The 57,671-nt window shown below is 47.6% G+C and carries 43 protein-coding genes, 1 other RNA gene and 1 pseudogene (1 of these 45 running past the window's edge); 33 read left to right on the top strand and 12 right to left on the bottom strand.

Going from position 1 to position 57,671, the window contains the following annotated elements; translation table 11 throughout:
• Nucleotides 1-25: 25 nt before the first annotated feature.
• Nucleotides 26-229 (top strand): SRPBCC family protein, encoded by a 204-nt coding sequence (locus HMPREF2952_RS09545; RefSeq protein ID WP_004520559.1) that lies wholly within the window; start codon nt 26-28, stop codon nt 227-229.
• 57 nt (nt 230-286) lie between these two features.
• Here the strand turns inward: HMPREF2952_RS09545 and HMPREF2952_RS09540 are convergent, their stop codons facing one another.
• Nucleotides 287-1,138, bottom strand: a complete 852-nt coding sequence (locus tag HMPREF2952_RS09540) for an MBL fold metallo-hydrolase (protein WP_004520560.1) — start codon at nt 1,136-1,138, stop codon at nt 287-289.
• A 97-nt stretch (nt 1,139-1,235) separates the two neighbouring features.
• Here HMPREF2952_RS09540 and HMPREF2952_RS09535 point away from each other — a divergent pair, with 97 nt between their 5' ends.
• From HMPREF2952_RS09535 to HMPREF2952_RS09510, 5 genes and pseudogenes are all read left to right on the top strand, one after another.
• Nucleotides 1,236-2,222, top strand: a complete 987-nt coding sequence (locus tag HMPREF2952_RS09535) for a GlxA family transcriptional regulator (protein WP_004520561.1) — start codon at nt 1,236-1,238, stop codon at nt 2,220-2,222.
• 222 nt (nt 2,223-2,444) lie between these two features.
• A pseudogene (locus HMPREF2952_RS11545) lies at nt 2,445-2,932 on the top strand (hypothetical protein).
• 291 nt (nt 2,933-3,223) lie between these two features.
• A complete protein-coding gene (locus HMPREF2952_RS09520) occupies nt 3,224-5,977 on the top strand; it encodes a type I restriction-modification system subunit M (RefSeq protein ID WP_070587652.1) in 2,754 nt (917 codons plus the stop codon).
• A 9-nt stretch (nt 5,978-5,986) separates the two neighbouring features.
• Nucleotides 5,987-7,159 carry a restriction endonuclease subunit S gene (locus tag HMPREF2952_RS09515; RefSeq protein ID WP_070695602.1) on the top strand — a complete coding sequence of 391 codons (1,173 nt, stop codon included), beginning with the start codon at nt 5,987-5,989 and terminating at the stop codon, nt 7,157-7,159.
• 67 nt (nt 7,160-7,226) lie between these two features.
• On the top strand, nt 7,227-10,364 hold the full coding sequence (locus HMPREF2952_RS09510; RefSeq protein WP_070695601.1) for a type I restriction endonuclease subunit R: 3,138 nt from the start codon (nt 7,227-7,229) through the stop codon (nt 10,362-10,364).
• A gap of 78 nt (nt 10,365-10,442) precedes the next feature.
• Here HMPREF2952_RS09510 and mobA read toward each other — a convergent pair whose 3' ends face one another.
• Entirely contained in the window at nt 10,443-11,024 is a 582-nt protein-coding gene (mobA, locus tag HMPREF2952_RS09505; RefSeq protein ID WP_004520569.1) for a molybdenum cofactor guanylyltransferase MobA, read from the bottom strand.
• Nucleotides 11,025-11,283: 259 nt separating this feature from the next.
• Here mobA and HMPREF2952_RS09500 point away from each other — a divergent pair, with 259 nt between their 5' ends.
• From HMPREF2952_RS09500 to trmB, 3 genes are all read left to right on the top strand, one after another.
• Nucleotides 11,284-13,044 carry a histidine kinase gene (locus HMPREF2952_RS09500; RefSeq protein WP_004520570.1) on the top strand — a complete coding sequence of 587 codons (1,761 nt, stop codon included), beginning with the start codon at nt 11,284-11,286 and terminating at the stop codon, nt 13,042-13,044.
• A complete protein-coding gene (locus tag HMPREF2952_RS09495) occupies nt 13,041-13,697 on the top strand; it encodes a response regulator (protein ID WP_004520571.1) in 657 nt (218 codons plus the stop codon). The genes HMPREF2952_RS09500 and HMPREF2952_RS09495 overlap by 4 nt, the downstream gene beginning before the upstream one ends.
• Nucleotides 13,698-13,834: 137 nt before the next feature.
• Nucleotides 13,835-14,551, top strand: a complete 717-nt coding sequence (gene trmB, locus HMPREF2952_RS09490) for a tRNA (guanosine(46)-N7)-methyltransferase TrmB (RefSeq protein WP_039862398.1) — start codon at nt 13,835-13,837, stop codon at nt 14,549-14,551.
• A 59-nt stretch (nt 14,552-14,610) separates the two neighbouring features.
• Here trmB and ilvA read toward each other — a convergent pair whose 3' ends face one another.
• Nucleotides 14,611-16,134: a threonine ammonia-lyase, biosynthetic gene (gene ilvA / locus HMPREF2952_RS09485; protein ID WP_004520573.1), complete on the bottom strand. Its 1,524-nt coding sequence runs from the start codon at nt 16,132-16,134 to the stop codon at nt 14,611-14,613.
• Between the two features lie 203 nt (nt 16,135-16,337).
• Between ilvA and HMPREF2952_RS09480 the strand changes: the two genes are divergently transcribed.
• Nucleotides 16,338-17,555, top strand: coding sequence for a D-alanyl-D-alanine carboxypeptidase family protein (locus HMPREF2952_RS09480; protein WP_004520574.1), 1,218 nt, complete (start codon nt 16,338-16,340; stop codon nt 17,553-17,555).
• 94 nt (nt 17,556-17,649) lie between these two features.
• Here the strand turns inward: HMPREF2952_RS09480 and HMPREF2952_RS09475 are convergent, their stop codons facing one another.
• Together HMPREF2952_RS09475 and HMPREF2952_RS09470 are read right to left on the bottom strand one after the other, a co-directional pair.
• Nucleotides 17,650-20,118 carry a calcium-binding protein gene (locus HMPREF2952_RS09475; RefSeq protein ID WP_070695600.1) on the bottom strand — a complete coding sequence of 823 codons (2,469 nt, stop codon included), beginning with the start codon at nt 20,116-20,118 and terminating at the stop codon, nt 17,650-17,652.
• Between the two features lie 183 nt (nt 20,119-20,301).
• On the bottom strand, nt 20,302-21,930 hold the full coding sequence (locus HMPREF2952_RS09470; protein ID WP_049336108.1) for an ABC-F family ATPase: 1,629 nt from the start codon (nt 21,928-21,930) through the stop codon (nt 20,302-20,304).
• 185 nt (nt 21,931-22,115) lie between these two features.
• Here HMPREF2952_RS09470 and HMPREF2952_RS09465 point away from each other — a divergent pair, with 185 nt between their 5' ends.
• The 5 genes from HMPREF2952_RS09465 (at nt 22,116) to HMPREF2952_RS09445 (ending at nt 25,784) form a co-directional block, all read left to right on the top strand.
• A complete protein-coding gene (locus tag HMPREF2952_RS09465; RefSeq protein WP_049336152.1) occupies nt 22,116-22,310 on the top strand; it encodes a hypothetical protein in 195 nt (64 codons plus the stop codon).
• 12 nt (nt 22,311-22,322) lie between these two features.
• On the top strand, nt 22,323-22,772 hold the full coding sequence (locus HMPREF2952_RS09460; RefSeq protein WP_049336110.1) for a DUF4124 domain-containing protein: 450 nt from the start codon (nt 22,323-22,325) through the stop codon (nt 22,770-22,772).
• 160 nt (nt 22,773-22,932) lie between these two features.
• Nucleotides 22,933-23,769 carry a sulfate ABC transporter permease subunit CysT gene (cysT, locus tag HMPREF2952_RS09455; RefSeq protein ID WP_003683475.1) on the top strand — a complete coding sequence of 279 codons (837 nt, stop codon included), beginning with the start codon at nt 22,933-22,935 and terminating at the stop codon, nt 23,767-23,769.
• Nucleotides 23,770-23,853: 84 nt separating this feature from the next.
• The gene (gene cysW / locus HMPREF2952_RS09450) at nt 23,854-24,714 is read left to right on the top strand and encodes a sulfate ABC transporter permease subunit CysW (RefSeq protein ID WP_049336112.1); all 861 of its coding nucleotides are present in this window, start codon (nt 23,854-23,856) and stop codon (nt 24,712-24,714) included.
• The gene (locus HMPREF2952_RS09445) at nt 24,711-25,784 is read left to right on the top strand and encodes a sulfate/molybdate ABC transporter ATP-binding protein (RefSeq protein WP_070695599.1); all 1,074 of its coding nucleotides are present in this window, start codon (nt 24,711-24,713) and stop codon (nt 25,782-25,784) included. Before cysW ends, HMPREF2952_RS09445 begins: the two co-directional genes overlap by 4 nt.
• 54 nt (nt 25,785-25,838) lie before the next feature.
• Here HMPREF2952_RS09445 and ung read toward each other — a convergent pair whose 3' ends face one another.
• Complete coding sequence (gene ung, locus HMPREF2952_RS09440) at nt 25,839-26,498, bottom strand: uracil-DNA glycosylase (protein WP_049336116.1); 660 nt, start codon at nt 26,496-26,498, stop codon at nt 25,839-25,841.
• A gap of 192 nt (nt 26,499-26,690) precedes the next feature.
• Here ung and HMPREF2952_RS09435 point away from each other — a divergent pair, with 192 nt between their 5' ends.
• The 4 genes from HMPREF2952_RS09435 to HMPREF2952_RS09420 all read left to right on the top strand — a co-directional run bounded on the left by HMPREF2952_RS09435 (nt 26,691) and on the right by HMPREF2952_RS09420 (nt 30,350).
• The gene (locus tag HMPREF2952_RS09435) at nt 26,691-27,953 is read left to right on the top strand and encodes a multifunctional CCA addition/repair protein (RefSeq protein WP_004520587.1); all 1,263 of its coding nucleotides are present in this window, start codon (nt 26,691-26,693) and stop codon (nt 27,951-27,953) included.
• The gene (locus HMPREF2952_RS09430; RefSeq protein WP_004520588.1) at nt 27,953-28,591 is read left to right on the top strand and encodes a hypothetical protein; all 639 of its coding nucleotides are present in this window, start codon (nt 27,953-27,955) and stop codon (nt 28,589-28,591) included. The genes HMPREF2952_RS09435 and HMPREF2952_RS09430 overlap by 1 nt, the downstream gene beginning before the upstream one ends.
• A 62-nt stretch (nt 28,592-28,653) precedes the next feature.
• Complete coding sequence (locus tag HMPREF2952_RS09425) at nt 28,654-28,965, top strand: hypothetical protein (RefSeq protein ID WP_004520589.1); 312 nt, start codon at nt 28,654-28,656, stop codon at nt 28,963-28,965.
• Between the two features lie 167 nt (nt 28,966-29,132).
• The gene (locus tag HMPREF2952_RS09420) at nt 29,133-30,350 is read left to right on the top strand and encodes a uracil-xanthine permease family protein (protein ID WP_003679234.1); all 1,218 of its coding nucleotides are present in this window, start codon (nt 29,133-29,135) and stop codon (nt 30,348-30,350) included.
• Nucleotides 30,351-30,467: 117 nt separating this feature from the next.
• Here the strand turns inward: HMPREF2952_RS09420 and ffs are convergent.
• Nucleotides 30,468-30,564: signal recognition particle sRNA small type (gene ffs, locus HMPREF2952_RS09415), an RNA gene on the bottom strand.
• Between the two features lie 260 nt (nt 30,565-30,824).
• Between ffs and HMPREF2952_RS09410 the strand changes: the two genes are divergently transcribed.
• On the top strand, nt 30,825-34,658 hold the full coding sequence (locus HMPREF2952_RS09410) for a DUF3683 domain-containing protein (protein WP_049336118.1): 3,834 nt from the start codon (nt 30,825-30,827) through the stop codon (nt 34,656-34,658).
• Between the two features lie 187 nt (nt 34,659-34,845).
• Here the strand turns inward: HMPREF2952_RS09410 and HMPREF2952_RS09405 are convergent, their stop codons facing one another.
• Genes HMPREF2952_RS09405 through HMPREF2952_RS09395 form a run of 3 tightly spaced genes read right to left on the bottom strand, consistent with a single transcriptional unit; the run spans nt 34,846 to nt 37,774 of the window.
• Nucleotides 34,846-36,300, bottom strand: coding sequence for a LutB/LldF family L-lactate oxidation iron-sulfur protein (locus tag HMPREF2952_RS09405; protein WP_049344815.1), 1,455 nt, complete (start codon nt 36,298-36,300; stop codon nt 34,846-34,848).
• Nucleotides 36,297-36,998, bottom strand: coding sequence for a LutC/YkgG family protein (locus tag HMPREF2952_RS09400; RefSeq protein ID WP_070695598.1), 702 nt, complete (start codon nt 36,996-36,998; stop codon nt 36,297-36,299). Before HMPREF2952_RS09400 ends, HMPREF2952_RS09405 begins: the two co-directional genes overlap by 4 nt.
• Nucleotides 36,995-37,774, bottom strand: a complete 780-nt coding sequence (locus tag HMPREF2952_RS09395; protein ID WP_070695603.1) for a (Fe-S)-binding protein — start codon at nt 37,772-37,774, stop codon at nt 36,995-36,997. Before HMPREF2952_RS09395 ends, HMPREF2952_RS09400 begins: the two co-directional genes overlap by 4 nt.
• Nucleotides 37,775-38,441: 667 nt before the next feature.
• Between HMPREF2952_RS09395 and HMPREF2952_RS09390 the strand changes: the two genes are divergently transcribed.
• The 10 genes from HMPREF2952_RS09390 (at nt 38,442) to clpP (ending at nt 50,739) form a co-directional block, all read left to right on the top strand.
• Nucleotides 38,442-40,352, top strand: coding sequence for an alpha-amylase family protein (locus HMPREF2952_RS09390; protein WP_070695597.1), 1,911 nt, complete (start codon nt 38,442-38,444; stop codon nt 40,350-40,352).
• A gap of 154 nt (nt 40,353-40,506) precedes the next feature.
• The gene (locus HMPREF2952_RS09385; RefSeq protein WP_004520598.1) at nt 40,507-41,331 is read left to right on the top strand and encodes an amino acid ABC transporter substrate-binding protein; all 825 of its coding nucleotides are present in this window, start codon (nt 40,507-40,509) and stop codon (nt 41,329-41,331) included.
• Nucleotides 41,321-42,037 (top strand): amino acid ABC transporter permease, encoded by a 717-nt coding sequence (locus HMPREF2952_RS09380; RefSeq protein ID WP_049336124.1) that lies wholly within the window; start codon nt 41,321-41,323, stop codon nt 42,035-42,037. Before HMPREF2952_RS09385 ends, HMPREF2952_RS09380 begins: the two co-directional genes overlap by 11 nt.
• 9 nt (nt 42,038-42,046) lie before the next feature.
• The gene (locus HMPREF2952_RS09375; RefSeq protein ID WP_070695596.1) at nt 42,047-42,814 is read left to right on the top strand and encodes an amino acid ABC transporter ATP-binding protein; all 768 of its coding nucleotides are present in this window, start codon (nt 42,047-42,049) and stop codon (nt 42,812-42,814) included.
• 169 nt (nt 42,815-42,983) lie between these two features.
• On the top strand, nt 42,984-44,903 hold the full coding sequence (locus HMPREF2952_RS09370) for an ATP-binding cassette domain-containing protein (protein ID WP_070695595.1): 1,920 nt from the start codon (nt 42,984-42,986) through the stop codon (nt 44,901-44,903).
• Nucleotides 44,904-44,950: 47 nt separating this feature from the next.
• A complete protein-coding gene (locus tag HMPREF2952_RS09365) occupies nt 44,951-45,304 on the top strand; it encodes a hypothetical protein (RefSeq protein WP_004520602.1) in 354 nt (117 codons plus the stop codon).
• A 36-nt stretch (nt 45,305-45,340) separates the two neighbouring features.
• Entirely contained in the window at nt 45,341-45,892 is a 552-nt protein-coding gene (locus HMPREF2952_RS09360) for a hypothetical protein (protein ID WP_049336128.1), read from the top strand.
• A gap of 188 nt (nt 45,893-46,080) precedes the next feature.
• The gene (locus HMPREF2952_RS09355; RefSeq protein ID WP_070695594.1) at nt 46,081-48,525 is read left to right on the top strand and encodes a DNA translocase FtsK; all 2,445 of its coding nucleotides are present in this window, start codon (nt 46,081-46,083) and stop codon (nt 48,523-48,525) included.
• A gap of 192 nt (nt 48,526-48,717) precedes the next feature.
• Nucleotides 48,718-50,028, top strand: a complete 1,311-nt coding sequence (gene tig / locus HMPREF2952_RS09350) for a trigger factor (protein WP_070695593.1) — start codon at nt 48,718-48,720, stop codon at nt 50,026-50,028.
• 90 nt (nt 50,029-50,118) lie between these two features.
• Nucleotides 50,119-50,739, top strand: coding sequence for an ATP-dependent Clp endopeptidase proteolytic subunit ClpP (clpP, locus tag HMPREF2952_RS09345; RefSeq protein ID WP_049333839.1), 621 nt, complete (start codon nt 50,119-50,121; stop codon nt 50,737-50,739).
• Nucleotides 50,740-50,801: 62 nt separating this feature from the next.
• On the opposite strand, the gene HMPREF2952_RS09340 is transcribed toward clpP, so the two are convergent.
• Together HMPREF2952_RS09340 and clpB are read right to left on the bottom strand one after the other, a co-directional pair.
• On the bottom strand, nt 50,802-52,787 hold the full coding sequence (locus tag HMPREF2952_RS09340) for a site-specific recombinase (RefSeq protein ID WP_070695592.1): 1,986 nt from the start codon (nt 52,785-52,787) through the stop codon (nt 50,802-50,804).
• Nucleotides 52,788-53,014: 227 nt separating this feature from the next.
• Complete coding sequence (gene clpB, locus HMPREF2952_RS09335; protein WP_070695591.1) at nt 53,015-55,588, bottom strand: ATP-dependent chaperone ClpB; 2,574 nt, start codon at nt 55,586-55,588, stop codon at nt 53,015-53,017.
• A 258-nt stretch (nt 55,589-55,846) separates the two neighbouring features.
• Between clpB and trpS the strand changes: the two genes are divergently transcribed.
• From trpS to tpx, 3 genes are all read left to right on the top strand, one after another.
• Nucleotides 55,847-56,857, top strand: coding sequence for a tryptophan--tRNA ligase (gene trpS / locus HMPREF2952_RS09330; RefSeq protein ID WP_070695590.1), 1,011 nt, complete (start codon nt 55,847-55,849; stop codon nt 56,855-56,857).
• Between the two features lie 80 nt (nt 56,858-56,937).
• Nucleotides 56,938-57,477, top strand: coding sequence for a hypothetical protein (locus HMPREF2952_RS09325; protein WP_070695589.1), 540 nt, complete (start codon nt 56,938-56,940; stop codon nt 57,475-57,477).
• Between the two features lie 43 nt (nt 57,478-57,520).
• Nucleotides 57,521-57,671: the start of a thiol peroxidase gene (gene tpx / locus HMPREF2952_RS09320; protein ID WP_070695588.1), read on the top strand. The gene runs 344 nt beyond the window's last position; 151 of the gene's 495 nt are visible here — the first part of the coding sequence; the start codon lies at nt 57,521-57,523; the stop codon falls past the right edge of the window.

Here is a 57,671-nt window from a genome sequence, read left to right as displayed (position 1 = left end):
CTGCTGTTCAAGCTGATTTTGTACGATGCTTTCGTTAATCGCCAGCACCACCACTTTAATTTTCGGCGCTTGGATTTTAGAAAGCCTGCCTAACAACCGCGTGCGTGTATTAACCGAAGAAAGCCAAATCGGCAAACTCGCCAAAGGCTTGGCAGTAACTGTGCCAAATCCAATGGTAAACGGCCATCAAGCATGGTTAGACGGTTTAACAAAAGCCGCGAAAAAATAAAGCAGCCTGCACTTTGAAAAACAAGGTACAGGCTGCTTTAGGATAATGAGCCGTTTATCAATCCAGTTTCAGGATTTCTCCGTCTTCCGGAACGTTCACACGGCTTTCAATGCCTTGACCGCGTATAAATTTACGCATATCGGTGCGGCTGACGGCGGTATGATTCACGGTATCCATGTGTACGGTGATGATTTTGGCTTTAGGCATGACTTGGCTGGCTTTTAATACATCAGCCGTCCCCATAATAATGCCGTCTGAAATGCCTGAAATCAGCGCGTAGCCCGTGTTCATAATCAGATAATCGGGTTTGTAGCGGTTCAATGCTTTGTTTACATCTGCCGTCCACACAGTATCACCCATAATATAAGCGGTTTTGTGTCCGCTGCTTTGAAATACCACACCCATTGCATCGCCTAAGATTTCGGCTAGCTGAGGGTTGGCATACATGGCTTCTGTACCATGTACGCCGCCGGTTTTGCTGATGGTTACACCGTTGAATACAGTGCTGCCGTTCAACACGCGTACATCAGTAAAGCCTTGGCTGCGGATTTTTGCCGCGTCGGCTTGGTGCTGCACATATACGGGCAGGTTTTTCGGAATGGAACGTGCGGCGGTTTCGTCCCAATGGTCTTCGTGAGTATGGGTAACGACAACTGCATCCACACCGTCCAAAATTTTATTCACGCTCATCGGAAGCCCGACCAGCGGCATTTTGGCTTGGTTATTGAACGTACCGGCAAAGCCGTTCATGGAATGCTTGGGGGCGAAAAATGGGTCAATCAAAAACGTCTGCCCCGCATATTCGACTTTGGCGGTAGCGTTACGGATATGTTGGTATGAATCGTCTGCCCAAGCGGAAAAGGCTGTCGCGCCCAAAACAGTGGCAAGAATAAATTGCTTGAATTTCATGATGTTGCTCCTTAAAAAATCATGTAGCGTATTTTAAACAGCAGGTGTATCGGCTAAAATAGGCAATATTGCCAACAAACGCAAGGATAGTGCCAAAATGTCGTCTGAAAACGAGCGTAACGAGTTTCGCCAAAATCAAACTGTCCCAAAAATCGTGCTATATGCTCAATCGGGCATGAATGATTTTGTCTTCAACATTCCCTTTTCTGTTTTTCAGACGACCTATCGGGACAATCCGCTCTTTGACCTGAAAATCTGTTCCGATGATAGCAAAGACGTTATCACGGCACTGGGTGCAAGTATTCCCGTACACGGCGGATTGGATTTGACGGAAGAAGCCGACATCATCGTCATCGCAGGCTGGCGCAATATTGAAGAAGCCCCGACACCCGAGTTAAGCGCACATTTACAGAAAGCAGTACAACGTGGCGCGCATATCACCGCACTATGTTACGGCACTTACGCCCTTGCCTACACAGGACTTTTAGACGGCAGAACCGCCGCCACCCACTGGCTTGCCGAAGACGACTTTGTCCGCCGTTTCCCTAAAATTCATCTGGATACCAACCGCCTATATGCGGAAGACGGCAACTTTTTAACATCGGCAGGTGCGGCGGGCGGGCTGGATTGCTGCCTTTACCTCATCCGTAAAATCCATGGTGCAACCGTTGCCAACGACCTTGCCCGTACCTTGGTTGCGGCACCACACCGCGAAGGCGGGCAGGCACAGTTTATCCACCGACCTGTCGAACGTCGTACAGCCGATGACAAAATCAATCACTTATTGGACGAACTGCGCCAAAACCTTGCCACCCCATACCGCTTGGACGATTTGGCAAAAAAATTAGCTGTTTCCCGCCGAACCTTTATCCGCCATTTTTCTCAAGCCACAGGTATGAATTTCGGTGAGTGGCTCACAACAGAGCGGCTATGGCAGGTGCAGGATTTATTGGAAAATACGGATTTGCCGATAGAACGCATCGCCGAACAAAGCGGCTTCGGCAGCGCGGCAAACCTACGTTTGCAGTTCAAAGCCAAATTTAAAATCAATCCAAATGCCTGGCGGAAAGTATTTGGCAGATAGCTCGCGTTAGTCAATCCAAGATACCTGAGTGCAGGCTACTTTTGAGGTCGTCTGAAAACCCAAAAAGCAGCCTGTACTTTTCAGACGGCCTTTTTCCTTTTTCAAAGAGTAGAGAGATTTCAAAGAGTTTTTATAAATCGTCTTCAAAATCCAAACGCTTGTTCTATCTTAATCATTAGAAGAAAATGTTAGCATTAGGGATACAATAGGAAGGATTTACAAATGAAGAAAGATATTTTTTATTGTGAGCAGTGGTCTTATGGTTATAAGGAACTTCATAAGCCTTTTTCTGAGAAACAAGCTGAGGAAAAACATATTAAAGGGAAGTTATATACTACCGTAATAGGTTCGGTGAAACAACCTGAATATGTAATTACTTTACGAGAGGAAGTAGGTTTTTTTCAGTAAATTTTTTCGATAAATTTGGAAGGGATTATTTAACCCATCAATTTCAAAAATATTCTAATTCGCAATATTATTTTCTTTCTATGGCTGTATGGAGAGATTATATAACTTTGGAATCTCATGACTTAGCAGAAGGATATACTTATTTCTTCAATGAAAATACGGATGACTGCTATATCTTGAAAGAAGATTTTATTAATAATGAGCGATATGAAAAAACAGAATTATATCCCCAAAAAGATAAGGTAATTCTATTTCCAAAGTTTGGCGAATATGATTTGGTGCTAAATCCGAACATTATTTAATTGAGTTTTAAAACCGTCTGATATATTCAAAGATTACAAGCTCAATCTCATCCTCGCCAATAGAGATAGCGGCTCTTATATGGATACAAGATGCCGTCTGAAAGTTGAGTTTCAGACGGCCTTTGTGTAATGTGAGCTTTCCTACCATTTTTCATTGCATCGATGAATCATACTCCCTCTACGATGTAAATTATGTAAACACCGTGTTGATGGTTTATCATAGCTAAGTCTGCACCTAGCAATCATAAATACCGCAATATGTATAAAATCAAAAACCAATAAGAGAAAAAAATGAATAAACAACAACTTGCAGCCAAAATTTGGCAATCTGCGAATAAAATGCGTTCCAAAATTGAAGCGAACGAATACAAAGACTACATCTTAGGCTTTATTTTCTACAAATTTTTGTCCGACAAACTGGAGAAATTTGCCCTTGAACAAGGCTTAGAAAAATCAAATTTTGCCGATGAGCTTACCGAATCTAACGGGGTGCTTGTCAACCATATCAAAAGAAACCTCGGTTATTTCATCAGCTACGAACACCTATTCTCAACTTGGTTAGCCCAAGGCTCGGATTTCAATATTGCCCACGTTCGTACGGCAATGAGCGCTTTCAGTCGCAATATTGCCGACAATTACACCACTGTTTTTGACGGTATTTTCAAGACCTTAGAATCCGGTTTGAGCAAATTGGGCGATGGCGCCACCAACCAAACCAATGCAGTGAAAGACCTTTTTGTACTAATTGCCGATATTCCGATGGACGGTAAACAGGGCTATGACGTATTGGGCTTTATTTATGAATACCTGATTAGTATGTTTGCTGCCAACGCAGGCAAAAAAGCGGGCGAATTTTATACGCCGCACGAAGTATCTTTGCTGATGTCTGAAATCATTGCCGACCATCTCAAAGATCGTGAAGAAATCAGCATTTACGACCCGACCAGCGGCTCAGGTTCATTGCTGATCAACATCGGCCATAGCGTTGCCAAACATCTCAAAAGCGCCGACAGCATCAAATATTACGCCCAAGAATTAAAAGAAAACACTTACAACCTCACGCGCATGAATTTGGTCATGCGCGGCATTTTGCCGAGCAATATTTTCACCCGCAATGCCGATACATTAGAAGACGACTGGCCGCTGGAAGGCGAACCGCTGTATCTGGATGCCGTAGTGTCCAATCCACCCTATTCCCAGCCGTGGAATCCCAAAGACAAAGAAGGCGACATCCGCTACAAACGTTTTGGCGTCGCCCCGCAGGCAAAAGCCGATTTTGCCTTTCTATTGCACGACCTCTTCCATTTAAAGCCCGACGGCATCATGACCATCGTCTTGCCGCATGGCGTGCTTTTTAGGGGCGGAGAAGAAGAGAAAATCCGAAAAAATCTGATTGAATACAATCATATTGATGCCATTATCGGTCTGCCTGCCAATATCTTTTTCGGCACTGGCATTCCCACCATCATTATCGTTTTACGCCAAGAGCGCGAACGTAACGACGTATTGATGATTGACGCCTCCAAGCATTTCATCAAAGTAGGAAAAAACAACCATTTGCAAGCAAGCGACATCAAGCGCATTGTCGATTGCGTGACCCATCGTCGGGAATTACCTAAATTCTCCCGCATTGTGCCGAAAGCCGAAATTGTGGCAAACGGCTACAACCTCAATATTCCGCGCTACGTCGATTCTGCGGAGCCGGCGGAGCAATGGGATATCTTCGCCACCATACACGGCGGCATTCCCAAAGCCGAGCTGGCACAATTTGCAGACTATTGGGCAGCCTTTGACGGTTTACAGACGGCCTTGTTTACCGATAACGGCACACCTTATGTGCAGCCGAAAACCGACAATCTCAAAGCCGCCATGCAAAGCCACGCCAGCGTGCTGCATTACCAAGCGCAATTTGCAGAAAACTTTGCCGATTTCACTGCCAGCTTGGGAACCCTGCTGATTGAGCCGATGGAAACGCTCAACATCTCCCAAACCCAGCAGCAACTCGCCGAACTCATTCGGGAAAAAGTGCAGGCAATGCCCTTATTGGATTTTTATACCGCCTATCAAAAACTCGATGACCTATGGCGCGCCGATGTGGCAGGCATTGCCGCCGATTTGGAGATGATTCAAACCGAAGGCAAACAAGCAATTAAGCAGGTTGATCCATTTATGGTGTTGAAAAAAGACAGCAAAACCAAAAAAGAAGCCGAAGTACAAGACGGCTGGGTAGGGCATATTCTGCCATTTGAATTGGTGCAAGCCGTCAAATTACCGCAGGAATTGACAAACCTGAAAGCCAAAGAAAATCGCTTAGAGGAAATCACCGCCGAACTACAGAGTATTTTAGATGATTTGAGCGAAGAAGAAAAAAGTGGACCTTATGTCAATGACGATAATGATGCATTTATTGCTAAAGAAATTGCTGCTTATTTCAAAGTAATTTATGCAAGCGTTACAACAGAAGAAACAATCGCATTGGAAAATTACCTAGAATTATTGTCAAACAAGGCTAAAAAAGCTGAAAAATTAGTGTTTATTCAAGAAAATACGGTTGTAAATTGGGAAAATATTGAAGCTTCAAAAGATGGCACTTATGCAAAAGCGAAAGTGAATGCATATTTAAAATCTTTGCGTAGCGGTTATGAATTTGACGAAGATAGCTTAGAGAACAAACTATTAACAGTTCAAGCATTATTGGAGGAAGAAAAAGAAATAAAAGCCCAGATTAAAACCGACTCAGCGAACCTCCACAGCAAAACCAAAGCCACCATTGAAGCCCTGGATGATGCCGAGGCCCTCGATTTGCTCCGCCAAAAATGGTTTGTTCCGCTTAATGAGGCGATGTGCAGGCTGCCTGAAAACATGCTGGCGCAATTCAGCCAAAAACTGACCGCACTTTGCGACAAATATGCCGACACCTATCAGCACATCAGCGAGCGTAAACAGGAAAGCGCCGCCGCACTGGCGCAAATGATGGACGAACTCACCGGCAGCGAGTTTGATTTGCAGGGCATTGCCGCATGGCAGGAGATTTTGAAAGGCTAAGGGGGAAAAATGAATAAGCAACAAGAGCCACGTTTGCGGTTTAAAGGGTTTTCAGGGGCGTGGGAAGAGAAAAAAATCGGCGAGATATTGAGTGAAGTACGCCGTTCTATTTATTTAGAAGATAGCGAAAAATACCAGCTTGTTACCGTAAAACGCCGCAACGAAGGTGTCGTTTCTCGTGGATATTTATTGGGGAAAGATATTTTAGTTAAAAATTATAGCCAATTAAAAACGAACGATTATTTAATTTCCAAGCGTCAGATTATTCATGGTGCCAATGGCATTGTTCCTTCTGAGTTAGATAATGCAATTGTATCGAATGAATATTTGGTTGTTGTCAGTAATAACGATGTAAGAACAGAATTTCTTACGCTTGTTTCTCGAACGCCAAGTATGTACCTCAAGTTTTTATTAAGCTCTTACGGTGTAGATATTGAAAAAATGGTTTTCAATGTTGAAGACTGGAAAAGCAGGGAAATCACTTTACCGTCTCTTCCCGAACAAACCCATCTCGGTTTGTTTTTCCGTCGCTTAGACAGCCAAATCGCCGAGAGCCGTGCAGTGTTGGAAAAAAGCCGTCAGCTTAAAAAGGCAATGCTGGCAAAAATGTTCCCCGCAAACGGTGAAAAAATACCGAAAATCCGCTTTAAAGGGTTTGAGGGGGAGTGGAAGACAAGAAGCTTGAGAGATGTATTAGAGATTGAGCGAAAAGGAAAAGCTCAGTATCAAAAATTACAAGCAGGAAATGTACCTTATTTAGATGCTGAATTTCTTAATGGGGGTGTGAAAATCTTGACTGATGCAGTGTCTGATGTAGATGTGAATGATATTTTAATTATTTGGGATGGCTCAAATGCAGGAAAAGTTTATACCGGATTTAATGGGGTTTTAGGATCAACATTAAAATCTTATCGTACTAATGCAGATTGTTCATCAATGTTTTTATATCAAGAATTGGTGCGTAATGCAGAGGTTATTTTTAGCCAATATAGAACGCCAAATATTCCGCACGTAATTAAAGATTTTTCTGATGAATATAATTTCTTAATGCCGTCGTACACGGAACAAACCGCCATCGGCAACTTCTTCCGCCAACTGGACGAAACCATTGCCTTACAGACGGCAGAAGTCGAAAAATTAAACCAACTCAAAAAAGGGCTGTTGGCGGCGATGTTGGTATAGGCTGGCGTTCCTGCCCATGATTGAGGCCGTCTGAAAAATTGTAGTAGCGCCCTTACGGAGAAAAAGAATGTTTAATAAAGAAGCTGATTTTGAAAAAGCACTGATAGCCTTGCTGGCCACCAAAAGCTGGGAAAAGAAAGTGTTGCGCCACCCCACTGAAGAAGAGTTGATTGCCAACTGGCAGGCTCATTTGAATAAAACCAACCAACATATCGACAAGCTCGATGTGCCGTTGCTTCGCACGGAAATGAACCAGATTTTGGAACAGGTACAGGCATTGAAAACGCCTTATGCGCTAAACGGCTTTATCAACGGCAAAACGGTGGCCATCAAGCGTGAAAATGAGGAAAGCCGTCATTTCGGCAAGGAAGTGTCGCTGGATATTTTCGACCGTGAGGAAATTTCTGCCGGCAAAAGCCGCTATCAAATTGCCCAACAGCCCCAATTTACTCCTCGTTCGGATTTATACCCTAAGCAGCGCGGCGATTTGATGTTGTTAATCAACGGTATGCCGATGTTTCATATTGAGTTGAAACGCTCAGGCGTGCCCATCAGCCAAGCGACCAATCAAATTGAGCGATACCATAAGGCGGGCGCGTTTTCGGGTATTTTTAGCCTGGTGCAGGTGTTTGTGGCGATGACGCCGGAAGAATGCCGCTATTTTGCCAATACCGGCGGTCCATTAAATCCGGCGTTTTATTTCCGTTGGGCGGATTTCAATAATGTGTATATGAACGATTGGGATAAGGTAGCGACGCATTTCCTCTCGATTCCGATGGCGCACCAGTTTATCGGCGATTACACCATTGCCGATGCGAAAGACGAGCAGCTGAAAGTGTTGCGCAGCTATCAGTATTATGCGGTCAACAAGATTGCCGACACGGTGGCAAAGACAGATTGGACTTCGGGCAATCAGCGCGGCGGCTATATTTGGCATACCACAGGCTCGGGAAAAACGATGTCAAGTTTTAAATCGGCGCAGTTAATCAGCCGCCGTAAAGATGCGGATAAGGTGATCTTCTTGCTCGACCGTATTGAGCTGGGCAAGCAATCGCTGGAGGAATATCAGAATTTTGCCGATAGTAAAGATGATGTGCAGGCAACGGAAAACACCGCCATTTTGCTCGCTAAGCTGAAAAGCAAACAAGACCGCGACCGCTTAATCGTTACCTCCATTCAAAAAATGAGTAATATCAAGGCGGAAGAAGGGGTAAATGAGGCTGACATCGAGCAAATCAGTGGTAAACGTTTGGTGTTTATCGTTGATGAAGCCCACCGTACTACTTTTGGCGATATGTTGCTCACCATTAAGCACACCTTCCCCAATGCGATTTTCTTCGGCTTTACCGGCACGCCGATTGAAGAAGAAAACGCTAAGAGAAATTCAACCACTGCCACGGTTTTCGGCAATGAATTGCACCGCTATTCGATTGCAGACGGCATTCGCGATGAAAATGTGCTGGGCTTTCACCCCTTCCATATCCGTACCTTTAAAGACAGCGATTTACGCAGAACTGTCGCTTTGCAAGAAGCCAAAGCAATAGATGAAAGCGAAGTATTTGCCGATGATCAAAAGAAAAAAATCTACAATCAATTTATGAATGATGTGCCGATGGCGGGAGAATATACTTCAGACGGCAAATATCAAAAAGGCATTGAAGATTATATACCCAATGTGCAATATCAAACGCCGGAACATGTGAATGCAGTGATCGACGACATGCTGGATAATTGGCGACGCCTCAGCCAAGGCAAAAAATATCATGCCATTTTTGCCACCAGCTCTATTCCCGAAGCGGTCAATTATTATCGCTTAATTAAAGCCAAAATTGCTGAGAAAATCAGAATTGCTGAGGAAGCCAAAAATTCTGAGGAAGCCAAAGATCCTGAGGAAGCTAAAAATCCCTGGCCGAAACTGACCGCCCTTTTCGATCCGAATATTCTTAACGATGGGCAAGGCAACGATAAGGAAATATGGATTGCCGAAATTTTGAAAGATTACAACGCCCAGTTCCACACAAATTTCGGCTACGCCACTTATTCCCGATTTAAAACGGATTTGTCGGATAGGTTGTCGCATATCAATGCGTATAAGAGAATCAAGCCCGACGAGCAGCTGGATTTGTTGATTGTGGTCGATCAGATGCTGACAGGCTTTGACAGCAAATGGCTCAATACGCTCTATTTAGACAAAATTTTGGATTACGCCAACTTGATTCAGGCGTTTTCCCGTACTAACCGCTTATGCGACAAAACCGATAAGCCTTTTGGTTTAATCCGCTATTACCGCAAGCCGCATACGATGCAACGCAATATTGAGCGAGCCGTAAAACTTTATTCGGGCGACCGTCCTATGGGGCTGTTTGTCGATAATTTAGATAAGGTTATCGACAAAATAAATGTCTGCTTTGCCGATATTGCCGATATTTTCAAATGGGCAGGATTAGAAGATTTTTCAAAAAACCCTGATGATACAACCTCATGCGCAAAGTTTGTCAAACTATTCAATCAGCTCAATGAGCACTTACAAGCTGCTCGGCTCTTGGGCTTTTCTTGGGGAAAATCAAGCTATGATGTGGTACAGGAAGACGACAGCGTGATCACTGCCACACTCAATTTCGATCAAGAGACCTACGATAAACTGCTGGCTCGTTATAAAGATTTGTTTAAAGAAAGTTCAGGCAATGGTGGCGGTAGCGATGATGTGCCATTTGATTTGCGTTCGCACATCAACGAAATCGAAACCGATAAAATTGATCAAAATTATATGAATGCCCGTTTTGAAAAATGGCTTAAAACCATCGGCGGCATAGAAGAAGCTGCTGCACTTGAGGAGCTACACCACTCTTTTGCTACGCTTTCTAAAGAAGATCAAAAATTTGCTGAGTTGTTTTTACACGATGTGCAATCCGGCGATATCAAGCTTGATCCAAATTTAGCATTAAGTGATTACATCACCACGTACAAACAAAAAGATGCCAATGATAAGGTGCTAAAAGTAATTAAAGGTTTAGGGCTAGATGGAGATTTGCTACGTGCACTGTTGGCAAGAAAATATACCAGCGAAAATTTAGACTTAGGCAGACTAAATGACCTAAAAGCTACAGTCGATAGGGAAAAAGCCAAAGTTTATTTTAACGAAGAACGTATATTTTATTTAAATATACGGATTGATGAATTTCTAAGGGAACTAATTACAAGATAGTTATTACCTATTGAAAGATTTTTAAGCATCATCAAATGACGTATTCCTATCTGAATATTAGTCCCCTTACCTACCCAACTACAAAGGCTGAGCCAAATCATTTTCCGTGTTGTAGCTGATAAAATCCTGCTCATGAGGGAAATGGACAACCCTCGCGCGCTGTTGCTGCAGCCAACCTCGGATGCTGCGCATTCCTGAATAAAGGTATGGCACGGTGCTTTGTAGGATTTGCGGTCGGATAAACATCACGCTGTAATGCGGCCTGGCAGAGGTCTCTACATAAAACGCATTGCACAATGGCGTGCGCCGCGCGATGGTTTCAAATTGGGACACCAAATTTTCCGGCATCCGCGGCATATCGCAAGATACGATGAGCAGCCAATCGGCAGTAGCAATTTGTAAATCGTTGGCGGCGGTACACAAGGCGGCCAAAGGGCCGTAATGTTGCCATTGGCGCGCATCGGAGAAAACGTGCGCGCTGCGTTGGGCGTAGGATTCGAGATTGCGGTTGGCACTGATGGCGATATGGCTGACTTGCGGGCGGATTTTTTCGATAACGTGATCTATCAAGGCTTTGTTGTGCCACTGCACCAACCCTTTATCGACACCTCCCATCCGGCTTCCCTGCCCGCCGGCCAATATCAGTGCAAAAATTTTCATTTTGGTAGTCCTTTGCAAAGCAGAGTGCGTAAGTGTTATTCGAGATGTTGTATTTATGGAATAAGTTTTAAGGCTTCAGGCCGTCTAAAACCTGATTTTGTGATTTAATTCACTTAAGATGAATTTTATCATAACATGATTTTACATTAAACCCCTGTTTTTTCTTATCATAACCATACAATTATTTTAGACAGGTTGTTTATAGGCCGAAAGAATGATATTTTTATAAGATTATCGGATTAGTCTTCCTGCGTGCTTTATGCGTTTATTCTCCGGATCTTCAGACGGCCTGAGCCTGTCCTCGCGTTTAAAACTGCTGACTGTGTTATGGGTCGGCTCGGCTTTTTTGTCGATTGCCTTTACCCTGCTGCTTTCTTGGCGTTTGGAAAGCGCGGCCAAAACGATTGAAGATGCGGGCAGCTTGAAAATGCAGGTGTATCGCTTGGCTTATATGGCAAGCGTCCGTACGCCCAATGCTCAAATTGACAACCAAATCAAAGAATTTGAACGTACGCTGGCCAATGTAACGCAAAGCGATGCCATTCATCCGCTGATTCCGTCACAAATGCCGCTGGCTTACGATTTGATCCAATCGATGCTGTTAATTGATTGGGAATCCAACATCAAGCCTTCTTTGCAACATTACGAGCGGCCGACCCAAATCGGCTTATACCGTTTTGCCGGCAATATCGAGCTGTTTTTACAGGCGATGGAAAACGCCAACGAGCAAAATACTTTGTGGCTGCGCCGTTTTCAAATGGCGATGATGTTGATGATTTTAGTGGCTGCCGGCTTGATGATTGTTTGGCATTATTCGTGGATCATCCGGCCGCTGGAAAAATTGCGCGACGGGGTAGAAACCATCAGCGAAGGTCGTTTCGGGGTACAAATCGATACAGACCAAATTCGTGAATTCTCCCAAGTCAGCAAGGGCTTCAACCAAATGAGCCGCCGTCTGAAAACGCTTTATACGGATTTAGAAGGACAGGTTGCCCAACAAACCCAAGACTTGGCCCGGCAAAACCGTGACTTGACCCTGCTCTACCAGACTACGCGCAACCTGCACCAAACCTTTACGCCGCAACAGGCCGCAGAAGAATTTTTGGCTCAGATTCTGCCGGCGTTTTCCGCTTTGGGCGGTACGGTATATCTTTCCGATGAGGAACGGAAACGTTCTGATTTGGCGGCAAGCGTCGGTGAAACCGAAGAAGGAAATCGTGTAGAATTTCCGATCGTTTATCAAGACGAACAACTCGGCGTACTGACCCTATATTTTTCAGACGGCCATATGCCTGATGAGCAAGACGAAAAACTGCTGCATACCTTAAGCGGACAGCTGGGCATTTCCATCGCCAGCAACCGCATGGAACAAGAGCGCCGCCTGCTTGCAGTTTTACAGGAGCGTAACTTGATTGCGCAAGGTTTGCATGACAGCATCGCGCAAGCTTTGACCTTTTTGAATTTGCAGGTACAAATGCTGGAAAGCGCGTTTGCTTCAGACCAACGCGAGCAGGCCGAAGAAAATATCGGCTTCATCAAAGACGGCGTGCAGGAATGCTACGAAGACGTCCGCGAACTTTTGATGAATTTCCGCACCAAAATCAGTAATAAAGATTTTCCCGAAGCGGTAGAATCGCTGCTGGCGCGTTTTGAACGGCAAACTGGTATCCCGGTTGATTTAAAATGGCAGGACGACGGACAGGCATTAAATTATGATGAACACTTGCAAATCATCTTCATCTTGCAGGAAAGCCTGTCCAATATCCGGAAACACGCGCGTGCGCAACATGTCAGCGTCGAAATTGCCAACCACGGCGATTTTGTCATGACGATTCGGGACGACGGCGCAGGCTTTAATAAAGAACATCTATCAAACCGGCCTTCAGGCGAACATGTCGGCTTGGGCATTATGCAGGAACGGGCCCAACGGATTAACGCAGAATTGGCCATTACATCGCAGATTGGGCAAGGTACGGCGGTTATGCTAACTTTGCCGCAACAAATGAGAACAGCATCATGACGATTAAAATTACCCTTATTGACGACCACACCCTATTTCGCAGCGGCATCAAAGCCCTGCTCTCCCGCCAGCCCGATTTTGAAGTCGTCGGCGAAGCTTCAGACGGCCTGGCCGGCGTAAAAATGGTCGAACAGCTTAAGCCTGACGTAGTTTTGTTGGACTTGGATATGCCGGTCATGAACGGCCGCGAAGCACTGGCTCAAATTTTGAGCATCAATCCACAACTGACCGTCATCATGCTGACCGTTTCCGAAGACAGCGACGACTTGACCGAATGTATGCGTATGGGTGCAAAAGGCTTTTTGCTGAAAAACATCAACGCCGACTTCCTCTTGGAAAGCATTCGCAAAGCCGTCGATGGCGACAATGTCTTCTCTCCAGAAATGACCAGCCGCTTGGTGCAATCGCTGATTTCCCCTTCTCCTTCACGCTCCGACCACCTGCTGGCGCAGCTGACCCCGCGCGAAATGGAAATCTTGGGCTACCTTGCCGCCGGACACAGCAATAAAATCATTGCCCGCCATTTAAACTTGGCTGAGTCAACCGTCAAAGTGCATGTGCAGAACCTATTGCGCAAGCTGAATCTAAGCAGCCGCGTCCAAGCTGCGGTTTATGCGGTGCAACACAAAGTACCGCAACCGGTATTGTCTTAAAAAGGCCGTCTGAAACCTTCTTTTTAAAAGGTTTCAGGAAAAGCGTTTATTCGCTATAATCACGCCGATTTATATGCAGGGTTGTCTGATTTTTTCAGACGGCCTTTTTATTTGATTTCTCACTGATTTAAAACAACATGTCCGAAAACATTCCAGAAAATACACCCGAAAATACCGTTCCTGAAGAACACAAACGCAGCATCCGCAGTTTCGTCTTGCGTCAAGGCCATATGACCGCTGCCCAACAGCGCGCCATCGATACAATGTGGCCGCAATTTGGTGTGGACTTCCAAGAAGCTCCTTTGGATTTGAACCGCGCATTCGGCCGGGATAATCCTAAAGTTTTGGAAATCGGTTTCGGTATGGGCGTCGCGACAGTGGAAATCGCCAAACGTCTGCCCGATACCGACTTTTTAGCAATTGATGTTCACGGCCCGGGCGTCGGCAATATCTTGAAGCTGATTGAGGAAGAACACATTTCCAATATCCGCGTAATGCGTCATGATGCGGTGGAAGTAGTGGAAAAGATGCTGGAAGACGGTTCTTTAGACGGCATTCATATTTTCTTCCCTGACCCTTGGCACAAAAAACGTCACAATAAACGCCGCTTGGTACAAGTGCCGTTTGTTGAAAAGCTGCTGCCCAAACTCAAAAGCGGCGGCTATGTCCATATGGCGACCGACTGGGAAGAATACGCCGTGCAAATGCTGGAGGTTTTGAGCAGTTTCGACGCTTTGCAAAACACGGCTGCCGATTACGCCCCTACGCCCGATTATCGTCCTGAAACCAAATTTGAAGCCCGAGGCAAACGATTGGGTCATGGCGTTTGGGACTTGGTGTTCCGTAAAAAATAAAGCCGAACATAAAACACAAGGCCGTCTGAAATTTTTCAGACGGCCTTTTATCTTACTGATTAAGCCAAGAAAAGTTTATAAGCCGGATTATCGGTTTCTTCTTTATAAACATAACCCAAGCTCTCCAAGAAGTCGGCAAAGGCTTCATTGTCGCTTTCAGGTACATCGATACCGACCAAAATACGGCCGTAGTCCGCACCATGATTGCGATAATGGAACAAAGTAATATTCCATTCGGCGCGCATATGGTTCAAGAAGCGGGACAATGCGCCGGGACGCTCCGGAAATTCAAAGCTGACCAAGCGTTCGCTGGATACTTTTTCCGTACGTCCGCCGACCATGTAACGGATATGGATTTTGGCGATTTCGTCATTGGTCAGATCGACATTGGGCAAACCTGCGTCAGCCAGTTGTTTGCTGATGACGGCCAAGTCTTGCGCACCGGCGGTTTGCAAGCCGACAAAAATATGCGCATTTTTATCGCTGCCGTAGCGATAGTTGAACTCAGTAATGTTCCGGCTTCCCAGCAAATTGATAAACTTCAGGAAGCTGCCCTTTTCTTCGGGAATGGTAACGGCGAAAATACCTTCGTTGCCCTCGCCCAGCTCACTGCGCTCCGAAACGTGGCGTAAGCGGTGGAAGTTCATATTGGCGCCACTGGTGACGGCAACCAAATTTTGACCTTGGATATTGTTTTTCGCAACGTAAGCCTTCAGGCCGGCAAGAGCCAATGCGCCCGCAGGCTCAGTAATGCTACGCGTATCGTCAAAAATATCTTTAATCGCGCCGCACAACATATCCGTATTGACCGTAATAATTTCGTCCAACAGCTCTTTACACAGGCGGAAGGTTTCCTCGCCCACCACTTTAACCGCCGTGCCGTCTGAAAACAGGCCGACATCTTTCAAATGTACGATTTTCCCTGCCTCAACCGATTGCTTCATACAGCAAGAATCATCAGTTTGCACGCCAATCACTTTAATTTCAGGACAAACTTGTTTGATAAACGCCGCTACGCCTGCTGCCAAGCCGCCTCCACCAATCGGAACAAAAATCGCATTGATATTGCGGTGTTGACGGAGGATTTCCATGCCGATGGTTCCCTGGCCGGCAATCACATCCGGATCATCAAAAGGCGCAATATAAGTCAGCTTTTCCTTTTCGGCCAACTCCATCGCATAATCATAGGCATCATTGTAAGACACGCCTTTCAATACCACTTCGCCGCCACGGCTCTTTACCGCGTCAATTTTGATTTTAGGCGTTGTTTCCGGCATCACGATGACGGCGCGGCAACCCAAATACTGCGCCGATAAAGCCACACCCTGCGCATGGTTGCCCGCGCTGGCAGCAATCACGCCGCAATCCAAAGCTTCTTTCGGCAGCTTCGCCATTTTGTTGTACGCACCGCGGATTTTGAACGAAAACACCGGCTGCAAATCTTCACGTTTGAGCAAAACCTGATTGTTCAGACGGCCTGACAGACTGCGTGCCAAATCCAAAGGCGTTTCTACGGCTACATCATAAACGGAAGCGGTCAAAATACGGGTCAGATAATCGGAAAGAGGAAGAGGATGGTTCATGGTATTCAGTGTTCGAAAATAAATTGTCATTCGGCCGAATCGGCCTGAGGAAAAAGTTAAAACCATACCCCTGAGGCCGTCTGAAGGCAAGAAAAATCTTAGCAAAGCCTGAATGAAACGGTATAATGTCCGCTTACTATCTATTTAGTATGCCAAACTGTTTACTCGATAACAGTATCCACCCATATTCAAATTTACAAACAATGATGAAAAAAACGCTACTTAGCTTAATTTTTGCTGCCCTCCTGAATACCCACGCCCTTGCCGCCGACCCGGTTGCCTCCGCACCTGCCGTACAAGGCGAGGCACAGCCGCAGCCATTGTTGCACAGCATCAACAGTCCGACAACGCCTCCGGAAATCGCGGCAACCGCCTACATCGTTACCGACCTGCACAGCAAGCAAACCTTGGCATCCAACAATGCCGACGCGCCTATCGAACCTGCCGCGTTGACGCAAATGATGACTGCCTACCTTGCCTTTAAAGCATTAGAAAACGGTACACTTGAAGCAAGCCAAATGCTGACCGTTTCCAATGCCGCATGGAAAGTCGAAGGTTCGCGTATGTTCCTCGACCCAAAAGTGCCTGTCAGCGTCAGCTCCTTAATTAAGGGGACAACCATCCAATCGGCCAACGATGCCGCCATCACCCTTGCAGAAGCCATCGGTAACGGCTCTATCGATGAATTCGTCAAACAAATGAATGAAGAAGCCAAACGCTTGGGCATGAAGCACACCCACTTCAACAACCCGACCGGCATTTCTTCTAACGGCCATGTTTCAACCGTTGGCGACTTGGCCATTTTGGCAGCCGCGCTGATCAACGACTATCCGAAATACTATCCTTTGTTTGCAAATAAATCTTTCAAATACAATAATATCGAGCAGCCCAACCGCAATCTTCTGCTCTATCGCGACAGCAGTATCGACGGTTTGAAAACCGGCTATTCTGAAGGCGCAGGCTATCATCTTGCTGCTTCCAGCAAACGTAACAACCGCCGTATTGTTTCCATCCTTGCCGGTGCCGAATCCACCGAAGCGCGCGCAAGCGAAAGCAGCAAACTGCTCAACTGGTCATTGCAGGCATTTGATACGCCTAAACTTTACAACGGCGGAGAAGTGATTTCCCAAGTCAAAGTTTACAAAGGCAGCACCAAAGCCGTAGACATCGGTTTCTTGGACGATGTTTACATTACCATTCCCCACGATACCGGCAAAAACGTCAAACCAATCTTAGAAACGCTTCAGCCCGTCCTCGCCCCGATTGAAAAAGGTCAAGTATTGGGCAAACTGAAAGTCATGAAAGACGGCAAAATCATTGCCGAAAAAGACGTCGTCGCCCTAACCGGCGTGGAAGAAGGCAGCTGGTTGCGCCGTATGTGGGACGCGATTGTGTTGTGGTTTAAAGGTTTATTCAGTTAAACAATCAACCATAACAAAATAAGCCACAAAAAGGCCGTCTGAAACCTGTTTGCCAGATTTCAGACGGCCTTTATTCAGCCTAAAAGACAGCTAATTAGATAATTCCAGCGTTGGCGGTAGATGCTGTGTCATCGTGAACATCAACCGTATCGACAGACGAGTAGCTCATGCGGTCAGTATGCGTATTGACGTCTGACAAATTACTGATATTGTCATTACCTGACAACCTACCCATCAACTCTTGCAGGCTCAATGTGCCTTCATCGAAACGGAAGGTATCAATCACGGCATTGTTAGTGTTACCGGAAACGAATTGGTCATTGATGGTAATGCTGTCCCCTTCTGATCCCTTAACGGTAATTTTCCAATCGATATTGCCTCGAACATCAGTGATGGCATCAATATGCAGGTCATTAACAGAGATATTTTGGCCAAATTGCAGTGCATTATGTTCGCCCACATTATCGGTAATCGTATCCTTACCTTCTCCAAGGCTGAAAACATAAGTATCGGCACCCTTACCGCCTACCAAGTAATCGGTTCCTTGTCCGCCAAATAAAACATCGTTGCCATCGCCGCCATTCAAACGGTCATTGCCACTTTCACCCCATAAAGTATCGTTGCCGTTACCTCCATGTATAGAATCATTACCCATACCGCCATTGAGACGATCGTTTCCATCATAGCCAAAAATAATGTCATTACCTGAATCACCGTTAATCGTATCATTGCCCAAACCGCCTCTGATACGGTCATTGCCATCGCCGCCGCTGACAAGAGCATGGCTGCTGTCTGTAATTGTGATGATATTATCAGCACCTAAATGATTCGCAGCTTGGGTAAGACTGTGATCATCTATTTCCGCTACATTTTTTGCAGAAGTATTTTCTGCTACCGAAAGGCTATGATTATTTTCGATGGTTAATGTAGTCTCATTTACAGGCTCCGGAATATTGCCTTCTTTAGGATTACGGGTTTTGGTAATCTCTTGGTCGGAAAGATTATTCACAATAGTGTTATTTTCAATTTTGATATTGTTGAGTTCTCCCAAAATATCTTTTTCGGGAGTAGCATAATCCCTGCCTTCTTCCAAATCGATAGATCCTTTAACACGGCCATATGTGTCGGCATTAGTCCCGTTGTTTACCAGTAAGTTATCGTGAACGGAAATACCCGTATCATTGAAATCAAAATTATGGCTGTTTTTGAATACAGTGTTTAAGCGTACGCCACCCCAATTGGCATTATCTTTGATAAGGTTATTGGCTACTTCATGACCTTTACCGCCAAAGATACCAATACCTGCTGCACGCCAGCCTAATTCAACGGTATTATTCAAAAAGCGGTTATTTTCAGCAACATGGGCATTGGTATTCTCATGATGACTTGACCATGTTGCTAAGCCATCATCACCATTGCCGCGGATATTGGAATTGATAACGGTGGAATTGCTGGTCCCTTGGGCAAAGTTAACGCCGTCTGCAAAGTTGTTGCGAATAGTGGCATTGGAGATAGTCAAACCATCAGTGTAATTTAAAGGTTTGTTTTTAGAATAATCCCCAATCCATACGCCAGCTTCAAAATGTTCAATTTTGATATCGTGAATAGAAGAGCCAGTACCTAAAGTGCCGGATATCCCTTTATAATTGGCTTTCTCATCATGTCTTGAATTTAGATTTGAATCCATAGAGAGATTGCCCAAATCTATATCTTTACTACCGGGTTCAAAAGTAATACCACCGCCACCGCTCGCATAACCCTTATCATCGTATTTAGCAGCTTCAGTATTCAAAAAATGTAACTTAGTGTGCCATTGCCCTGCACCGGTAATCTTAATACCATCAGGAACATAAAGGGAAATCGGTCGTGAAAAATCAAATTGACCTTCAGGAATGTAAACAGATTTTTTAGACGCTTTTGCAGATTCAATCGCAGCTATGAATGCTTGGTAATCATCCGAGCCGTCATTGGCGACTGCGCCGAAATCAGTAATGCTGACACTGTTTTCAGGCTGTCTAATGGCGTCCGGTGCCTTTTCCAAATCAACCAAGTCAATGCCTACGGGCGTGCTGTCGATATTAGTGATTGTAACCTTATCCCCTACCTTGATATTGGCCTCTTTAAATAATTGGCTGACTTCGTCAAATTGGAAGCGGGCAAGCCTATCTGCCGCAGGCGTATCATGAACTTTAATATCATCATTCGGATGATATGTATAGTTATCCAAATATTGCCAGTTAGATTTGGAAGACAAATCCAAAGTACCGATCACTGTATTATTGACTTTGACTTCTACTTTACCGCTTTCACCGTCAGGAACGGTATAACGGATGGTTACGGCATTGGCATCTGCTTGTGCAATAAATGACACAGATGCATTAGTAGGCAAATCAACATATGCCTGACCGCTTGCTTCACGGGCAGTTGCGCGTTCTGCCTCTGAAGAAGAGGCATTTTTAACAACGCCGTTTTTCAGTTCACTTTGTTCTGCCTCATAAGTCGTATAGCCAAGTTTGGCACCATATTGAGAGGCATTGGGTACTGCTGTTTTAATGTTTACCATTTAATATATTCCTTCAAAAATGTCGTAATATTGAATTATTCTTTTGTAAAATGCTTTTATTAGTCATAATTTTGGCATAAAAGTTCAATATACTATTGTTTAATTTTGAAAAGAAAATGCCGTCTGAAAATATAGAAATTTTCAGACGGCATCTCAATGCCTTATTAGATTGTTGATAAAGATTTAAGCCAAACCTTTTTTCTCCAGATAGCTTTCGTAATCGCCCAAGTAGTGTTCATATCCGCCTTTGCCATCCAATTCGATGATTTGGGTAGCCAATGAAGATACAAACTGACGGTCATGCGATACAAAAATCAGCGTGCCGTTGTATTTTTCTAGTGCCATGTTCAAGGATTCGATGCTTTCCATGTCCATGTGGTTGGTCGGTTCATCCATGACTAAGACATTGGGTTTCAACAGCAACAGTTTGCCGTAAAGCATACGGCCTTTTTCGCCACCGGAGAGAACCTTCACTTTTTTCACAACATCGTTGCTGCCAAAGAGCAAGCGGCCCAAAGTGCCGCGGATGACTTGCTCGTCATCGCCTTCCTGACCCCATTGGCGCATCCATTCGCTCAGGTCCATATCGACGTCGAAGTCGTTTTCATGGTCTTGCGGATAGTAGCCGACACTGGCTTTTTCCGCCCATTTGATGGTGCCTTCGTCCGGCAGCAGGCCGCCTGAATATTCGGGGTTGTACGCACCTGCCAAGAGTTTCAGCAAGGTAGATTTACCCGCGCCGTTCGGGCCGATGATGGCAAGGCGTTGGCCTGCTTCAAGGATGAAGTTCAGGTTTTTAAACAACTGGGTTTCAAAGCGTTTGGCCAGTTTTTCAACTTCCACAGCCTGACGGTGCAATTTGGCTTTTTCGTCGGCTTCAAAACGAATATACGGGTTTTGACGGGTAGAAGGTTTGACTTCGACCATTTCCGATTTGATTTTGTCTGCCTGCTTCAGACGGCTGGTTGCCTGACGGGCTTTGGATTTGTTCGCAGAGAAGCGTGCAACGAACTCTTGCAGCTCTTGCAGTTTCTCTTTGGCTTTGGCGTTGTCTTTCAGGGCGCGCTCACGCGATTGGGCGGAAGCAAGCATATAGTCGTCGTAGTTGCCCGGATAGATGGTGATGGTGTTGTAGTCCAAATCCGCCATATGGGTGCAGACTTCGTTCAAAAAGTGACGGTCGTGCGAGATGATAATCATGGTGGAGTCGTACTGGTTCAACACGCCTTCCAACCAGCGGATGGTATTAATGTCCAAGTTATTGGTCGGTTCGTCCAAAAGCAATACATCTGGCTTGGAGAACAGGGCTTGCGCCAGCAATACGCGCAGCTTGAAGCCCGGGGCGACTTCTGCCATGGTCGCATTGTGCAAATCTTCGGAAATGCCCACGCCGCTCAACAATTCGGCAGCGCGTGCTTCGGCAGTGTAGCCGTCGTATTCGGCAAACTTAGCTTCCAGTTCGGCGGCTTTCATGTAGTCGTCTTCGGTAGCTTCGGGGTTGGCGTAAATCGCATCACGCTCGGTCATCGCCGCCCACATTTCGGTATGGCCCATCATCACTACGTCCAGCACGCGCATGTCTTCGTAGGCAAACTGGTCTTGGCGCAATTTACCCAAACGCACGCCGTTTTCAATCGCTACTTCGCCGGCAGTCTGTTCCAAATCGCCGCCGAGGATTTTCATGAAGGTGGACTTGCCTGAGCCGTTGGCGCCGATCAAGCCGTAACGGTTGCCTTCGCCAAATTTGACGGATACGTTTTCAAACAGCGGCTTTGCGCCGAACTGCATGGTGATGCCGTTGGTAGAAATCATTATTCGTAAAACCTTTATAAATAGAATGTTATAATCGGACGCGATTGTAGCATATTTTTGCAAAGACCTCAGGATTGAGGCCATAGCAAGTGTGCCCAATGCCTATGCAAGATAAAAACAGACAGCGCTTCACGCAAAAATGCGTTGTAGGCAGCATTTCAGGCCGTCTGAAACGGAGAAACAATATGGAAACGCACAAAATCTATTACGCCGTGATTATTTTGGTATGCGCCGCTTCCATGCTGCTCAGCCCGTTTTTCTATATCCGCCGCACACGATCTGGCGCTGAATTACGACGTGCGCCCAGACAGTGGAAGCCCATCCTCTTCGCCAACATCATCATGATTGCGGCTTTGCTTGTTTGGTGGAAATGGTTTTAAGGAAAAATAAAAATGAACAAAATTTGGATCAGTACATTACTACTCACTTTGACAACTGCAATTTCCGCCGCGCCTATTTTTGAATGTACCGATTCTGCCGGCCGCAAAGTCTATACCCAAGCCGGCGGCAAAAACTGCAAAGCCAGCAATATCGGCAAACCGTCCGTCTATACTTCTGCGCCTGTTTCAACACCGGCAACGCCGATTTCCCCAAGCAAAACCGAGCAAGCGGAAGAAGCTGTCGCCCCGGTCAATCCGGCTGACGTCGGCGCAGCCAAGCGTGCTTTGGATACCGCCAAGAAAAACTTGGAAGAAGGCAAAAAAGTGCGTTATGGCAATGAACGCAACTATGCCCGCTATCTCGAACGGATCAAGGGTTTGGAAAAAGCCGTCCGCTCGGCTCAGGAAAACTATGACGCGGCGCAACACCAGCCTGCATCTCAAGATCCTGTTGCCTATTGATCCTTACCACACCAGCAAGGCCGTCTGAAATTTGGTTTTCAGACGGCCTTTTCATGTCTTCAATATAACAAAATCGTCTTTATACCAAACAAAGCATTCTTTCCAGTTTTCAGACTGCCTTGTTAAAGTAAGCGTGTATTAAATTCTGACGGTTGCCATTATGTTGTTACTCAAAACGCCTTCTGTATTGCCGGGTTTCAAGCTCAGTTTGGGTTTGACGGTTTTATGCCTGTCGCTTTTGGTGGTTTTGCCGTTTGCGATGATGGCGGCCAAAGCAGCAGAAATCGGCTGGAGCGGATTTTGGAACACGATTACCGAACCCAATGTCTTGGCGGCCGTCTGGCTGAGCTTGCGGATGTCGTTTTATGCGATGTTAACCAATATCGTGTTCGGCACGTTGGTCGCCTGGGTATTGGTGCGCTATGAATTTCCGGGCAAAGGGTTGGTAAACGCTTTGGTCGATTTGCCGTTTGCGCTGCCGACAGCGGTAACAGGCATTGCGTTGGCAACCCTGTATGCGCCCAATGGCTGGATAGGCCGTTTTTTCGAGCCTTTGGGTATCAAAATCGCCTTTACGCCCATCGGTATTTGGATTGCGCTGATTGTCGTCAGCCTGCCCTTTATCGTCCGCGCCGTACAACCGGTATTGGAAGAATTGTCGGGCGAGTATGAAGAAGCAGCGGCAACTTTGGGCGCAAGCCGTTGGACTACGTTCCGCCGTGTTCTCTTGCCTGAAATCACACCGGCCTTGTTGACCGGTGCAGGCATGATGTTTGCCCGCTCTACCGGCGAATACGGCTCGGTCATTTTCATCGCGGGCAATATTCCGATGGTGTCTGAAATCCTGCCCTTGATTATTACCGGCAAACTGGAGCAATACGATGCTCAGGGCGCGTCTGCCGTTGCTCTGTTTATGCTGATGATTTCGTTTGTCATCCTGCTGATTTTAAACATTATGCAATGGACTTTGAGCCGCCGTGCCGGAGCGAAGGTTTAACAAACAATAGGCCGTCTGAAACATCAAGCAAACATTTTTTAGACGGCCTAAACGGATACAAGAATAAATAGAGACTTCACTAACATGAAAACCCATTCTACCAATCCAAACCTGAGCGAACCGCGTTGGCTGCGCGTATTGCTGACTGCTACCGCCTTGGGCTTTCTGCTGCTGATGCTGGTCGTGCCTTTGGTTGCCGTATTCTACGAGGCCTTAAAAGGCGGTTGGGATTTATACCTGCAATCCTTGACCGATCCCGAAGCATGGTCTGCCATCAAATTAACCCTGATTACCGCTCTGATTGTTGTTCCTATCAATGCCGTATTGGGTGTGGCGATGGCGTGGCTGTTGACCCGTTTCGACTTTCGCGGCAAGCAGTTGCTGACCACCCTGCTCGATTTGCCGTTTTCCGTATCGCCCGTGGTGGCCGGTTTGATGTTCGTCTTATTGTTCGGCACGCATACGGCATTGGGCGGCTGGCTTGAAGCGCAAGGCATACAGATTATCTTCGCCATCCCCGGCATTATTTTGGCGACGCTGTTCGTTACCTTCCCCTTTGTCGCGCGCGAAATCATTCCTTTAATGCAGGCGCAGGGCGACAGCGAAGAACAGGCCGCGCTAATACTCGGCGCAAGCGGCTGGCAGATGTTTTGGCGCGTTACCCTACCCAACATCAAATGGGCGCTGCTCTACGGCATCATCCTCACCAACGCCCGCGCGATGGGCGAATTCGGCGCGGTCAGCGTGGTATCGGGACACATCCGCGGCGAAACCAACACCATCCCGCTTTTGGTTGAAATCTTCTACAACGAATACAACTTCACCGGCGCATTCGCCCTCTCCGGCGTATTGGCACTTTTAGCCTTGGCCACATTGCTGGTGCAAAACATCATCACAAAATTACAAGACAAAAAACTCGCCGCCGCTGAAAGGAACGCAGCATGAGCATTACTATTCAAAATCTAAACAAACACTTCGGAGCGTTCCACGCGCTGAAAAACATCAACCTCAACGTCCCCACCGGCAAACTCGTTTCCCTGCTCGGCCCATCCGGCTGCGGCAAAACCACGCTCCTGCGCATTATCGCCGGACTGGAAAACGCCGATGGCGGCCAAATTCTCTTTGACGGCCAAGACGTAACCGCCAAGCATGTGCGCGAGCGCAAAGTCGGCTTCGTATTCCAACACTACGCCCTCTTCCGCCACATGAACGTGTTTGACAACGTCGCCTTCGGTTTGACCGTATTGCCCAAGTCCGAACGCCCGTCCAAAGAACAAATCCGCGCCAAAGTCGAAGAATTGCTCAAACTCGTGCAGCTTTCCCAACTCGCCAAATCCTATCCGCACCAGCTCTCCGGCGGCCAACGCCAGCGCATCGCCCTCGCCCGTGCGCTTGCGGTCGAACCGAAACTCCTGCTTTTGGACGAACCCTTCGGCGCGCTGGATGCCAAAGTGCGCAAAGAATTGCGTACCTGGCTGCGCGACATTCATCATAACCTAGGCGTAACCAGCATTCTGGTGACGCACGACCAAGAAGAAGCCCTCGAAGTTTCCGACGAAATCGTCGTCATGAACCACGGCAAAATCGAACAAACCGGCAGCGCCGAAGCCATTTACCGCAAACCCGAAAACGCCTTCGTTACCGAGTTTCTCGGCGAAACCGACGCATTTGAAGGACGCATCGAAAAAGGCATCTGGCATTACAACGGCTTTGCATGGAAATTGGACGCGCACTACAAATGGCAGGAACAAACCGCCATCGGCTATATCCGCCCCCACGAATGGCAGCTTGCCGCCGAACATGAAACACCGATGATCCGTGCCAAAATCGAAAAAATCCACGCCGTCGGCGCATTGACGCATATTTTGGTAAAACACGACAAACAAGACGTGCATATCACGCTGGCAGGCAGCGATGCTGCGTGTTACCAAATCACCGAAGGCAAAGAATTGAACCTGATTCCAAAACAGGTTTATGTCTTTTCTCAAAACGAACTGATTGAATATTCGATTTGAGACTAAATCATAAGGCCGTCTGAAAATCTACTTTCAGACGGCCTTTCATCTTATTTAAACCTGCCAATCAATCGGCTCTAAACCATGCGCCTGCAAATAAGCGTTTGCCTGCGAAAAATGTTTGCAGCCGAAAAAGCCGCGATATGCCGATAAAGGGGAAGGATGCGGCGCGGTCAGCACCAAATGGCGGTTGCGGTCGATAAACGCGCCTTTCTTCTGCGCATGGCTGCCCCACAGCATAAAGACTAAATGCTCGCGTTCCTTATCCAATTGTCGGATGACTTCATCGGTAAACGCCTCCCAGCCAAAAGTCGCATGGGAATGCGCCGAACCGGCACGAACAGTCAACACCGTGTTCAACAGCAATACGCCCTGTTCCGCCCAATGCTGCAAATAGCCGTGTTGCGGAATCTGAAAACCCTCAATATCCGTCGCCAACTCTTTATAAATATTGACCAGCGACGGCGGCACCGCAATTTCAGGCTGGACGGAAAACGCCAAACCATGCGCCTGACCCGCACCGTGATACGGGTCTTGCCCTAAAATCACTACCTTTACATTTCCGAATTCAGTCGTCCGAAAGGCATTGAATACATCGCGCTCGGGCGGATAAACGGTTATCCCCGCCTGCCTTTCATGGCGCACCTTCTCCAAAATCGTTTGAAAATACGCCTTTTCTTTTTCCGCACCAATTGCCTCGTGCCAAGTCTGCATTATTTGCCGCTCCGTATTTGAATGGGCTTATTATAAAGGATATGCCGCATAACGATATGGTTTGTTGTCGCCGCAGGACTGAAGATTATCGACAGCAACAAACCTAAAGCGTCATAATAGCGTTCTGACTCAGGCCGTCTGAAAACCCAATACGGCTTTTCAGACGGCCTTTTTATATCGTTCGATTTTTATATGAATACACAAACCATCAAAACCTATCTTGTCGGCGGCGCTGTCCGCGACCATCTTTTAGGCCTGCCCGTCAAAGACCGCGACTGGGTAGTCGTCGGTGCAGATGCGCAAACCATGTTGGCTCAAGGCTATCAACCTGTTGGCAAGGATTTTCCCGTCTTTCTCCACCCGGACAGCCACGAAGAATACGCCCTCGCCCGTACCGAGCGTAAAACTGCCAAAGGCTATGCCGGATTCAGTTTTCATGCCGATAAAGACGTTACGCTGGAACAAGACCTAATGCGCCGCGACCTGACCATCAATTCCATGGCTCAGGATTCAGACGGCACGATCATCGATCCTTTTGGCGGACAACAAGATTTGGCGGCCGGCATCCTGCGCCACGTTTCGCCTGCCTTTGCCGAAGACCCTGTGCGGATTTTGCGTATCGCCCGTTTTGCCGCGCGTTATGGTTTTCAAATTGCCGATGAAACCATGTCGCTGATGCGGCAAATGGTAGAAAACGGCGAAGCGGATGCCTTGGTTGCCGAACGTGTCTGGCAGGAATTGGCCAAAGGCTTGATGGAGAAAAATCCGCGCCGAATGATTGAAGTTTTGCGCGAATGCGGCGCACTCAAAGTTTTACTGCCAGAAGTCGATGCCCTTTTCGGCGTACCGCAACGCGCCGACTATCATCCCGAAATCGACAGCGGTATTCATACGCTGATGGTTGTACAACGAGCCGCCGAGATGAACCTGTCCCTCGCTGAACGCTATGCTGCCTTATTGCACGACTTGGGCAAGGCAAAAACACCGGCCGATATACTGCCGAAACACTACGGACACGACCTTAACGGCGTCGAACCCGTCCGCGAAGTCAATCAACGCCTGCGCGCGCCCAAACACTGCGCCGAGCTTGCCGAACTCGTCTGCCGTTGGCACATCATGCTCCATCAAGTCGGGCAGTTCAAAAGTAAAACTATTTTGAATGTTTTGAAAAAAACCGACGCATTCCGCCGCCCCGAACGTTTTCAGACGGCCTTAAACGTCTGCGTGGCCGACAAACAAGGCCGTCTGAATCTTGAAAACACGCCTTATCCGCAACGTGAACACTGGCTGGCCTTACTTGAGGCCGCCAATCAAGTAGATGCAGGCAAAATTGCCGCCGAGTGCCGCGCACAAGGCAAAGCCCATTTAATTGCCGAACAAATCGATCATGCCCGCTTGGCGCAAATTAGGCCGCTGCAAAAAGCGTATCAGGCTGAAAAAATAGGAGGCTATTGATGGCATCTTCGCGTTATAAAATCGAACGCATGCCCGACGGCATTGCCGTATCTGCTCGTGTTGTACATGACTCGCAGGAAATCGGTTTTACCGCGGTATTTCTTATGTTTTCCTTTGTTCTTACATGCATCGCGCCGTTTTACCTTGAAGAGCACTATTTCACTAATTTAGAAGCCATTCTCATCCCTTTACTTTTTACTTTCTACTTAGTCGGTTCACTTGTTTACGGCCTTCTTTGGCAACTTTTCGGACGTGAAAACATCAAGATCCGTAACCATACGCTGTCTCATGGTTATACCTTGTTTTCCATTGGGCGTTGGCGTAGTTTCCCGTTGTCAGAAATCTCCGAATGGCATTCTCGTGACCATATTCCCCAAGCTCCTGTTGCACAAGGAAGGAAACAGAGGTTGCCAAACGAAAACCTCTACCAAAATGGTATGAAACGAAAAATTCACAATGTCCCCAATATTTTACGTATCCAAAAATGTGTACAAGGTGCATGGTCTTTCGATTATCAGGGAAAAACCATACGTATCGGCGATTTTTTTGATAGCCGCGATTTTCAGGCAGTCAATATTGAATTGAACAGATTTATCCCCACATTCGCCAAAGCCCGTCAACTTAAAGACGCCCTTTGAAACAGCCGACACGATATCCGCTATAATCCGCACCTTAACCATCTTATTTCAACAATAAAATCATGACTATCCAGACCAATTTACTTCACGAAAAAATCAGCAATAAAGATTATCAACGCCTCATTGTCAAACACAGCGAATCTTTCAGCGACGGCGAAATCTGCCTATTGAATGAGATTTTGGAAAAATTTGAATTTGATGTCGTACAGGAACAAGCATTGGCGCAAGCTGTGATGCAGCAGGTGCGCTTCGATCCAAACGACTACCATATCGACAGCGACGATGAAGACACAACCGGCATCTGTCCGCACTGCATCAATCCGCCCATGCCACCCCTGCGCGATTATTTGGTTTGGCGCGAAACACGCGGCTGAAAATTTTCCTAATCGATTTTGATAAGTTATTAACAATTCGCTATCGAATAAGGCCGTCTGAACAGGTGTCATCGTTACATATGTTCAGACGGCCTTTTGTAAATAAATGTTCACAATTAGGATAAATCAGTATAATCTGCGCCATTTGAATTTTCTTCGGAGCTTTTATGAATCAGCTTAAAACGGCGGTAGCCGGTGCGCAGATTTTGTTTGTCGCATTCGGTGCCATGGTGCTTGTGCCGCTTCTGACGGGACTGAACCCGGCTTTGGCATTATTGGGCGCAGGCTTGGGCACTTTGTTGTTCCAATTGGTTACCAAACGTAAAGTGCCGATTTTCCTCGGCTCTTCTTTTGCCTTTATTGCACCGATTATCTACTCCATCGGCGAATGGGGCCTGCCTTCTACCATGTTCGGCCTGTTTGCGGCAGGTTTCATGTACTTTGTCTTTGCCGCGCTAATTAGATGGCGCGGTCTAGATGCGGTACACAAGCTGTTGCCGCCCGTGGTTATCGGTCCGGTGATTATGGTAATCGGTTTGTCCGTGGCCGCTGCAGCCAGCAGCATGGCCATGGGTCAGGCGGATGGAAAACAGGTCATCGACTATATCGACTCGCTGATTCTGTCCGGCTTTACCTTTGCGGTAACCGTCATTGTTTCTGTCTTCGGCAGCAAAATGATGAAGCTGATTCCGATTCTGATCGGCGTGGCTTCAGGCTATGTGTTGGCTTTGATCATGGGCTTGGTCGATACCAGCGCCATCATCAACGCTCCTTGGTTTGCCGTCCCTCATTTTGAAACGCCTCAAGTCAACTGGCAGGCTGCCTTGTTTATGTTGCCCGTTGCCATCGCCCCGGCCATCGAACACATCGGCGGCATTATGGCCATCGGTAATGTAACCGGCAAAAACTACACTAAAGACCCGGGCTTGGACAAAACCCTCGCCGGCGACGGCTTGGGCGTGTGCGTGGCCGGTTTGATCGGCGGCCCGCCTGTGACCACTTACGGTGAAGTGACCGGCGCGGTGATGATTACCAAAAACAGCAACCCCGTTATCATGACTTGGGCGGCAATTTTTGCGATTTTCATGGCATTTTTCGGTAAGTTCAACGCGTTTTTGGCTTCGATTCCTATGCCGGTTATGGGCGGCATTATGTTGCTGCTGTTCGGTACAATCGCCTCTTTGGGCATCAAAACATTGATTGATGCGAAAGTCGATTTGATGCAGCCGAAAAATCTGGTTATCGTCAGTTCCGTATTGACGACAGGTATCGGCGGCATGATTATCAAAGTAGGTACTTTGAGCTTCGCCGGTGTAGGTTTATGCGCCGTATTGGCCATTATCCTGAACTGCGTTTTGCCCAATACAAAATCAGAAGAAGCATAAATAGCTGGCTCATAAACTCAAAGGCCGTCTGAAAATGAGATTTCAGACGGCCTTTTTATTACGCTTTATACAATGAAAAATGCCGGAGACTTAACCATCTCCGGCATTTTTGAATAAGGTGGCGAGCCGAACCCCCGGCACTGGCTCATCAGAGTGGGCTGCTGGCTTCCGCCCCTGACCCGGTGTTCCGAATTACCATGCGGGGAGACCCGCCATAGAAGAAACGCATTATAGCGGTTTTACAGAAAAACTCAAGCGATAAAATCTGTCAGGCCGTCTGAAAATCATTTACATGACAAGATTGTAAACAATATTACCTAGTTGAAAATCATTCCCATTGAAATGTTTATTGTCTTTTCCGTTGAAAAATATCGAAAATTACACTACATTAACACTTTACGCCATCAAGAAGAAATTGCATTTTTCAGACGGCCTTTAATATAAAAACATTACATCCATCAACGGAACACGACCATGACCACGACTACTGCCCCTCAGCGTATTCGAGAAATTCCCTATAACTATACTTCTTATACCGACCGCGAAATCGTCATCCGACTGTTGGGCAACGAAGCGTGGCAAATCCTGCAAGACCTGCGCGGTCAACGCAAAACAGGACGTTCGGCACGAATGCTGTTTGAAGTATTGGGCGATATTTGGGTGGTCGTGCGTAATCCGTATCTGGTCGATGATTTGCTGGAGCATCCGAAACGCCGCGCCGCGCTGGTGCGGGAAATGCGCCACCGCTTAAATGAAATCCGCAAACGCCGCGACGATAATCGGCAAGTGGATGTCTTGGTTGCAGCAGCAGAAAAAGCAGTCGAGCGTTTTGATAGCAGTTTTGATGAAACCAGCCAAAAACGCCATCAAATTTTGGATCGCTTAAGCAAAATTACCAAGCCGCACAATATTATGTTTGACGGATTGGCTCGAGTAACGCACGTTACCGATGCGACTGACTGGCGCGTGGAGTATCCGTTTGTTGTCGTTAATCCTGATACCGAGGCAGAGATCGCGCCTTTGGTGCGCGCTTTAATTGAGTTGGACTTGGTCATTATCCCACGCGGTGGCGGTACCGGCTACACTGGTGGCGCAGTACCTTTAGACGCAAACAGCGCAGTCATCAATACCGAAAAACTCGACAAGCATCGCGGCGTCGAATATGTTGAGCTGGCAGGCTTGGACGGCAGACATCCGATTATCCATTGTGGCGCAGGCGTAGTAACCCGCCGGGTGGAAGAAACCGCGCATCAGGCGGGTTTGGTGTTTGCCGTTGATCCGACTTCCGCCGATGCGTCTTGCGTGGGCGGTAATGTGGCGATGAATGCAGGTGGCAAAAAAGCTGTGCTGTGGGGTACTGCCTTGGACAACCTCGCCTACTGGAACATGATCAACCCTCAAGGCGAATGGTTGCGTATCGAACGCGTTCGCCACAATTTTGGCAAAATCCACGATGAAGAAATCGCCTTGTTTGATGTACATACGTTGGATTCAGACGGCCGCAATATCGTCAATACCAAACGCTTGGAAATCCCCGGCCACAAATTCCGCAAAGTCGGTTTGGGCAAAGACGTTACCGACAAATTCTTGAGCGGTCTGCCCGGCGTGCAGAAAGAAGGCACAGACGGCATCATCACCAGCGTCGCCTTCGTATTGCACAAAATGCCGAAATACACGCGTACTGTATGTATGGAATTTTTCGGTACAGTCGCCACCGCAACGCCTTCCATCGTCGAAATCCGCGATTTCCTGCTTACCCATGAAAGCGTTCGGCTGGCGGGTTTGGAGCATTTAGACTGGCGTTACGTCCGCGCCGTCGGTTATGCCACCAAAGCGGCAGGTAAAGGCCGACCTAAAATGGTCTTGCTGGCAGACGTGGTTTCCGATGACGAAGCCGCCGTACAGGCAGCCGCCGAACACATCTGCAAACTTGCCCGCGCCCGCGACGGCGAAGGCTTTATCGCCATATCTCCAGAAGCGCGCAAAACCTTCTGGCTTGACCGCAGCCGCACCGCCGCCATCGCCAAACATACCAACGCCTTTAAAATCAACGAAGACGTAGTGATTCCGCTGGAGCGGCTCGGTGAGTATTCAGACGGCATCGAGCGCATCAACATTGAGCTTTCCATTCAAAACAAACTCAAACTCTGTGCCGCCTTAGAGCAATATCTGTCCGGCAAACTCCCCATCGACAAAATGGGAACAGACCTGCCAACCGCCGAACTATTGGGCGAACGCGGCAAACACGCCCTAGCCCACGTTTCCGCTGTCAAAGCGCGTTGGGAATGGCTGCTTGCTAACTTAGACGCGCCGCTTGCCGACTATAAAGCACGCTATGGCGCAGCCGTCCACGCTGCGCCCGAAGCCAAAAACAATGAAAGCTGCTTTATTGCCTTCCGCGATTTCCGCCTGCGCGTGTCTGTCAAAGCGGACGTAATGAAGCCGCTTTCTGAAATCTTCAGCGGCAAAACAGATACCAAAATTATCCAAGGCTTGGGCAAAATCCACGCCAAAACCGTACGCAGCCGCGTCTTCGTCGCCCTGCATATGCACGCCGGCGACGGTAACGTTCACACCAATATTCCGGTTAACTCAGACGATGCCGAAATGCTTCAGACGGCCTACCGTTCTGTGGAACGCATCATGAAAATCGCCCGTTCGCTCGGCGGCGTAATTTCCGGCGAACACGGCATCGGCATTACCAAGCTCGAATTCCTGACAGATGAAGATTTGCAACCGTTTTGGAATTACAAAAACCAAGTCGATCCCAAACACACCTTCAACCGTCACAAACTGATGAAAGGCTCGGACCTGCGCAACGCCTATACGCCGTCTTTCGAGCTTTTGGGTGCGGAATCGCTGATTATGGAAAAATCAGACCTCGGCACCATCGCCGATTCCGTCAAAGACTGCCTGCGCTGCGGCAAATGCAAACCTGTTTGCTCTACTCATGTTCCGCGTGCCAACCTACTGTATAGCCCCCGCAACAAAATCCTCGGTGTGGGCTTACTGACCGAAGCCTTCTTATACGAAGAACAAACCCGTCGCGGCGTTTCCGTCAAGCATTTTGAAGAACTGATGGACATCGGCGACCACTGCACCGTGTGCCACCGCTGCGTTAAGCCCTGCCCTGTCAACATCGACTTTGGCGACGTTACCGTAGCCGTCCGCAACTACCTTGCCGATTCCGGCCACAAACGCTTTGCGCCTGCAGCTTCAATGGGTATGGCATTTTTGAACGCCACAGGCCCGAAAACCATTAAAGCCCTTCGCGCCGCCATGATACAGACCGGCTTCCCAGCGCAAAACTTTGCCTACAAAATCGGCAAGCTTCTTCCGATTGGCACTAAAAAGCAAAAAGCCGAACCGAAAGCCACCGTCGGTACCGCCTCAATCAAAGAACAGGTTATCCACTTCATCAACCGTCCTTTGCCGAAAAGCGTGCCTGCTAAAACTCCACGCTCCATGCTGGGTATAGAAGACGACAAGAGTATTCCTATCATCCGCAATCCGGCTTCTCCGGAAGATGCCGAAGCCGTGTTCTACTTCCCCGGCTGCGGCTCTGAGCGCCTGTTCAGCCAAATCGGACTAGCCGTTCAAGCCATGCTCTGGCATGTCGGCGTACAAACCGTCCTGCCGCCGGGCTATATGTGTTGCGGCTATCCGCAAGACGCAGGCGGAAATAAGGCTAAAGCCGAAGAAATGAGCACCAACAACCGCGTGGCTTTCCACCGTATGGCGAACACCCTCAACTACCTCGACATTAAAACCGTCGTCGTCAGTTGCGGTACCTGCTACGACCAACTGGAAAAATACCGTTTTGAAGAAATCTTCCCAGGCTGCCGTATCATCGACATCCATGAATATCTGCTTGAAAAAGGTGTGCAGCTAAACGGCGTACAAGGTCAGCAATACCTCTACCACGACCCTTGCCATACCCCGATCAAAACCATGAATGCCACCCAAATGGCCAGCAGCCTGATGGGACAGAAAGTCGTCTTAAGCGACCGCTGCTGCGGCGAGTCCGGTATGTTTGCCGTCAAACGACCCGACATTGCCACTCAGGTCAAGTTCCGCAAACAAGAGGAAATTGAGAAAAACCTCAAAGAGCTGCCTCAGGGCGAACCCGTCAAAATGCTTACCTCCTGCCCAGCCTGCCTGCAAGGCCTGAGCCGCTACGCCGACGACAACAATATGCCTGCCGACTACATTGTCATCGAAATGGCGAAACACATCCTCGGCGAAAACTGGCTGGATGAGTTTGTAAAAAAAGCCAATAACGGCGGTGTAGAAAAAGTATTGCTCTAAGGACTTAGACAAAAACTTTTGGATGTAATAAAGGCCGTCTGAAAATCTTTCAGACGGCCTTTTTATTCAAAAGAATCAAAATACAATAATCAAATCAAATGCCTTTACAAATAGCGATGCTACACCAGCAGTATTCAATAAAAAATAAAACTTGAGGCTTTTATCCCCCAGGTTTTATTTTCAAGTCTTATGCTTTTTCTTGCTGACGTTTTCTTTCTGCCATCATCTCATGCAATGTTTGCTTGGCAGGTTTCATCGGAACATGGTTATTGGTCCAGCTTAACTGCTTGCTTGGCGTCAATGCACGGAATTTGGTAGCAGCCCAGCCGAATGCTCGATAAGCCTTACTGCCGCTGAAAATGCCGTTAAACGTACGCCACGCCATTTGCTCGCCGAAGGTATGCGATGCGCCTTGACCACGGATAGGATGAGGAACGGTTTCTGTTGGCGAACGTTGCGCTTCAACACGCAGACGTTGCATTTGTTCGGTAATCGGAATGCGTACCGGACAAACCTCAACACAGGCGCCACACATGGTACATGCAGTCGGCAGATCGCGTGTCGCATCCAAGCCTAACAAATGCGGAGAGATAATCTCGCCAATCGGGCCGGGATAAGTCGTACCGTAGGCCGCGCCACCGATACGGGTATAAACCGGACAGTGGTTCATACACGCACCGCAACGGATACATTGCAAGGTACGGCGCATTTGATCTTCTGCATACGCTTGACTACGGCCGTTATCAAGCAGTACCAAGTGCATTTCTTGAGGGCCGTCCAGCTCTTCGCTACGGCGAGGACCGGTAATCATATTAAAATAAGTGGTAATGTTCTGACCGATGGCGGAGCGTGGCAGCAGGCTGTACAAAGGCGGAACATCCGACAGCTTCGCAACCACTTTTTCAATACCGGTAATGGCGATGTGCACAGGCGGTACAGTGGTACTCAAGCGGCCGTTGCCTTCATTTTCGACCAGACACAAAGTGCCCGTTTCAGCAACGGCAAAGTTCACACCGCTCAAACCGACATCGGCAGTGCTGTAAATATCGCGCAATGCTTTACGCGCAAATCCGGTCAGTTGGTCTACATCATCTGTTAATGGAGTGCCGAGGTTTTGATGGAAAAGCTCGCTAACCTGCTCTTTGGTTTTATGAATGGCAGGCATCACGATATGGGTTGGTTTCTCACCGGCCATTTGAACGATAAACTCGCCCAAGTCGCTCTCAATCGCTTTGATGCCTTGATCTTGCAGATAATGGTTCAGCTCAATCTCTTCGCTGACCATAGATTTGCCTTTCACCATCAGCTTGCCGTTTTTATCGGTAATGATGTTGTGAATGATTTGGCAGGCTTCGGCAGGTGTTTCCGCCCAGTGGACTTTAACGCCTAACTTGGTCAGGTTTTCTTCCAATTGCTCCAACAATGCAGGCAATTTGGACAACGAACGTTGACGGACATGCTCACACAAGTCACGCAGGCTTTGCAGCTCTTCTTCATCTGTCAAAACGGCTTTGCGCTTGGTCATCAGCATATCCATCGCTGTGCGCAAGCTTTTACGCAGAGGCTTGTCTTGCAAAGAAATTGCGGCGTTTTGCTTGAACGTTTCCGGCTTCATATGGAATTTAATGGTTTGGGAACTCATGCTTTTTCCTCCAAATCGGCAGGGGAAATGTGATCAGGCAGAACGGCCAAAACCACCAAATCGCGCGGGCCGTGTGCACCATAGGCCAAAGTCAATTGAATATCGGCAGTCTTAGACGGGCCGGAAATCAAAATAACGTTGGTAGGCATGCCTTTTTCTACCAGTTTTTCGCCTTCAACAGCATTATGGAATTCGTTGTACATTTTGCTGGTGTCAAACAGGCAGAAATGCACAGGCGGAACCAAACTCAGGCTGCGCGGCTCGACAGGGCTGGACTCCAGCATAATCGTACCGGTACGGGCAATACCGCATTTAGAGCCGCTAAAACCAGCCTCAATATCGGTAAAGAATTCGTTTTTCCAGTCGTCGATTTTTCGCTCAAAACCACGAGATTCAATATTGGTATCGGCCAAAGCTGCACGGGCCAGCTGACCATGTTCTGTTTCTAATGGGAGCAGAATGTTTTTCAAGCCTTTGCCTTCGGCTGCTTGGCGGAATACTTGCGGCCAGTTGGATTTGGTAACCCAATAGATTTCAGTTTTGACGGCACGCATGGCAGCCGCCCAATGTTTTAAGCGTTCGACATCGTTTGCCCAAGAAACACCCATTTCACGGTAATAATCGAAAACCGGCGGCTCTTCCATCGGCAAGGCATCGGCTTTTTTCAATTTCGCTAAAATATTTTCGCGCGCGCTCATGCTTTACCTCCGGTACGTTCCAATAGGAAAGATGCAATATGTTTCGGACGTGGCATATTGGGTTCGTCTTTGGCAATTTTGCCACCGATATTCATCATGCAGCCGCAATCCGCGCTGATGATTTCAGTTGCGCCTGTTTCTTTCAGTGCTGCAACTTTGTCGGTTACCATCGCGCCGGAAATATCGGCTTGTTTCACAGAGAATGTACCGCCAAAACCACAGCATTCGCTTTCATGGTCGTGGATGATACGTTCAACATTTTCCATGCCATCAATCAGCTGCCAGCCTGACAAATGGACATTCATCTCGCGACGCGCCGCGCAGGAAGTATGAACGGCCACTTTAACCGGCTCGCCTTTATCTTCAGGTTTGTAACCAATCGCCAGCAGGAAGTGGGTGAATTCAATGATACGGTTGGCGCAATCAATGGCTTTTTGCTCGTACTCGGTACCTTTAAACAAAGTCGGCCAGTGGTGTTTCATCATGCCACCGCAAGAACCGGAAGGCACGACAATCGGCCAATTTTCAGGGAATAAATCCAGTTGCGCTTTGGCAACATCAAAGGCTTCTTTAGGATGGCCTGATGAATAGGCTGGTTGGCCACAGCAGCTTTGCTCCATCGGATAATGGATACGGATGCCCTGTTGTTCGATTAAAGTGATGGCATCCATGCCTGCTTCAGGCATGAAAAGGTCGAGAACGCAAGTACCGAAGAAATAAGCATCGGTTGGCTTGCTGTCGAATACGGTGATTTGTGGTGGTTTGATTGCGCTCATTTTTTTGGAACGGGACAACCCGTTTTCTTGTGTAAAAATAAGATGGGTACTTTAAGTAATTGCTTGTAATGGGTCAAGTCTAATTTTAAAAAATAATATTAAAAAAGCATGACAAACCAGACAAACACCTTTCCCTTATTGACTTGATAATCTACATAATAACCACTATCAATAAGAAAACTAATGGATTCATTTTTTAATAAATGAAACTCGTACATTCCTTCCCTCTTCAAAACACAATCACTGCCTATTTATAGAATCTTGATTTACATCAGAAGTCATGAACTTAATCGCTATGACACGTTTTTAGACGAAACAAGCAATCCACTATGCTGTAAATATGTTTCAGACGGCCATATTTGGAATAAAAAGATATCTAAGATAATAAAAATAAAAGTTTTTCTCACAAACTCAGGCCGTCTGAAAGATAAGTTCGTCAAAAAGCTACTTTCCGTATACTCAACCCTACTTTTAATCAAAATAAAACACTTGAAAAAACCTTTTCCAGAGCCGCGAAAACCCTTTGCACACTCAAGCACTTCCAGTATCATTGAGACAGTTTCTTGACGCAAAATTACAGTCTTAGCCGCCCACAATCGGCATGGATTTGTAAAAGAAGTGAAACCAAGCTTCAAAACAATTTCACCTTAATTTCGGAGTAGGCATTATGTTGACCCAGACTCAACAGGTTGATTTGACCTTGCATCACCTTAAAGAACGCACCCTATCGATATACACTCCCGAACAGCGTGCAAGCATCGAGGCATCTGAAGACTGGAAACAGTTTGACAGACGACTTGAGGAACACTTCCCAAAACTGATGCACGAGCTGGACAACGTATACAACAACAACGAAGCCGTCCTCCCTATGCTGGAGCAACTGATTGCCCAAGCATGGCAAAGCTATTCCCAACGCAACGCATCTTTAAAAGATATTGATATCGCGCGAGAAAACGATCCTGACTGGATTTTGTCCAACAAACAGGTTGGCGGCGTGTGCTACGTCGATTTGTTCGCAGGCGATCTGCAAGGGTTGAAAGCCAAAATCCCTTATTTCCAAGAATTGGGCCTGACCTATCTACACCTGATGCCCCTGTTTAAATGCCCTGAAGGCAAAAGCGACGGCGGCTATGCGGTCAGCAGCTACCGCGATGTCAATCCAGCACTGGGTACAATAGACGACTTGCGCGATGTCATTGCCGCCTTGCACGAAGCAGGCATTTCCGCCGTTGTCGATTTCATCTTCAACCACACTTCCAACGAACACGAATGGGCAAAACGCTGCGCTGCCGGCGATCCACTCTACGACAACTTCTACTATATTTTCCCTGACCGCTGGATGCCCGACCAATACGACCGCACCCTGCGTGAAATCTTCCCTGACCAACATCCGGGCGGCTTCTCCCAACTGGAAGACGGACGCTGGGTATGGACGACGTTCAACTCCTTCCAATGGGACTTAAATTACAGCAACCCGTGGGTATTCCGTGCCATGGCAGGCGAAATGATGTTCCTTGCCAACTTGGGCGTTGATATTCTGCGCATGGATGCCGTTGCCTTTATTTGGAAGCAAATGGGCACAAGCTGCGAAAACCTGCCTCAGGCACACGCCCTGATTCGCGCGTTTAACTCTGTAATGCGTATCGCAGCGCCAGCCGTGTTCTTCAAATCCGAAGCCATCGTCCACCCTGACCAAGTTGTCCAATACATCAGCCAAGACGAATGTCAAATCGGCTACAACCCTCTGCAAATGGCATTGTTGTGGAACACCCTCGCCACACGCGAAGTCAACCTGCTCCATCAAGCACTGACCTACCGTCACAACCTGCCCGACCACACAGCATGGGTCAACTACGTCCGCAGCCATGACGACATCGGCTGGACGTTTGCCGACGAAGACGCATCGCAATTCGGCATCCACGGCTACGACCACCGCCAATTCCTCAACCGCTTCTTCGTCAACCATTTTGACGGCAGCTTCGCGCGTGGCGTACCATTCCAATACAACCCAAGCACAGGTGACTGCCGTGTCAGTGGTACAGCAGCAGCATTGGTCGGCTTGGCTCAAAACGATCCGCATGCCGTTGACCGCATCAAACTTTTGTACAGCATTGCTTTGAGTACCGGCGGCCTGCCGCTGATTTACCTAGGCGACGAAGTGGGTACGCTCAATGACGATGACTGGTCTCAAGACAGCAACAAGAGCGATGACAGCCGCTGGGCACACCGTCCTCGTTACAATGAGGAGTTGTACAACCAACGCCATGACAGCTCGACCACTGCCGGTCAAATCTTCCAAGGTTTACGCCATATGATTTCCATCCGCCAAAGCAATCCGCGCTTTAATGGCGGCAGGTTGGTTACCTTCAACACCAACAACAAACACATCATCGGCTATATGCGCAACAACGCGCTTTTGGTATTCGGCAACTTCAGCGAACATGCGCAAACCATCAGTGCGCACACCCTGCAGGCCATGCCGTTTAAAGCGCACGATTTGATCAGCGGTCAAACCGTTTCTCTGAATCAGGACTTGGTACTGCAACCCTATCAAGTCATGTGGCTTGAAATTGCATAAGCTGAATTTTTTATACATCATTGAAGGCCGTCTGAACAAATCAGCATTCAGACGGCCTTTTAAGGCATAAGATGTATTTTGTATTTTGGGCAGTTTCGCTTAGAATGCATGCTTTAATACTAAATGACACACTTAAAGTCAGGAGTAAAAATCCATGTTGAAAAAATTCGTACTCGGCAGCATCGCTGCAGTAGTTTTGGCTGCTTGCGGCGGAGAAGGCAGCAACTCAGCTTCTTCTACTCCGGCACAATCTGGTTCGGCCTCCGGCTCACTGATTGAGCGAATCAACAACAAAGGTACCATCACTGTCGGTACGGAAGGTACTTACGCACCCTTCACCTACCACGACAAAGACGGCAAATTGACCGGCTACGATGTTGAAGTAACCCGCGCAGTCGCCGACAAACTGGGCGTAAAAGTCGAATTTAAAGAAACACAATGGGACTCCATGATGGCAGGTTTGAAAGCCGGCCGTTTCGACGTGGTTGCCAACCAAGTCGGCCTGACCAGCCCTGAGCGTCAAGCGACTTTTGACAAATCTGAACCCTACAGCTGGAGTGGTGCTGTTTTAGTCGCGCGTAAAGACAGCAATATCAAATCCATCGACGACATCAAAGGCGTAAAAACCGCACAATCCCTGACCAGCAACTATGGCGAAAAAGCCAAAGCAGCAGGAGCTGAACTCGTACCGGTGGATGGCTTGGCGCAATCTCTGACCCTGATTGAACAAAAACGTGCCGACGCAACCCTGAACGACGAATTGGCGGTATTGGACTACCTGAAGAAAAACCCAAATGCCGGCGTACAAATCGTTTGGTCTGCCCCTGCTGACGAAAAAGTCGGCTCAGGCCTGATTGTCAATAAAGGCAATGATGAAGCATTGGCTAAATTCAGTACTGCCATGACTGAGCTGAAAGCCGACGGCACGCTGAAAAAACTGGGCGAACAATTCTTCGGAAAAGACATCAGTGTTAAATAATTTCCTTGCTTCTCTGCCGTTTATGACGGAAACACGCGCTGATATGCTCATCAGCGCGTTTTGGCCCATGGTTAAAGCCGGCTTCGCAGTGTCTTTGCCTTTGGCGATCGCTTCTTTCGTTATCGGCATGATTATTGCCGTAGCCGTTGCTTTGGTAAGAATCATGCCCTCCGGTGGCATTTTCCAAAAATGCTTGCTGAAGCTGGTGGAATTTTATATTTCCGTCATTCGCGGTACGCCGCTTTTGGTACAGTTGGTCATCGTATTCTACGGTTTACCTTCCGTCGGCATCTATATCGACCCGATTCCTGCCGCCATCATCGGCTTCTCGCTCAATGTTGGCGCATACGCTTCCGAAACCATACGCGCGGCAATTTTGTCCGTACCTAAAGGCCAATGGGAAGCAGGTTTCTCCATCGGCATGACCTATATGCAGACTTTCCGCCGCATTGTCGCGCCACAGGCATTCCGCGTTGCCGTACCGCCTTTAAGCAACGAGTTTATCGGCTTGTTCAAAAACACCTCGCTTGCCGCAGTGGTAACGGTAACCGAGCTTTTCCGTGTTGCCCAAGAGACAGCAAACCGTACTTATGACTTTTTACCCGTTTATATCGAAGCCGCATTGGTTTATTGGTGTTTCTGCAAAGTGCTGTTTCTGATTCAGGCGCGTTTGGAAAAACGTTTCGACCGCTATGTTGCCAAATAAGGAGTTGTCATGATTAAAATCCGCAATATCCATAAGACCTTTGGCGAAAATACCATTTTGCGCGGCATCGATTTGGATGTCGGCAAAGGACAAGTGGTTGTCATCTTAGGCCCTTCCGGCTCAGGCAAAACCACGTTTTTACGCTGTTTAAATGCTTTGGAAATGCCAGAACAAGGTCAGATCGAGTTTGACAATGCGCAGCCGTTAAGCATCGATTTTTCCAAAAAACCAAGCAAATACGATATTTTGGCACTGCGCCGCAAGTCCGGCATGGTGTTCCAACAATACAACCTCTTTCCGCACAAAACTGCGTTGGAAAACGTCATGGAAGGGCCGGTTGCCGTACAAGGCAAGCCTGTCTCCAAAGCGCGAGAAGAGGCTGTTAAATTGCTTGAAAAAGTCGGTTTGAGCGATAAGATTGACCTCTACCCCTACCAGCTTTCCGGCGGTCAACAGCAGCGTGTCGGTATTGCCCGAGCATTGGCGATTCAGCCTGAATTGATGCTGTTTGACGAACCAACTTCCGCGCTTGACCCTGAATTGGTGCAAGATGTTTTGGATACCATGAAGGAATTGGCACAAGAAGGCTGGACCATGGTTGTCGTTACTCATGAAATCAAATTTGCCTTGGAAGTGGCAACCACCGTCGTCGTGATGGACGGCGGCGTTATTGTCGAACAAGGCAGCCCGCAAGATTTGTTCAATCATCCCAAACATGAACGGACACAAAAATTCCTGCGCCAAATCCGTGCGGACAATGGCGATCTTCAAATTTAATTGAAACGACAGACAATTTGAAAGCATTTCCGACTGTCATTTCATAAAGGCCGTCTGAATAAGTAAAATAGAAATCAGTGATTTCGTTTTCATACTTGTTCAGACGGCCTTTTATATGTCTTTTCAGGTAAAATAATGCCTTTCGTTTTACACCCCCTTGCCTGCCATCATGATAGAAATTAAAAAACTCACCCTCCAACGCGGTTTGAAAGTCCTACTCGACAAAGCCGATGCCGTAATCAACCCCGGCCAACGCGTTGGTTTAATCGGTAAAAACGGTACGGGAAAATCCAGCCTGTTTGCGCTGATAAAAGGTGAAATCACACAAGATGGCGGCGAAATTCTTATTCCCAAAACATGGCGTCTGGCTTCTGTCTCTCAAGAAACGCCTGATTTAGATATCTCCGCTTTAGATTACGTTTTGCAAGGTGACGCTGAATTGCAGGCTTTTCAGACGGCCTTGGCTCAAGCAGAAGCGCAAAACGATGGCATGAAGCAAGCCGAATATCACGCCAAACTTGAAGAAATCGATGCCTATACTGCTCCGGCACGCGCCGCCAAACTGCTTAACGGCTTGGGTTTCGCACAAGAAGAACATACCCGTCCCGTCAAATCTTTTTCCGGCGGCTGGCGTATGCGCCTCAACCTTGCCCAAGCGCTGATTTGTCGTGCTGATTTGCTGCTTTTGGACGAACCGACCAACCATTTGGATTTAGAAACCGTACTATGGCTGGAAAACCATCTCGCTTCCCTGCCCTGTACGCAAATCATCATCTCCCATGACCGCGACTTTTTGAATGCCACCACAACGCACACCATCGAACTGTCGCAACAAAAACTGACCCAATACGGCGGCAATTACGATTTCTATCAAGCCGAACGCGCCCAACGTCTGGCGCAACAACAAGCCGCCTACGTCAAACAGCAGGCGCAAATCAAACATCTGCAATCCTTTATCGACCGTTTCAAAGCCAAAGCCACAAAGGCCGTACAAGCTCAAAGCCGCATGAAGGCATTAGCCAAGCTCGAGCGCATCGCCCCTGCTCATTTGGATAGCGAGTTTTCCTTTGAGTTTGCCAATCCGACCCACCTGCCCAACCCATTATTGAAACTCGACCATGCCGACTTGGGCTATGGCGACAATACCGTTTTACACGATATCACCTTGTCTCTGGAAAGCGGCGCACGTTACGGCCTATTGGGCGTTAACGGCAGCGGTAAATCCACATTTATCAAAGCATTGGCAGGAAAAATCGATTTACTTTCCGGCAGCATCGTACGCTCCGAAAAGCTCAATATCGGCTATTTTGCCCAACACCAACTGGACACATTGCGCGCCGATCAAAGTCCGGTTTGGCATATCCAACAGCTTTCGCCCGAAGTCCGCGAACAGGAAATCCGCAACTTTTTAGGCGGTTTCAACTTTGTCGGCGATATGGCGGTTCAAAAGACCGAGCCTTTTTCGGGTGGTGAAAAAGCGCGGCTCGCCCTTGCCATGATTATCTGGCAAAAACCTAATCTGCTGCTGCTTGACGAACCGACCAACCACCTAGACTTGGATATGCGCCACGCCCTAACACTTGCCCTGCAAAGTTTCCAAGGCGCATTGATTGTCGTATCGCACGACCGCAGCCTGCTTGAAGCGACTACCGACAGCTTCCTCCTTATCGACAAAGGCCGTCTGAACAACTTCGACGGCGATTTGAACGACTACCGTCAATGGCGGTTGGCACAAGAAAACGCTGCAGCAGCCCCCGCCGCATCTGCCCAAAGCCAAAGCCGCAAGGACACCAAGCGCATAGAAGCACAAATCCGTCAGGAAAAAGCCAAACGCAGCAAACCGATTCAGCAGAAGATCGACAAAGCCGAAAAAGAAATCGCACGATTGACTGATATTCAGACAGCCTGTGAAGCATTTTTGGCACAAGAATCTGCTTATTCAGAAGAAAATAAACCCAAATTGCAAGAGACACTCGCACAATTAACAGAAACTAAAGTAAAATTAACGCAACTGGAAGAAAACTGGCTGCAATGGCAGGAAGAGCTTGAGCAAATCCAAGTTGATGTCGAAGCCGAGTTTTCCCAATAAAAATAGAGCCATCAGGCCGTCTGAAATAAAACACAATACGGAAAAACATGACTTCAACCATCAAACAAGCCGGATACTTCCTCGTATCCTCTTTCGTCTTGGGCATTTCTCTTCATGCAGCCGCCGCAGTCTACTCCTGCGGCAACGGCAGCTATACCTCCGAACCCAAATCCTCCTGCGCACAGGCTCAATTGCCTAAAATCAGCGGCCATCAAGGCAGCGGTTACCACCTTAACATCCGAAGCCTCAATGCCTCTGATGAACGCGCAAGTGCAAAGCCTAAGAAAAAGGCACGCGCGGAAAAATCTGATAAACAAGAGAAAAAAGCCGACAAACCGAGCAAAAACAAAAACAGTGCAAAAGCTAAAAAACAGCAGCCCATACCGTCTGAACAAGAATAAAATGCTCAAGTGCAACGAATCAGCCCTATCTGAATCATGAAAAAATATCTGCTTACCCTATCCCTGCTGCCGCTCGCTGTTTTCAACAGCCAAGCCGACGCCGCAAAAATTTACACCTGTGAAGTCAACGGCTCGATTGTCTATACCTCGCGCCCAAGCGGCAACTGCCAGGCCGTCAACGATTTGCCGATTGTCGGAAAATACAGCAGCAGCCGATACGATGCCCCGGTCAGCGATGCGCCTACACTCAACGCGCCGACATCACAAGCGGCTCCGGCAAAAAGCAAAAATACGGCTGCAAAATCCAACCATAAGGTAACGCCCAAACCTGCCCCTGTCCGCACCACTTCTGAAACAGCTCCTCCTCCGGTTCCAAAATCCTCCGGCGTCAACAGTCGCCGCTCTATTCTGGAAACCGAGTTATCCAATGAACGCGCAGCTTTGGCCGATGCCAAAAAGCAACTGAGCCAAGCGCGGACAGCCAAAGGTGGCAGCGTCAATCAACAGGCCATCAGTACGCTGCAAGGTGCGGTTCTGGATAGAGAGAAAAACATTCAAGCCCTACAACGCGAACTGGGCAGAATGTAAGTCCAAATCAATCAAAACATCAGGCCGTCTGAATAGGTGGAAACGAAATCCAAAATTTTCGTCACGCCAAACAGACGGCCTGAATCCCATAATGATTACGCCCGTTTCAATTTCTTGTGCCTAGTAAATACGGTATAATTTGCCCTTTACGCACATTACCTCCGGTCTTTTCAGACGGCCTTTATCTCATGACTGCAAAATCTTCTAAAACCCAAACAAAAAAACGCGTCTCTACCAAACCGGCAGCCAAACCGACCACACGCAAATCCACCAAAGCACAAACTCAAGCCGACAATAAAGTCTCCCAACGCCTCAAGGCCGCCAAAGAGCTGCAAAGAAACGAAGAAAAAAAAGCGCGCCCCGAGCATGTCGTCAACTTGATTAATGATGCTTTATGGCTGTTTGGCTTGGTTATCACCATTTATCTGGCCATTTCCCTGGCCAGCTTCAGCATGGACGACCCTGCATGGTCGCGCAGCGTTCCCAAAAGCAACGATGTCGCCAACCTCGGCGGCCTCTTTGGCTCCTATCTTTCCGATGTCGGATATTATCTGTTCGGCTTATCGTTTTGGTGGTGGATAGCCGCCTCTTGCGTTTTCCTCTACAAAAATTTCCGCCCCATGAAAAAGCAGGAAAACCACAAGCCCTACAATCATGGCGTAGCCGCTTTGGCATTGTTTCTCCTGCTGGTGTGCAGTCCGATTATCGAACATTTCCTGTTTGACAACGCATTGAGCGAATCCCTTCCCGTTGGCGCCGGCGGCTTGGTCGGCTTATTGGCCGGCTCAGGCTTGGCTTGGCTGTTGGGCAAATCAGGCAGCCTGTTGATTATGCTGGTGATGTTGCTTTTATCCATTTCCCTACTGGCTCAGGTGTCATGGTTGGAAGTCATGGCCAAATCCGGCAGCCATATGGGCGGCCTGTTTGGCAGCCTGATGAAAAAACTGTCTCAATTCCAAAATAAAAAAGAAGATGTCTGCTCCGAAGCTTTGGAAACCCAAAATACGCGCCGCATGGTTAAAGAGGCAAAAACCATTACCGCCACTCCGGTTGCTCCGTTGGCAGGCAGCAGCAGCAACCGTAAAACCGTTGCCGTATCCGTTGCGCCGCCCCCTAAAATCCAAACTTCCCTGTTTGACGATACAGAACCTAAAAACAACGGCGAATACCACAAACCCAACATAAACCTGTTGCGTATGCCGTCTGAAGAACCGGTTGCCGTCAATCCGGATGAATTGCAACAAACCGCAGAATTGATCGAAGCCAAGCTGGCTGAATTCGGCATCGGCGTACAGGTTGTTTCCGCCACTTCCGGCCCCGTGATTACCCGCTACGAAATCGAACCGGCACAAGGTGTCAAAGGCAGTCAAATTGTCGCCCTGTCCAAAGATTTGGCGCGCTCAATGTCTCTGCAAGCTGTACGTATCGTAGAAACCATTGCCGGTAAAAACACCATGGGAATTGAATTGCCCAATGAGAAACGCCAAGACGTGATGTTGAGCGAAATCCTCTCTTCTCCCGTGTTTACCGATGCCAAGTCCAAACTGACCGTTGCTTTGGGTAAAGATATTGCAGGTACGCCCGTTGTCGGTGACTTGGCAAAAATGCCGCATCTTTTGGTCGCAGGTATGACCGGCTCGGGTAAATCTGTCGGTGTGAATGGCATGATTATGTCCATGCTCTTCAAAGCCTCGCCCGACGAAGTCCGCTTCATTATGATTGACCCGAAAATGCTGGAATTGAGCATTTACGACGGCATCCCGCACCTGCTCTGCCCGGTTGTGACCGATATGCGCGAGGCGGGACAAGCATTGAACTGGTGTGTTGCCGAAATGGAAAAACGCTATCGTCTGCTTTCCCATGCCGGCGTGCGCAATCTGGACGGTTTCAACCAAAAAGTCGAACAAGCCAAAGCGGCAGGCAAGCCATTGCTCAATCCGTTCAGCTTAAATCCTGACAATCCTGAGCCTCTGGAAAAACTGTCGTTGATTGTGGTCGTTATCGATGAGTTGGCTGACTTGATGATGACAGAACGCAAATCCGTTGAGCAGCAAATCGCACGCCTTGCCCAAAAAGCGCGTGCGGCAGGTATTCACATGATTGTCGCCACCCAACGCCCAAGCGTTGATGTGGTTACCGGCCTGATTAAAGCCAACATTCCGACACGCATGGCCTTTACCGTACAAAGCAAAATCGACAGCCGCACCATTCTTGACCAAATGGGTGCGGACGAATTGCTCAAATACGGCGATTCATTATTCCTGCAACCGGGCAGCGCAGAACCGACACGCCTGCAAGGTGCCTTTGTTTCCGATGATGAAGTGCATCAAGTCGTCAATTTCGTCAAAGAACAGGCTCCGACCAATTATGTGGAAGGTCTGCTCAGTGGCGAAGCGGCCATCGAAACCACCAATATTGTCAATCCGAACGCAAACAGCGATGAGTTATTCGATCAAGCCGTTGCCTTCGTATTGGAGAGCCGGAAAACTTCCATTTCCGCACTCCAACGCCAATTGCGCATCGGCTACAACCGAGCCGCCAATTTAATAGATGCGCTTGAAAATGCCGGTGTTCTCTCTCCGGCAGACATCAACGGCAGCCGACGGATTCTGGCGCAAAAAGACCAGCTGTAAAAAACAACAATATCGAAACACAAAGGCCGTCTGAAAAGAATTTCCTACTTTTCAGACGGCCTTTTTATGTTATTCGTGAAACATTGTGTTATACTAAGCAGCTAAATTTTGACCTTATGCACGCTTCCGAAATTCTTTGGAATACTGAGCAGAAGGATAACCGTTTAAACACAACAAATTTAAGGGCTTACGATGAGCGTAACTGTTGAAACTTTAGAAAATCTGGAACGCAAAGTAGTATTGTCTCTGCCTTGGTCCAAAATCAACGCAGAAACTGAGAAAAAACTGAAACAAACCCAACGCCGCGCAAAAATTGACGGCTTCCGTCCGGGTAAAGCACCGTTCAAAATGATTGCCCAAATGTACGGCGCAAGCGCACAAAACGACGTTATCAACGAATTGGTACAACGCGAATTCTACGATGTTGCCGTTGCTCAAGAATTGAAAGTTGCCGGTTACCCACGCTTTGAAGCCGTTGAAGAACAAGACGATCAAGAGTCTTTCAAAGTTGCCGCTATTTTTGAAGTCTTCCCCGAAGTAACCATCGGTGACCTGTCTGCCCAAGAAGTAGAAAAAGTAACTGCAACCGTTGGCGATGCCGAAGTTGACCAAACTGTAGAAATCCTGCGCAAACAACGCACTCGTTTCAACCATGTTGACCGCGAAGCCCAAAACGGCGACCGCGTCATCATTGACTTCGAAGGCAAAATCGACGGCGAATCTTTCGCCGGCGGCGCGTCTAAAAACTACGCTTTCGTATTGGGCGCAGGCCAAATGCTGCCTGAATTCGAAGCCGGTGTTGTCGGCATGAAAGCCGGTGAAAGCAAAGACGTTACCGTAAACTTCCCTGAAGACTACCACGGTAAAGATGTTGCCGGTAAATCTGCCGTATTCACCATCACTCTGAACAACGTTTCTGAAGCCACCTTGCCTGAAGTTAACGCTGACTTTGCTAAAGCTCTGGGCATTGAAGACGGCGACGTTGCCAAAATGCGTGAAGAAGTGAAGAAAAATGTCGGCCGCGAAGTTGAGCGCCGCATTGGTGAACAAACCAAAGAATCTGTCATGAACGCCCTGCTCAAAGCGACTGACTTGCAAGTTCCTGTTGCTTTGGTCAACGAAGAAGCGGCCCGCTTGGCAAACGAAATGAAACAAAACTTCGTTAACCAAGGTATGGCTGATGCTGCCAACTTGGATCTGCCTTTGGATATGTTCAAAGAACAAGCAGAACGCCGCGTTGCTTTGGGTCTGATTTTGGCTAAATTGGTTGAAGAAAACAAACTTGAGCCAACTGAAGACCAAATCAAAGCCGTTGTTGCCAACTTCGCAGAAAGCTACGAAGATCCTCAAGAAGTTATCGACTGGTACTACGCAGAGCCTTCTCGCCTGCAAGGCCCGACTTCTTTGGCAGTAGAAAGCAACGTTGTTGATTTCGTTCTGAGCAAAGCTAAAGTAACTGAAAAAGCGCTGTCTTTTGACGAAGTAATGGGCGCACAAGCTTAATTGCTCCAAGGCTGTCTGAAACAGACAATCAAAAGCACCGAAGCGCTTTAAATGGCTTTGGTGCTTTTCCATCATTAACAGGAGACAAAAATGTCCTTCGATTTCAATAATTACCTTGTCCCTACCGTTATCGAACAAAGCGGTCGCGGCGAGCGCGCATTCGACATCTACTCACGCCTTTTGAAAGAGCGCATCGTTTTCTTGATCGGCCCGGTGACAGACGAATCTGCCAATCTGGTTGTTGCGCAATTACTGTTCTTGGAAAGCGAAAACCCTGATAAAGATATCTTCTTCTATATCAACTCTCCGGGCGGTTCGGTTACTGCCGGTATGTCGATTTACGATACCATGAACTTCATCAAGCCTCATGTTTCTACCTTATGCTTGGGTCAAGCGGCAAGCATGGGCGCATTCCTGTTATCCGCAGGCGAAAAAGGTAAACGCTTTGCCCTGCCAAACAGCCGCATCATGATTCACCAGCCGCTCATCAGCGGCGGCTTGGCCGGTCAGGCTTCCGACATTGAAATTCACGCTAAAGAATTGCTGAAAATCAAAGAGAAACTGAACCGCTTGCTTGCCAAACATTGTGATCGCGATTTGGCCGATTTGGAACGCGATACTGACCGCGACAACTATATGTCTGCCGATGAAGCCAAAGAATACGGTTTGATTGACCAAGTTTTGGAAAACCGCGAATCTCTACAAGCCTAATCTTTATCAGTTTAAATCAAAGGCCGTCTGAATGTATATATTCAGACGGCCTTTCTTCAATCCTACTTCGTATTGTCTTTACTATTCACTTGAACCGGATATAGTAAAATCAAAGGGTTGGCTTTTACTTGGTTCCAAAAGCTTTTCAGCAGATTGCGTATACTGCCCAAACGCGTACCGCGGGAACGGAGCGCAACAGCCAAAGCCAAAGAAAAGCTGACCACTAAATTTACCATACCGATTGCCAATACGCTTGCCAAGCCGAGTATAAACGTGAATACATCTGCATGGCCGCTGATCGCGGCATAACCTAAGTTTGCCGAAGAAAACGCCACATGGCGAATATCCAGCGGCAAGCCGAAAAGATGGCCAAAATAGCCTGTCATGCCTAAAAGCATACCGAAAATAAAATTACCCATAAGCGAACCATAATGCTTATGAATATAAGCGGCCAACCGGCGGCGCGGCTCCGGAGGCATGATTTTTCGTAAAAACGGATTAAACGGCAGGCGCTGACGCAGGTTCAGATAATCGGAACGGTTGTCAAAAAAGCCGGCAATAATACCCGAACAAAACAACCATACGCCGGCAATAGCGGCATACCATAAGGTCGGTTGGGTAAAAATCTCAATGGATTTGAACTGATAGGCCGTAACTGCCTCATTCAGCAAGGGCTGACCATGCGTATGGGCATAGCCAAAAGCAATCCCTGCCGCCAACAATACCGCAATCGATACATTGCCAAACACGGCGACACTTTGCGAACGGCACACATCAATCAGCAGTTTAGCCAATTTATTGTCCACCGCTTTGCTGCCTTCATTCGAGTCCACCTGTTCGGCAAAGCTCGCCGCCGTCATGGCAGGCTGCTTGGTTGCAACAGTGCAATGCAGCATATGAATCAGCATAAAGCCCAAACCATAATTGAGTCCTGCCAAGAATGAAGTAGTAAATTCGCCGAACCCCAAAGACGCAATATGGATTTTATTCAATGCCATCAAAGCAATAATTACACCGCCGCCCGCTGCGGAATAAAACATTTTGAAATATTCGCTACGGTTGCGCGTAATGTAATGCTCGCCATGATGACTTTTGTTTTCCGTAATACTGCGTGCCAGCATTCGGATACTGCTTTTACGCAAGTGGCTGGTGCTGTATTGCTCCACCGCCGCATAAATCATCGCATTCATCAGATTGACAGTTAAGCGGGTGCGGCTGGTTTCGATTTGAATATTGGTCAACAATTTCAGGCGGTCTATGGTTTGTTGCAGGCGTTCGAGCAAGTGGGCAACTTTTACTGACGAACCAGACCCTGCTCCGGTACCACGACGGCGCAAATAGTCAATTTGCTTTTCACACTGGTCAAACATAACCTCCAAGTGCGCCGTGTCATAAGTTTCTTCACTATGGCGATAGTGTTCAACCATCTTCGCAACTTCGCGCTGTAAAGCGACAAATGCAGAATCCGCTTCCAACAAACGGGGGGCAATCCGTATTAAATCCGGCTCAATCGCTTCGGAAGCAATCCAGATGGACAACATTTCTACCGCACGCAAACGTGCATCTGTCAATTGTCGGCTGGCCGTCTGAAGCAAAGCGGGATCCGCCTTGGCCAACAACAATTCATACATACCCAGCCATTGTCGCAAACTCAGTGTTTGCAACCATTTATCATCGTTTTCAGAATGAAAAAGATACAAAAATACTTCGCGCAAGTTGGAAAAATCTTTATAAGACGGACTGAACCGCTCATAAATCCGTATACCCATTTCTCGGGTAAAACTATGGCGCGAGAAAATACCCAGCTTAATCAGCGCAGGATAAATGTGAACTTTAGACAGCCAAGTATAAAAGCGCAGGCTGAATTGACGGCATAAAGCATCATCTTGTTTTAACGTAGATAAAATCAAATCAAAACGTTCGGAAGCCTTCTTTTTGCCTCCTCGGCGCAAAAATTTGATTAAGGCATTGAGGATAAGAACAAAGTCGGTATCGTTTAAGCGTTCCGACAAAATAATGTGAAGATTTTGATTAGTCAGTTTTTGCATTGTAGTATTATTACATTAAATTAGGTATTTAGCAAGAACCTTGGTAAACAAGTTGGATTATAGCGCATTCTTTATCAAACTAAGGCATAAGAATTTGATCAATTTCCCTAAAATTCAAAGAATAATCAAATTACATAACAATTATATAATATGAATCAATAATCAAGAAAGGCCGTCTGAATTCTTTCAGACGGCCTGTTACAACAACATACTACATTAATTTAATCCTATGCAAACAAGAGTTTACCACCCTCTTCTTTAACATGGATTGTGCTATCGGGCGCATATTTGCCTTCAAGCAAGGCTTTTGCCAGCGCATTTTCAATTTCAGACTGAATAGCGCGTTTGAGCGGACGGGCACCATACACAGGGTCGAAACCGGCTTTGGCAATCAGATCCAAGGCAGCATCGTCCACCTTCAGGTGCAGATGTTGCGCTTCCAAACGTTTTTCCAAACCTTTAAGCTGGATTTTCGCAATGCTGCGGATATTGGCCTGATCCAATCCATGGAACACGACTACTTCGTCAATACGGTTGATCATTTCAGGACGGAAATGTTCTTTCACATCCTCCATTACAACTTCTTTCACCGCTTCGTAGTCCTGAGTACCCATTTGTTGGATATGTTGGCTGCCGATGTTGGAAGTCATGACGATAACAGTATTTTTGAAGTCTACGGTACGGCCTTGTCCGTCGGTCAAGCGGCCGTCATCCAATACTTGCAACAGGATGTTGAACACGTCGGGATGGGCTTTTTCCACTTCGTCCAAAAGAATCACGCTGTACGGCTTGCGGCGGACTTGCTCAGTCAGGTAGCCGCCTTCTTCGTAGCCGACATAGCCCGGAGGCGCGCCGATTAAGCGGGCAACAGCATGTTTTTCCATGTATTCGGACATATCGATACGAATCAGATGATCTTCGCTGTCAAACAGGAAGCCTGCCAAAGCTTTGCACAACTCGGTTTTACCCACACCGGTCGGGCCTAGGAACAGGAAGCTGCCGTAAGGTTTGTTCGGATCGGCTAAACCGGAACGGCTGCGGCGGATGGCGTCGGATACAGCACGCACGGCTTCATCTTGGCCGACCACACGGCGGTGCAATACTTCTTCCATCTTCAGCAGCTTGTCGCGTTCACCTTCCATCATTTTTGACACAGGGATGCCGGTCATACGAGAAACGATTTCGGCTACTTCATCTGCGCCGACTTCAGTACGGAAAAGTTTATTTTGTTTTTTGCCGTCAGGATTGCTTTCTGCCGCTTGCAACTGTGCGCTCAATTTAGGCAACTCACCGTATTCAAGCTCAGATGCGCGGGCAAAGTCGCCTTGGCGTTTGGCCTGCTCGATTTTGACTTTGATGTCGTCCATCTGTTTCTTAATGTCGGCGGTGCTGGAAGACGCGGCTTTTTCGGCTTTCCAGATTTCGTCCAAATCGGCATATTCTTTTTGCAGACCGTCGATTTCTTCGTCTATCAATTCCAGACGTTTTTTGCTGGCATCATCAGTTTCTTTGGCAACGTGCATTTTTTCCATTTTGAGCTGGATGATGCGGCGGTCGAGTTTATCCATCTGCTCGGGTTTGCTGTCCAACTCCATTTTGATGCGGCTGGCGGCTTCGTCAATCAAATCAATCGCTTTGTCGGGCAGGAAGCGGTCGGTAATATAACGGTCGCTTAACTCCGCTGCGGCAACGATAGCAGGGTCGGTAATATCGATACCGTGGTGGATTTCATAACGCTCTTGCAAACCGCGCAAAATAGCGATGGTATCTTCCACACTTGGCTCGCCAACCAATACTTTTTGGAAACGGCGTTCGAGTGCCGCATCTTTCTCGATGTACTGACGGTATTCGTCCAAAGTAGTCGCGCCGATGCAGTGCAATTCGCCGCGCGCCAAAGCCGGTTTCAACATATTGCCCGCGTCCATTGCGCCGTCGGTTTTACCTGCACCGACCAAAGTATGGATTTCGTCAATGAAAATCAGGGTGTTGCCGTCGTCTTTCGCCAAATCATTCAACACGCCTTTCAAGCGTTCTTCAAATTCGCCGCGGTATTTCGCACCGGCAATCAATGCTGCCAAATCCAAAACCAGCAGGCGTTTATTGCGCAGGGATTCGGGCACTTCGCCGTTAACAATACGTTGCGCCAAGCCTTCAACAATAGCGGTTTTACCCACACCCGGCTCACCAATCAGCACAGGGTTGTTTTTGGTACGGCGTTGCAATACCTGAATCGCACGGCGGATTTCATCATCACGACCGATAACAGGGTCGAGCTTGCCGTCTCGGGCGCGTTGAGTCAGGTCGAGTGTGTATTTTTTCAAAGCATCGCGTTGGTCTTCAGCATTCGCATCGTTCACGTTTTGTCCTCCTCGTACCGCATCGATCGCGGCATTGATATTTTGTTCGGTCGCACCGGCTTCTTTCAAAATTTTGCCGGTTGCATCATTCTGCTGAACCAAAGCCAGCAGGAAAAGTTCGCTGGCGATATAGGCATCGCCACGTTTGGTTGCAGCCTTGTCCATCAAGTTCAATACAGCTTGCAGCTCACGGCTAGGCATAATATCGCCACCTTGACCGGATACTTTTGGCAAGCTGCTCAAATGTTGCTGCAAACGTTGTTTTACTTGAGGCACATTCACACCTGCATGAGCCAGTAACGCAGCAGCACCACTGTTTTGATCGTCAAGCAACGCTTTTAAGATAAAGCCAGCCTCAAGGTAGCTGCTGTCCGCAGCCAAAGCCAAACTTTGACCTTCTTGCAGAGCTTGCTGAAATTTAGCAGTCAATTTATCAAATCTCATTTTACTTTCCTCTACAAATATATTTCTGTTAAAGCCTATATAGACGCAAATGTGGATAACTCAAGAGTTATTTTTTCATTAAATAGTAAATTTAATTTATATTATTGTTTTATAATGATTATTTTTATAGTTTTATGTGTATAACTTTTCTTTTCCATTTACCCTATACGTAAAAGGCCGTCTGAAAAATCAAGAATAATCAGGTATAATCGGCACCATATTTATTTTCAGACGGCCTTTGTGCCGAAGGATACTTTCATGAGCAAAAAACGAGTTTTAACAGGCGTTACCACAACAGGTATTCCACACTTGGGCAACTATGTCGGTGCCATCCGCCCGGCTATCCGCGCAGCGCAAGATTCCAATACTGAATCATTCCTCTTTTTGGCCGACTATCACGGCATCATCAAATGTCATGAGCCGGAAATGATTCATCAATCTACTCAAGCTGTTGCCGCCACATGGCTCGCCTGCGGACTCAATCCGGAACAGACCACTTTCTACCGTCAAAGCGATATTCCCGAAGTGATGGAGTTGAACTGGATTCTGACCTGTATCACTGCAAAAGGCCTGATGAACCGCGCCCACGCTTATAAAGCTGCAGTACAGGCAAATACCGAAAACGGTCAGGAAGATCCAGATCACGGCGTGGAAATGGGCCTGTACAGCTACCCTATCCTCATGACTGCCGACATCCTTATGTTCAATGCCCATGAAGTTCCAGTCGGTCGCGACCAAATCCAACACGTTGAAATGGCACGCGATATTGCCGGTCGCTTCAATCACCGCTTCCAAGAACTCTTCACCTTGCCTGAAGTAAAAATTGACGAAAATGTCGAACTCTTGGTCGGCTTGGACGGACGAAAAATGTCCAAATCCTACGGCAATACCATTCCGCTTTGGGAAAACGACAAGAAAACCCAAAAATCGGTCAACAAAATCATCACCAATATGAAAGAACCCGGCGAGCCGAAACAGCCTGATGAAAGTCCTCTGTTTGAAATCTACAAAGCCTTCTCCACGCCGTTTGAAACTGCCGAGTTCACGCAAATGCTGGCCGAAGGCCTTGCTTGGGGTGAGGCTAAGAAACTCTTGGGTGCAAAAATCAATGCCGAGCTCGCAGAGCCGCGTGAGCGTTACAATGAGTTGACAGCCAAACCCTCTCAAATTGAAGACATTTTGCAAGCCGGCGCACAAAAAGCACGTAAAGAAGCACGCGAATTGTTGGATAAAGTACGCGATGCGGTAGGTATTCGTCCGTTGAAATAATAATAAGGCCGTCTGAAAATTTCAGACGGCCATAATATCGTTTATCATTTGAAATATAATCATTTTCTAGGGTTTCTCATATGAAAAAAACCTTCCCCCTTATCTTGCTCAGCCTTTCATTGGCTGCCTGCGGCGGTAAATCTGAAGATACTGCAGCCAATGATATTACTTCAGGCAAAGCACCCAAACCTACCTTCAAAGTTAAATATATCGATGAACAAGCCATAGCCGGTTTGGATTTAGGTACAGCTCAAGAAGGCGAAACCAAAGAAGGTAAAAAACAACGTACCTATCCGATTAACGGCATAGAGGGTGGCGTCATCAATCTGATTGGCAAGCACCCTACCGACTTAGAAATCATCAGCGGCCAATGCATGGAAAAAAATGAAAAAGGCGGTTCAGCCGGCTGGTCAGCCAACGGAGTTTGCCACACAGCCTTTGCAAAAATGGTGGACAATATCGCCCAAGACGGCAGCAAACTGACCGACTATCTGATTTCACACGCTGCTTTGCAGCCTTATACCGAAGGCAAAAGCGGCTATGCCGCTGTACAAAACGGCCGCTATATTTTAGAAATTGACAGCGAAGGCATGTTCTATTTCCGTCGCCGTCATTACTAAACCCCAGATCATCCTATTTTCCCCCAGACACAAGGACTGAATCATGGCTCAAGTTACTTTCCAAGGCTCTCCTATTTCTACAAACGGCAATTTGCCCGCTACCGGCCAAGTTGCACCTGATTTCACATTGGTAGCGGCAGACCTATCTGAGAAATCATTGGCTAACTTTGCAGGCAAACGCAAAGTGCTGAATA

The organism is Neisseria sp. HMSC068C12 (genome assembly GCF_001814095.1).
In the GTDB taxonomy this organism is placed as follows: Bacteria; Pseudomonadota; Gammaproteobacteria; order Burkholderiales; family Neisseriaceae; genus Neisseria; species Neisseria perflava.
The sequence above is the reverse complement of the archived record's forward strand: the minus strand, read 5'-3'. Positions and strand labels throughout refer to the sequence as shown.

Coding starts and splice junctions, on each gene's coding strand:
- HMPREF2952_RS09370 (WP_070695595.1), top strand. CDS start 42,984: ATGATAGAAATTAAAAAACTCACCCTCCAACGCGGTTTGAAAGTCCTA.
- HMPREF2952_RS09410 (WP_049336118.1), top strand. CDS start 30,825: ATGACCACGACTACTGCCCCTCAGCGTATTCGAGAAATTCCCTATAAC.
- HMPREF2952_RS09375 (WP_070695596.1), top strand. CDS start 42,047: ATGATTAAAATCCGCAATATCCATAAGACCTTTGGCGAAAATACCATT.
- HMPREF2952_RS09475 (WP_070695600.1), bottom strand. CDS start 20,118: ATGGTAAACATTAAAACAGCAGTACCCAATGCCTCTCAATATGGTGCC.
- HMPREF2952_RS09515 (WP_070695602.1), top strand. CDS start 5,987: ATGAATAAGCAACAAGAGCCACGTTTGCGGTTTAAAGGGTTTTCAGGG.
- HMPREF2952_RS09545 (WP_004520559.1), top strand. CDS start 26: ATGCTTTCGTTAATCGCCAGCACCACCACTTTAATTTTCGGCGCTTGG.
- ung (WP_049336116.1), bottom strand. CDS start 26,498: ATGCAGACTTGGCACGAGGCAATTGGTGCGGAAAAAGAAAAGGCGTAT.
- HMPREF2952_RS09390 (WP_070695597.1), top strand. CDS start 38,442: ATGTTGACCCAGACTCAACAGGTTGATTTGACCTTGCATCACCTTAAA.
- HMPREF2952_RS09510 (WP_070695601.1), top strand. CDS start 7,227: ATGTTTAATAAAGAAGCTGATTTTGAAAAAGCACTGATAGCCTTGCTG.
- HMPREF2952_RS09465 (WP_049336152.1), top strand. CDS start 22,116: ATGGAAACGCACAAAATCTATTACGCCGTGATTATTTTGGTATGCGCC.
- HMPREF2952_RS09480 (WP_004520574.1), top strand. CDS start 16,338: ATGATGAAAAAAACGCTACTTAGCTTAATTTTTGCTGCCCTCCTGAAT.
- cysT (WP_003683475.1), top strand. CDS start 22,933: ATGTTGTTACTCAAAACGCCTTCTGTATTGCCGGGTTTCAAGCTCAGT.
- HMPREF2952_RS09430 (WP_004520588.1), top strand. CDS start 27,953: ATGGCATCTTCGCGTTATAAAATCGAACGCATGCCCGACGGCATTGCC.
- HMPREF2952_RS09325 (WP_070695589.1), top strand. CDS start 56,938: ATGAAAAAAACCTTCCCCCTTATCTTGCTCAGCCTTTCATTGGCTGCC.
- HMPREF2952_RS09400 (WP_070695598.1), bottom strand. CDS start 36,998: ATGAGCGCGCGCGAAAATATTTTAGCGAAATTGAAAAAAGCCGATGCC.
- HMPREF2952_RS09535 (WP_004520561.1), top strand. CDS start 1,236: ATGTCGTCTGAAAACGAGCGTAACGAGTTTCGCCAAAATCAAACTGTC.
- HMPREF2952_RS09395 (WP_070695603.1), bottom strand. CDS start 37,774: ATGAGCGCAATCAAACCACCACAAATCACCGTATTCGACAGCAAGCCA.
- HMPREF2952_RS09360 (WP_049336128.1), top strand. CDS start 45,341: ATGAAAAAATATCTGCTTACCCTATCCCTGCTGCCGCTCGCTGTTTTC.
- HMPREF2952_RS09420 (WP_003679234.1), top strand. CDS start 29,133: ATGAATCAGCTTAAAACGGCGGTAGCCGGTGCGCAGATTTTGTTTGTC.
- HMPREF2952_RS09435 (WP_004520587.1), top strand. CDS start 26,691: ATGAATACACAAACCATCAAAACCTATCTTGTCGGCGGCGCTGTCCGC.
- tig (WP_070695593.1), top strand. CDS start 48,718: ATGAGCGTAACTGTTGAAACTTTAGAAAATCTGGAACGCAAAGTAGTA.
- HMPREF2952_RS09500 (WP_004520570.1), top strand. CDS start 11,284: ATGCGTTTATTCTCCGGATCTTCAGACGGCCTGAGCCTGTCCTCGCGT.
- HMPREF2952_RS09365 (WP_004520602.1), top strand. CDS start 44,951: ATGACTTCAACCATCAAACAAGCCGGATACTTCCTCGTATCCTCTTTC.
- ilvA (WP_004520573.1), bottom strand. CDS start 16,134: ATGAACCATCCTCTTCCTCTTTCCGATTATCTGACCCGTATTTTGACC.
- HMPREF2952_RS09495 (WP_004520571.1), top strand. CDS start 13,041: ATGACGATTAAAATTACCCTTATTGACGACCACACCCTATTTCGCAGC.
- HMPREF2952_RS09340 (WP_070695592.1), bottom strand. CDS start 52,787: ATGCAAAAACTGACTAATCAAAATCTTCACATTATTTTGTCGGAACGC.
- HMPREF2952_RS09460 (WP_049336110.1), top strand. CDS start 22,323: ATGAACAAAATTTGGATCAGTACATTACTACTCACTTTGACAACTGCA.
- HMPREF2952_RS09355 (WP_070695594.1), top strand. CDS start 46,081: ATGACTGCAAAATCTTCTAAAACCCAAACAAAAAAACGCGTCTCTACC.
- HMPREF2952_RS09470 (WP_049336108.1), bottom strand. CDS start 21,930: ATGATTTCTACCAACGGCATCACCATGCAGTTCGGCGCAAAGCCGCTG.
- cysW (WP_049336112.1), top strand. CDS start 23,854: ATGAAAACCCATTCTACCAATCCAAACCTGAGCGAACCGCGTTGGCTG.
- mobA (WP_004520569.1), bottom strand. CDS start 11,024: ATGAAAATTTTTGCACTGATATTGGCCGGCGGGCAGGGAAGCCGGATG.
- clpP (WP_049333839.1), top strand. CDS start 50,119: ATGTCCTTCGATTTCAATAATTACCTTGTCCCTACCGTTATCGAACAA.
- HMPREF2952_RS09445 (WP_070695599.1), top strand. CDS start 24,711: ATGAGCATTACTATTCAAAATCTAAACAAACACTTCGGAGCGTTCCAC.
- HMPREF2952_RS09520 (WP_070587652.1), top strand. CDS start 3,224: ATGAATAAACAACAACTTGCAGCCAAAATTTGGCAATCTGCGAATAAA.
- HMPREF2952_RS09425 (WP_004520589.1), top strand. CDS start 28,654: ATGACTATCCAGACCAATTTACTTCACGAAAAAATCAGCAATAAAGAT.
- trmB (WP_039862398.1), top strand. CDS start 13,835: ATGTCCGAAAACATTCCAGAAAATACACCCGAAAATACCGTTCCTGAA.
- trpS (WP_070695590.1), top strand. CDS start 55,847: ATGAGCAAAAAACGAGTTTTAACAGGCGTTACCACAACAGGTATTCCA.
- clpB (WP_070695591.1), bottom strand. CDS start 55,588: ATGAGATTTGATAAATTGACTGCTAAATTTCAGCAAGCTCTGCAAGAA.
- HMPREF2952_RS09540 (WP_004520560.1), bottom strand. CDS start 1,138: ATGAAATTCAAGCAATTTATTCTTGCCACTGTTTTGGGCGCGACAGCC.
- HMPREF2952_RS09405 (WP_049344815.1), bottom strand. CDS start 36,300: ATGAGTTCCCAAACCATTAAATTCCATATGAAGCCGGAAACGTTCAAG.
- HMPREF2952_RS09385 (WP_004520598.1), top strand. CDS start 40,507: ATGTTGAAAAAATTCGTACTCGGCAGCATCGCTGCAGTAGTTTTGGCT.